Raw genomic sequence first — 56,174 nt, 5'->3', positions numbered from 1 at the left:
CCGGCGGTCGATCCAGCCATTGGCGGCCGCGGCCTCGATCATCGCGTACTCGCCGGAGATCTGGTACGCCGACACGGGAACCGGGCTCATGGCGGCGACGTCTGCCACGATGTCCAGGTAGCTCATGGCGGGCTTGACCATGATGATGTCTGCGCCCTCGGCAAGGTCCAGTTCAACCTCGCGCAATGCTTCGGTCCGGTTGCCGGCATCCATCTGGTATGTCCGTCGGTCCCCCTTGAGCTGGGAGTCCACGGCTTCCCGGAACGGCCCGTAGAACGCCGAGGCGTACTTCGCGGCATAGGCGATGACCGAGGTGTTGACATGGCCGGCCTCATCAAGGGCTGACCGGATGGCGGCAATCTGGCCGTCCATCATGCCCGAGGGGCCAAGCATGTGCGCGCCTGCCTCTGCCTGTGCCACGGCCATCCGGGCGTAGATTTCCACGGTGCGGTCGTTGTCCACGTACCCGTCGGCGTCGAGCACTCCGCAGTGGCCGTGGTCGGTGAACTCATCCAGGCACACATCGCTCATGATGACCAGATCATCGCCCACCTCGGCGCGGACGTCCCGGATGGCCTTGTTCAGCACGCCATCAGGGTCAAGGGCTGCAGAGCCTTCGGGGTCGCGGGTTTCGGGGATGCCGAAAAGCATGATGCCGCCCAGGCCGAGTTCAACGGCTTCCGCCGCGGCCCGCTTCAGGGTGTCTGTGGTGTGCTGGACCACGCCCGGCATGGACGTGATGGGGTTGGGCTCGGTAAGGCCTTCCCTGATGAAGGCCGGGAGGATGAGTTCGGCAGGAGCAAGGCGGGTTTCGGCGGTCAGACGGCGCATGGCGGGGGTGGTGCGCAGGCGGCGGGGGCGTTGGGTGGGGAAAGTCATGGATCCTGTCCTTCGCGTTGGATTGTGAAGCTTTGGGGGAAGCGTGCGGGTCACTTATCAGGGCGGGTTGAGTGCCTTCGCCACGGCCGCTACAAGCCCGCCGGGGGTCGGCTCAGCTGCCACCGCCGCCACGTCCAGGCCCATGGCCAAGGCCTGGTCCGCCGTCGAACGTCCTATGGCCACCAGCCGGCAGCCTGCCAGCGGCCCCAGCCCGGCGATCCGCCGGACGGCGCTCGGAGAGGCGGCGATCACCGCGGCCAGGCGGCCTTCGGCGATCTCCGCTGCAGCGGTCTCCGGTGTGACGAGGGAGTACGACGGCGGCTGGGGGCCGGCGTCGCCGTCCTCCGGCTGCACGGCGAGCCTTCGCTCCGCTGCCGCCGGGTAGTCAACGGTGCGGTAGGCGGTCACCGCGTCCACGGCATCCCCCGCGGCTGCCAGGCCTTCGGCGAGGGTGGGTGCGGCGATGTCCGCCTGGGGCAGCAGGATCCTGCCGCCGCCGGGCCAGACAGCGAGGAGGCCGGCAGCCGACTGCTCGCCGTCCGGTGTGAGTGCGACGTCCAGTCCGCCTGCCTGCAGCAGGCGGCGTGTTGCGGGACCGATGGCGGCGACCCGCGTGCCGGCAGGAACCAGTTGGGCCAAGTCCAGGCCACGTTCGGCTGCCTTTTCCATCAGGACATGCACGGTGGTGGCGCTGCTGACAACAAGCCAGTCGAAGGCGCCCGCCGCCAGGGCGTCGCAGGCGACGTCCAGCGCGTGTTGGTCCGGAGCCCGTTCGAAGTCGATGAGCGGGAGCAGCACGGGAGTAGCACCGGCTTCCCGCAGGGCGGCCACCAAGGCTGCCGAGCGTTCCGGGCTGCGCGTAACCAGGACCCGGACCCCGCCGAGCGGCATGCCGCCGTGCGGCTTGTCGTGTCCGGGCCCGCTGGAAGACTGCGTCATTGCCAGGTCAGGAGGCCTGAAGGTCTGCGATCCCGGCAGCGCCGGCAGCCAGGAGGGCTTCAGCCAGTTCGATGCCCAGCAGGGTCGCCCCCACTTCGGTCAGCCCGTCCGTAGCGCGCTTGTCCCGGACCGTTTCCGTGCCGTCAACGGCGCACACCACGGCCTCCAGGTGCAGGATGCTGCCCTTCCGGTAGGCGTAGGCGCCGACGGGGGCCGCGCAGCCCGCTTCGAGCCGGGCCAGCAGGGCGCGTTCGGCTGTAACGGCGAGGCGGGTGTCGGGGTCGTCCAGCGCTGCCAGTGCCTGGGCCAGGACCTCCCGGGACCCTTCGGCTGATCCCGGCTTCGGCGGCGCGTCGGCGGTGCGGCACTCGATGGCCAGGGATCCCTGGCCTGCCGCGGGCAGCATCACGTCGGTTTCGAGGTACTCGGTGACGGCGTCCAGCCGGCCGATCCGCTCCAGGCCTGCCGCGGCGAGGACCACGGCATCCAAGTCGCAGGACTTGCCCGGCACCACCTGGTCGGTGGTGTTGCCCGGCAGCCCAGGAACGCGGCCCAGGCGGGTGTCCACATTGCCGCGGATATCGACAATGTCCAGGTCCGCACGGGCGGCGCGCAACTGGGCTGCACGCCGCGGCGAACCAGTGCCGACGCGGGCACCGGCCGGCAGGTCTGCCAGCTTAAGTCCATCGCGGGCGCACAGGACATCGCGGACATCCACGCGGCGCGGGGTGGCGGCAAGGCTCAACCCCAAGGCGGCTCCGGTGGGCAGGTCCTTGAGCGAATGAACCGCCACATCACACTCATTGCGCAGCAGCGCATCGCGCAGGGCAGCGACAAAGACACCCGTACCGCCCATCTGGGACAACGACCCCTTGAGGACGTCGCCGTCAGTGCGGATGTGCACCAGTTCCACCGGGAACCCTCCGACGGCAGCCAGCTGGTCTGCGGTCTGCTGGGTCTGCGTAAGCGCCAGCTTGCTGGCACGGGTTCCGATCCGGACTGTCACAGCTGGGCCGCTTCCCCGGGTGCGCCGGAGGGGTACGGGTCATGGCCGGTGCCCACGGTGGTGTCGGCCCCTGCGATGGTGGGCTTCTCGCCACGGAAGTTGGCACAGCAGCCCGGCCGGCACACGTCGTACCAAGGCCCTAGATCCGTGACAGCGGGGCGGTCGGCGATGTTGTTGGCAACGGTCCGCTCGCAGATGAGGTCCACCAGGCCGTTGACGAACTTGCGGTGCGTCCCGGGGGTGGGCACGCGCGTGGCGGCCAGGCCCAGGTTGGCGCACGTTTCCATGGCCTCGGTGTCCAGGTCCCAGACAACTTCCATGTGGTCGCTGACAAAGCCGAGCGGAACGATGACAATGCCCTTGACGCCCTGGCCTGACAACTCCTCGATGGCGTCGTTGATGTCCGGTTCCAACCACGGCACGTGCGGCGCCCCTGAACGGGACTGGTACACCAGGGACCATGGTGCGGTCAGGCCGGATTCGTCCTTGACCCGGTCGATGACGGCGGCGGCGTTGGCGAGGTGCTGGGCCACGTAGGCGGAGCCTTCCTCGAACTCGCGCGGCTCACCCTCGGACCGGCCGGCAGCCTCAGCGTCCCGCGTGGGGATGGAGTGGGTGGCGAACAGGATGTGGATGGGGGCGTCCGGCGTGCCGGCTTCGGCCAGCTTTGCGTGGACCTCCTCGAGGCCGGCGGCAGTTCCCTCCACAAACGGCTCCACGAAGCCCGGGTGGTCGAAGTACTGGCGGACCTTGTCCACCTCAAGCTTGCCGTCCAGGCCGGTTTCCGTCAGCGCCATGCCAATGTCCTCACGGTACTGGCGGCAGCTGGAGTAACAGGAGTAGGCACTCGTGGTGAGCATCAGCACCCGGCGGTGGCCGGCGTCGTACGCTTCCTGCAGGGTCTCCGGGATGTATGGCGCCCAGTTGCGGTTGCCCCACAGCACCGGCAGTTCGATGCCGCGGGAAGCCAGCTCGGCCTCCAGCGCCGCCTTGAGCTCGCGGTTCTGCTGGTTGATGGGGCTGACACCGCCGTTGGCGCGGTAGTGGTGCGAGACTTCCTCGAGCCGTTCATCCGGGATGCCGCGCCCCCGGGTGACGTTGCGGAGGAACGGAATGACGTCTTCCTGGCCTTCCGGGCCGCCGAAGGAGGCGAGCAGGACGGCGTCGTAATTCTTCGGCGTCATGCGTCCGGCCTCGGTCACCGGGTTGACGTCGGTTGCGGCCTGCTGTTCCGGGCTCATGCGAGCACCTCGGCGACCTCGTCCGCAGAAATACGGCGTCCGGTGTAGAACGGCACTTCCTCCCGCACATGGTTGCGCGCCTCCGTGGAGCGCAGGTGCCGCATCAGGTCCACCAGGTCCACCAGTTCCGGCGCTTCCAGGCCGAGGATCCATTCCCAGTCGCCCAGGGCGAAGGAGGAGACGGTGTTGGAGATGACCTGGGGGAAGTCCCGTCCCAGCAGGCCGTGGTCGCGGAGCATCTTGCCGCGCTCGGCATCCGGCAGGAGGTACCACTCGTAGGAGCGCACGAACGGGTAGACGCAGAGCCACTCGGCCGGAGCCACGCCGCGGGAGTAGGCGGGCGTGTGGTTTTTGGCGAACTCGGCCTCGCGGTGGACGCCCATGGCGGACCAGACGATCTCGGTGCCGGCAAAGAGGGTGCTGCGGCGGATGTCGCGGATGGCTTGCTGCAGCGCCTCCGGCTTGGAGCCGTGGAGCCACACCATGACGTCGGCATCGGCGCGCATGGCCGAGACGTCGTAGCTGCCCCGGTGGGTGACCCCTGCAGCGGCGAGCCGCTCCAGCAGCGCTTCGAAGTCCGCGGCGGCATTCGCGCTGCGGACCACTGACTCCGACCGCTTGAAGACCGTCCAAAGGGTAAAGAACTGCTCGGCTGATTCTTCGGTTTTAGTGACAGATTCGGCAGAAGTGTGGCTCATGGTTACAAGTTTGCCCCTTCCGTGCCCCCAAGGCGAAACCAAAGAGTTCTACAACTCGTAGAAGTGAGCAAAGTCACGTTTGTCACTGCCGCGGGCCGCTTCTCTGTCGCAGACTTAGAGGCGGCGCATGCGAAGGAACACCAGCACTGCAGCGGCACCCACCCCCACCAAACCGGCTCCCAGCCACACCAAGGCGTGGGACATTCCGGGCAACGGCCGCGTTGAGGAAACAGCCCGGCCGGCGCTTGCCGGAGCTGCGGCGGCCTGCGGCATGCGGGTGGGCTGGGAATGCCGGGCATTGATGGACAGTGCTGTCGGCAGGGCGGGAGCGGGCTTGGCTCCAGGGCTGGCCGAACCCGCCTGGCCGGCCCAAGCCACAGCGGATTCCAAACCGCCGGCGGTCGCTGCATCAGATGTTCCCGCCGTACCCGCGCCCGTTGACTGGCCTGCGGCAGCGTTTGTTCCGGTTACCGATCCACCGAACGGACGGGCCGCGGCCGAGGCGGGCGGGCCTGACGTCGTTGAGGAACCTGCCGCCGCGGACGTGCCGGATGCAGGAGCAGCGCCTGGCGTGGAAGCCGCGGTGGGCACGGCCGCCGTCGGCGATCCCGGCTGGGCGGGCACCTGGCGGGACGGTGCCTGCGAGGTCGGCATCTGTGAGGTGGGTGCCTGCGAGGTTGGTGCCTGCGAGGTTGGTGCCTGGGAGGTTGGTGCCTCCGGAGACGGTGTTCGGGAAGTTGGTGCCTGGGAAGACGCGTTGGCCGTCGGCGTCGTGGGCGCGGTGGTCTGCCCGCCTGTCACCAGGGGCGTCCCGGAAACGATCGGGAGCGGAAGGCCGGGAAGGGGAAGTTTCGCCGAAGCACCACCTGTGGCCCGCGCCGCAGCCGTGGGCGCAGCCGCCGGGGACGCCGTCACGGCTGGAAGGAAGGCGCCCGGCACTGCCGGGAGAGCCGGAGCCGGGGAGCGCACGCCGTTGGTGGGTGCTTTATCGCCCTTCTGCGAAACCTGCTGGACCCTCGCACCATCCCCGCGTTCGGCGGCACCCGCACCGGCAGTAGCCGCCGGGGAGGCCTGCACCGTGGAGGCCCCCGCCGCGGAAGATTGCGCCACGGGGTCCTGCAATGGGGGCGGCGCGTCGTCAGCCAAGGACGCCTGCACGCCGGTGGAAAGAACCAGTACCGCTCCAACGGCCGCTGCTGCGGCACCGCGTTGGAGTCCCCCTGGATACCGGTCCGGGACATGGAAAGCTCGGACCTGTTGTAAAGCATAGTCATCGACCCTAACCAGAACAGCTGGTCCATTGAAAACAGGAAAGGCCTGCACGGCGCGTCCCGGACAGGCTCCGAATGCCGCCCTGGCACTTGACCAGCAGCGATGCTCAGGCGGCGGTCAGTTGGCCGATTTGCTCACGTGTGTCGGCAACGACGGCTGCCAGTCCGTTCCCTGCCACCCAGCCGCCCACCACGGCCACATTGCCGGCGGCGGTGCAGGCCCGGCGGATCTCCGCTGCCCGTGCGCGGTGCCCCACGGCCGCGAACGGCAGCGCTCCCCGCCAACGGACCACATCCCACCCTTGGACGTCTTCCCCGGTGATGCGGACGCTGAGCAGCGCGGACGCGTCACGCACGGCGGCTGCGAACAGCTCATCATCGGTTTCCGGGCCGCTGCCCGGCTGCACCGAAACGCCATCCACCCGGCCGTAGGAGAGGCGCACCACATGGCGCCCCGGACCGGCGGCAGTGGCGAGCCAGTCCCATTTGCCGGTGGCATGCGTGAGCGCTTTGGCCTGTATTCCGTGCGTCTGCGGAGCCACCAGGATTCCCGTTCCGCGGGGCCGCCGGTCCAGATCCGGTTTGTCCAGGACCAGCGTGACCAGCTTGACGTCCGGCCCTAACGCTGGCCTCTTCCCCGCGATGGCAGGAACCGCGCCTTCCAGGAGTCCGACGGCGGCCGGCCCGTCCACCGCTACGACCAGCAGGGCGGCGGGGAAGGCTGTTCCGGCTGCCTCGACGCTCCATCCCCCCGGGACGCGGGACACCGACGTGGCGGCGGCGCCCGGCAGCAGCGTCACGCCAAGGCGTTGGAGTTCCGCCACCAGGGCATCCACCAGGGTGTGCATGCCGCCTTCGAGGCCCGCGACGGCGGAACCGGCCTTCGCAGGCTGGGCCGCCTGGGCGTTGACGGGGGTTGCGGGGCCGCGCCGCTGGGCCGACACTGCGGCAGCGAGCGAACCGTGTTTCCGCAGTCCGGCACGGAGGCCGGGAGCCACCATGTCGACGTCGAGCAGGCCGGGGTCGGCGGAGTGGACGCCGCCCACCACCGGTGAGACGAGGCGCTCCAACACCCGGGAACCCATCCGCGCCCGCACCAGGGCCGCGACGCTGGTAACACCCGCACCGGCCCCCACGGAGGCAGGCAGGAGGCGGTCCAACGAGGCACGCAGCGAGCCGAGTGTGCCCAGGGTGCGGCGCACCTCAGGATCCCAGGGGTTTGCCGGGATGCCCAGGACGCCGGTCTTGGGCAGTTCGCGGGCCCCGTCCGGAAGCTGCACCCACGCACCGCCGGGACGGGGAGGAACGATCATTCCACCCAGTCCCAGCTCGGCACAGAGCCGGGCAACGGCGTCGGACCTTGTGGCGAACGACTCGGCCCCGCTGTCGAGGGTAAGTCCTGCTACCGTATGGCTGCCCACACAGCCGCCCCACGCCGTCCCCGCCTCAAGGACGGTCACCTCGTGGCCGGCTGCGGCAAGCTCCCGGGCCGACAGGAGCCCGGAAATCCCGCCGCCCACCACCAGCGCCGTGCCAGGCTTCGCCGGAGAACTCCCCATGGGTTTACTCCGGCGCGATGGAGTGGATGAGCTCCACCACGCGGGTCAGGACGTCAGGGTCCGTTTCGGGCGGTACCCCGTGTCCGAGGTTCAGGACGTGGCCGGGAGCGGCTGAGCCGGCGGCGATAACGTCGCGGACGTGGGCTTCGAGGATCTCCCAGGGGGCTGCCAGCAGGGCGGGGTCGATGTTTCCCTGCAACGGAACAGTCCCGCCCAGGCGACGGTTGGCCTCATCGAGGGGCAGCCGGTAGTCGACGCCCACCACGTCCACACCCACGTCGCGCATGGCAACGAGAAGTTCAGAGGTGCCGGTGCCGAAGTGGATGAGCGGGGCGCCGAGGTGGCGGACATGGTCAAGGGCACGGGCCGACGCCGGCGCAACGTACTTGGTGTAGTCGGCCAGTCCCAGCGAGCCCGCCCAGGAGTCGAAGAGCTGGGCGGCGGAGGCACCGGCCTCCAGTTGGGCCTGGAGGAACATGCCGGAAGCGTCGGCGGCCCAGTTGGCCAGCGCGGCCCAGGTCTCCGGGTCCGCGTGCATCATGGTCCGGGGGCCCAGGTGGTCGCGGGACGGTTTTCCCTCCACCATGTAGGCGGCAAGGGTAAACGGCGCACCGGCGAAGCCGATCAGGGGTGTCTTGCCCAGTTCGGCCACCGTGAGCCGGACGGCTTCGCGGATTGGCTCGAGGGCTTCCCAGGTGAGCTGGGGCAGGGCGGCGACATCCGCTGCTGTGCGCACGGGCTTGTCCAGGACCGGCCCCACCCCCGGAACGATGTCCACTCCGACCCCGGCCAGCTTCAACGGGATCACGATGTCGGAGAAGAAGATGCCTGCGTCCACGTCGTGGCGGCGGACGGGCTGCAGCGTGATCTCGGAGGCCAGCTCAGGGCGGAGGCAGGAATCAAGCATGGCGATGCCCTCGCGCACCTTCAGGTACTCCGGCAGGGACCGGCCTGCCTGCCGCATGAACCAGACAGGACGGCGGGACGGCTTGCCCCCGCGGTAGGCCGTAATCAGAGGGGAGTCGGCTGTGCGGCCGTCCATCAGTGGATGGTCTGCGGCGAGGGCGCCGGCAGCGGAGACGGCGGGGCTAGGAGTCATGCTTTTGATTGTGCCGAAAAAGAACAGCAAAAGATAACGACAACCTGTCGCTGCCCGGCCCACTCCGGCGGTCACTCCGGCAAGGTGGCGCGGATCACCTTGGAGTGTGGCGACTATCCTTTCCGGTGGTTGTTCTACCGGGCAACGAAAAAGCTATGATTGGCCTGTTGTGGTTCTTTTCTCATTGGTGGCTACACACGCCGACATCGATCTTGAAACCGTTGCTCAGTTGAGCAACGGTTCCTCCGGGATTGCCGCATCCGCGCTCACCGAATCCCCTGCCGTGGCCGGGGCGGTGGTCCTTGCCACCTGCAACCGCTACGAGATCTACGGCGAGGCCCCCAACCCGAACGACGTCGAGGCAGCCCGGGCGGCACTCGTCTCCCGGATCAGCGAGGCCAGCGGCCTCGCCGAACCCCTTGTCTCACGTTCCTTCAGCACGCGCACCGGACCCGAGGTGACCCAGCACCTGTTCGCCGTCAGCGCGGGGCTGGACTCCGCCGTCGTGGGTGAACGCGAAATCGCCGGCCAGGTGCGCCGCGCCCTGATCACCGCCCAGCACGACGGCACTGCCAGCGCCGGCCTGGTCCGGCTGTTCCAGGCCGCCTCGAAGACCGCCAAGGACGTGGGCGCGCAGACCGCACTTGGTTCCCGCGGGCTTTCCATCGTCTCCGTGGCACTGGACCTGGCAACGGACCTTTCCGAAAGCCCTGACTGGTCAGCCAAGAAGGTTGTGCTCTTCGGGACCGGCGCCTACGCGGGCGCCACCATGGCACTGCTGCGCGAACGCGGCTGCACCGACATCTCCGTCTTCTCGTCGTCCGGCCGGGCCGAAGGGTTCGTTGCCTCCCGCGGCGGCGCGGCCCTGGACGTGGATTCGCTGCGGCCCGCGGTGGCCGCTGCCGACGTCATGATCGGCTGCAGCGGCTCGGATACCCGGGTTGAAGCCGATGAACTGGCCCAGGTCCGCGCCAACTCCCCGCAGCCCCTGATCGCCATTGACCTGGCCCTCACGCACGACTTTGATCCCGCCGTCGGCGAACTGGACGGGGTGGAACTGCTGACCCTCGAGTCCGTGCGCCTCGCAGCACCGCAGGAGCAGGCGGAATCGCTTGCCCAGGCGAGCAGCATCGTGAAGGACGCCGCCAAGGCTTTCCAGCAGGAACGCGAAGCCCGCTCCGTCGATTCAGCCATCGTTGCCCTTCGGCGCCACACCATGAACGTGCTGGACGCGGAAATGGAAAAGGTCCGGGCGCGCCATGGGTGCACGGCCGCCGCCGAAGAGGTCGAGTTCGCCCTCCGCCGCATGGTCAAGCAGCTGCTGCACGTCCCCACCGTCCGCGCCCGCGAACTCGCCGCGAACGGCCAGCAGGACGACTACGTGGCCGCGCTGGAGGCGCTGTACGGCATCACGGTGGAACAGCCCGGCGCCCAGCCCGGCACGGCACCCGCCGGCTCCCCCGCCTTGGCCGAGGCCGAATGCCCGGTGGACCACGAGGGCCGCGAAACCGCCTGAGGTAACTTGCTCTATCAGATATGGCTCCTAAACCACCGGTTTAGGAGCCATATCTGATAGAGCAACCGGTCAGTAGACGGGCTTTTGGGGTTCCACGTCCCGCACCCAGGCAAGGATCCCGCCGTCGAGATGGCTGACCCGCTGGTAGCCGGCCTCCCGCGCCGCTGCCAGCACGTTGGCAGACCTCGTCCCGGCCTTGCAGTGGAACACGATGTCCCGGTCCTGCGGGAGTTCATCCCACGCCTCCCCCGCGAGGATGCGTCCCTGCGGGATCAGCTTGGCACCCTCGATCCGGACGATGTCGTACTCCCCTGCTTCCCGGACATCCACCAGTTCGAAGTCCTTGAGCCCGGCCTTCCGCGAGGCCAGCATGGTGGCGAGCTGGGTGGCGGTGACGGTGTGTTCAGTGTCCGCCTGCGTCGCCGGAGCGATGCCGCAGAAGGCCTCATAGTCCGTCAGCTCGGTGATGGGCTCCGCAGCCGGGTCCTTGGACACACGGATCTCGCGCCAGCTGCCGCCCAGGGCGTCAAACAGTGCCACGCGGCCCAGCAGGGAACGTCCGACGCCGGTGATCAGCTTCACCGCCTCGGTCACCATCAGCGATCCCACGGCAGCGCAGAGCATGCCGAACACGCCGCCCTCACCACAGGACGGGACGGAACCTGCAGGCGGGGCCTCCGGGTAGAGGTCGCGGTAGGTGGGGCCATGCTTTTCCCAGAACACGCTGACCTGGCCATCAAAACGGAAGATGGAACCCCACACGTAGGGCTTGCCAAGGATGGCGGCGGCGTCGTTCACCAGGTATCTGGTGGCGAAGTTGTCCGCGCCGTCAAGGATGAGATCGTACCCGCTGAACAGTTCCAGGGCGTTGGACGAGTCCAGGCGGAGGTTATGCAGACGGACTTCCACCAGCGGGTTCAGTTCGGCGATGGCGTCCCGGGCTGATTCGATTTTGGGCCGTCCCACGTCGCTGACGCCGTGGATCACCTGGCGCTGCAGGTTGCTCAGGTCCACCACGTCGTCGTCAACGATTCCAATGGTGCCAACACCCGCAGCCGCAAGGTAGAGCAAGGCGGGAGCACCGAGCCCGCCGGCGCCGATGACCAGGACCTTGGCGTTCTTGAGCCGCCGCTGTCCCAGGGCGCCGATCTCCGGAATGATCAGGTGCCGGGAGTACCGTTCCACCTCGGCGGGGGTGAGCTCTGCGGCGGGTTCCACCAGCGGATCCAGGGAAAGGTTTGAAACATTTGCGGTGAAAGACGAAGCCATACTTCAATGTATGCCCCGGGATACCGCCGGGTCATATTACCGCGCAGTAAAGTGAAGGTAACTGCAATGGAAAGAAGGACAACTGTGGTCCCTGAAGCACGGGCTGACCGCCCGCCCGCCGCCGAACCGCAAACTGCCTCCCGCCCCGCAGGCCATCGGTCCGCCCGGCTGCCCAGGGATGAGCGCCGCGCACAACTCCTTGCTGCCGCTCAGGAGGTGTTCGTCGCCAACGGCTACCATGGAGCCGCGATGGATGAGATTGCGGAGACGGCCCATGTCAGCAAGCCGGTGCTGTACCAGCACTTCCCCTCCAAACGCGACTTGTACCTCGCCCTGCTGGAAAGCCACCTGGCCTCCCTGACCGAGCTCATGCTGGGTGCCCTGAACTCCACCACGGACAACGATGAACGCGTCCAGGCCGTCATGCGCGCCTACTTCCAGTTCATCGCCAACGATGACCAGGCCCACCGCCTGGTGTTCGAATCCGACCTGATCAACGACCCCGATGTCAGCTCCAGGCTGGAAACCTTCAACCGGACCTTCGCGGACGCCATCGCCAGGGTGATCGCCGAAGACACCAAACTTCCCCAGCTGGAAGCGCAGCTCCTGGGCCGGGGACTGGCCGGGTTGGCGCATGTCAGCGCCCGGTATTGGCTGGAAACCGACGGCAACCTGGACCTCGATGTAGCCAGTGATCTCATCTACCGTTTAGCTTGGCGCGGAATCTCTCGCTTCCCCAAAGAGTCCTAGACTACAAATAAGACAACACCTCGTAGAGAAGCACGAGAACTTCACAGGCTGGGAGGCCCCCTTGGAAATTAAGATCGGCGTTCAAAACGTTGGCCGCGAAATCGTGCTGGAATCGGCCCAGGATGCAGAGACGGTGGCCAAGGTTGTCGGCGAAGCCATTAACGCAGGCAGCGAGCTGCGCCTGAAGGATGACAAGGGACGCTTGATCATTGTTCCGGGTAACGCCTTGGCGTACGTCGAAATCGGTGCCGAAGAGGTCCGCCGCGTAGGCTTCGGCCAGTTCTAGACCCCGGCCAGGAGGGAGATCCGTGCTTTCGCTGACCATCGTGGTGCTGGCCACCGTGGCCGCCGGCTTCATCGTCTGGGCCAATGACAAGCGCCATGCCAAGTATGGTGCGGCAGTGCCGGCGGGCATTGCCGTCGGTGTTGCGGCGCTGGCATGGATCATCCTGATGGCCGCCGGCTTCGGCTACCTGCCTGGCCTGACCTGGCTCCCGTGGGTCCTGCCCACGGTCCTGGGCATTGCTGCCGCCGTCGGCGCTGTCGTCTACCTGGGCCGCACGCGTGCCCGCCACGACATGGAGCGGATGACTGCCATCCTGCGCCGCTGAACTGTCCTTAAACAGGTGTGGCCACCACCCGCCCGGGTGGTGGCCACACCTGTTTAAGACCGGATCAGAGGAACTCGGCCCTGCCCTCCATCGCGGACGACGCGAGGGCATGCTCCCGGCGCGGGATGCGCCCCGCTGCCCGGGCCATCCGGCCAGCGATGACCGCATGCTTGAACGCCTCGCCCATGAGGGCAGGGTTCTGCGCGCGCGTCACGGCCGTAGCCAGCAGGACGGCGTCGCAGCCCAGCTCCATGGCCAAAGCTGCATCGGATGCCGTACCGATGCCTGCATCCAGGACCACGGGAACAGACGCGCGCGACACGATGAGCTCGATGTTGTGCGGGTTCAGGATCCCCAGGCCCGTGCCGATCGGGGCGCCCAGCGGCATCACGGCGGTGGCGCCGAGGTTTTCGAGCCGCAGCGCAAGCACGGGGTCATCGTTGGTGTAGGCAAAGACCTTGAAGCCGCGGTTGACCAGCTGCTCCGTGGCTTCCACGAGTTCCACGGCGTCGGGCAGGAGCGTCTGTTCGTCCGCGATAACCTCCAGTTTCACCCAGTCGGTCTCCAGGGCTTCCCGGGCCAGTTCCGCCGTGAGGACCGCGTCCCTGGCGGTGAAGCAACCGGCGGTGTTGGGCAGCACACGGATCCCGTGGTCCACCAGCAGTTGGAACAGAGAGCCGGTTTCCGCGGTGGAGTAGCGGCGCATGGCGACGGTGGTCAGGGCGGTGCCGGAGGCCAGGAGCGCTGCGCCCAGGCCGTCCAGGCTCGGTGCTCCGCCGGTGCCCATGATGAGCCGGGATCCGAGGGCTACGCCGTCAATCACCAGGTTGTCGTTTGCACCGGTGTCTCCGGCGGGGTTGATGGTGCTGGTTTCGGTCATGGCGTCAGCCTCCCTGTACTGCTGTGACGAGTTCGATGTCGTCGCCGTCGGCGAGCGCCGTGGCGAACCATTGGCTCCGCGGGACCACCTGCGCGTTGTGCGCGACGGCGACGCCCAGTTTCCCGCCGTCCATCGCCTGCCCGTTGGCAGCCAGCGGGCGTCCGGTGACCTGGCTGACGAGCGTGGTGATGGAGGCGCCGTCGGCCACCGTGTGCGGGTTTCCGTTGAGGGTGATGTTCACGCTGTCTCCTTGATGTGGGTGCGTTGGGCGGCGCCCGCCGGCCTGGAGAACCGGTCCGGGCGGAAGGGCGCCCACCGGGGATCGGCTTTTCCGTCCAGCAGTTCTGCACAGATGGCTGCTGCGGCGGGGGTGAGCAGGACGCCGTGCCGGAAGAAGCCGGTAGCGATGATGAGTCCCGGCACGTGGGCGGGTCCTGTTGTATCGGACGCTGTGCTTCCTGCACCAGGGACCGCCGGCACACGTCCCAGCAGTGGAGCGTTGTCCGGGGTTCCGGGGCGGGCCCGGGCTGTGGATTCCAGAAGTTCGAGTTCGGCGACGGCGGGCACCAGTGCCTGCGCATCGCGCAGCAGCTGGTAGACGCCGCCGGCGCTCACGGCGTCGGACAGGGCGTCCTCCCGCTGGGTGGCTCCGATCACCACGGTCCCGTCCGCCCGCGGGACGATGTACACCGGAACCCCGTGCACCAGGCCCCGCACGGTTGCGGTCACCAGGGGTTGGAGATGGCGGGGAACCGCAAGGCGGAGGATGTCCCCGTGCACCGGCCGCAGCGGCAGCTCAAGGCCGTCGGGCAGTCCGCCCAATGTTCCCGCCTGCAGGCCGTTGGCAACCACGGTTTCCGCTGCCAGGACCGTCCCGCCGCCTACCAGGCGGACGCCCGCGACCGATCCGTCCTCCCACACCAGGCAGGCTGCCCGGTCCGGCACGGCGTACCCGTCCACCGCCCCGTCCACGCCCAGGTCAGGCTTCTCCCGGGCAGCACCTGCGAGGGCAAGCCGCACCGCTGCCACCAGCCGGCGGGGATCCACCTGGTGGTCACCGGGGATGTCGAGGGCGCAGGCGATGGCGGGGCTGAGGAGTGGTTCGCGCTGGCGGGCCTCCCGCACTGTCAGGGGTTCCACTGCCAGCCCGTTGGCCTGCTGCACTGTCCGCAGGTCCATCAGTGCGCGGCGGTCGGCGGCGTCGGCACCCACGGCGAGAGTCGGCGTCGTAAGATACCCACAATCCGAGCCGGACGCCTCAGCGACGCCGGCGGCAAACCCGGGCCAGCGGGAGGACGCCTCCAGCATGAGCTCCAGGAGGTCCTCCTCCTGGTAATGCAGTTCGCTGACGGGGGCCAGCATCCCGGCGGCGGCCCAACTGGCTCCGGTTCCGGGCGCATCATCAATGAGGACGACGGACCGTCCGGAACGCTGCACCTCCCACGCGATGCCGTGCCCCACCACTCCCCCGCCGATAACGGCGACGTCCGCCCGGAGGGTGGCAGGGCCGGCGGCGTCCGCGGACACGGGATGGGTGGTGCCGGGAGTACGCATATGGGGGTTCCTTCCCTACGCCGGCATTAACCGGATCAGGTCAAGCGGTCGGCTCTGACGCCCTCTCAGCCCGGCGCTTTGTGACAGCTGCCGCGGGCTCCCGCAGTACCAGCCCAGTTTAGAGGAACTAGGCTTGCAGGCATGAATGCGACCACCCCATCCTTCGCCGCAGGTTCCCATGCACCGGCCAACGCCGTTGCCAGTGCCGAGGTTGTCAACGCCCGCGACAGCGAGGCCCTCAAGGCGGCCCGGCTGTACCTCTGCACTGATGCACGGCGTGACCGCGGCGACTTTGCGGAGTTCGTGGACGCGGCCTTTGCCGGGGGCGTGGACATCATCCAGCTCCGCGACAAGACCATCGAGGCAGCCGAGGAACTGGACTTTTTGGCGGTCCTGAAGGAGACGGCGGTACGGCACGGCAGGCTCTGGGCCGTTAATGACCGTGCAGACATCGCCGTTCTCTCCGGCGCCCCGGTGTTCCACATTGGCCAGAAAGACCTTCCCCTGGCTGCAGCACGCGCGCTGGTGAATGGCAACGCCGCCATCGGACTCTCCAGCCACACACCCGAACAGGTGGACGCCGCCCTGCTGGCAGCTGCCGGCCCCTCCGGGCTGGACTACTTCTGCGTGGGTCCGGTCTGGGCCACGCCCACCAAACCCGGCAGGACCGCCGTCGGCCCTGAACTGGTGAAGTACGCCGCCGAGGCGTCCCGGCATGCGGCGGAACCGGTCCCCTGGTTTGCCATTGGCGGCATCGACCACGGCAACATCCACCAGGTAGCGGAGGCGGGTGCTCGCAGGATCGTGGTTGTCCGTGCCATCACCGAAGCCTCCGATCCTGCGGCAGCTGCTGCCTCCCTCCTCGACGCGCTGGCGGCCGCCGGCGCCTGAGCCTGCTTAATCCCGGAACTTGGGGCTACGCTGAATTTTGTGTCACATCATCGGCTGGCTCCCAACGTCCACGACCACAAGAACGCCCTGGAAGAGGCGCTGGGACTGCTGCGGACGGAACTGGAACTTCCCGGCCCGTATCCTGCCGAAGCCGTGGAAGATGCCCTGGCCGCCGTGGCGGCGCTGGAGCTGCCGTCCTACGACCTGACCGCCGTCGAGTTTGTGACCATCGACCCGGCGTCCTCCACGGACCTGGACCAGGCAGTCTTCATCGAACTGGATGGGGACGGCTACCGTGTGATGTACGCGATTGCCGACGTCCCCGCGTTCGTCGTCCCCGGCGGCCCGCTGGACGCGGAGACGCGCCGCCGCGGCCAAACGTTCTACGCCCCTGACGGCCGGATTCCGCTGCATCCGGAGGTGATCAGCGAAGGGGCAGGAAGCCTGCTGCCGGGCCAGGAATGCTCAGCCTTCGTATGGGAGTTCACGCTCGACGGCGACGCGTCGGTGCTGACAGTCGGCGTCCGGCGGGCACGGGTCCGCAGCCGAGACAAGCTCAGCTACAAAGGCGCCCAGGCAGACCTCGACGCCGGGACTGCTTCCGGCGTGCTGGAACTGCTCCGCGAGGTGGGCCTGAAGCGGGTGGCGCTGGAACGGGCACGCCAAGGTGCCAGCCTCAACATGCCCGAGCAGGAGATTGTCCAACTGCCCGACGGCGGCTACCGGATTGACGCCGTTCCGCAGCTTCCCGTGGAGGACTGGAACGCGCAGATTTCGTTGATGACCGGGATGGCGGCAGCGGCGCTCATGCTGGAGGGCAAGGTGGGCATCCTGCGCACCATGCCGGCGCCGGATGAACGTTCCCTGAGGCATTTCCGGCTACAGACCGAGGTGCTGGGCAGGCCGTGGGACGGCGAAGTCAGCTACGGCGAATACCTGCGCTCCCTTGATCCCACCGACCCGAGGCAGCTGGCCATCATGCATTCGGCAGGCATGCTGTTCCGTGGAGCCTCCTACACCGCCTTTGACGGAACCGTCCCCGAGGATGGGATCCAGTCCGCCATCGGCGCGGCATATGCCCACACCACCGCGCCGCTGCGCCGCTTGGTGGACCGCTTCGTCCTGGTCATCTGCGAGGCCCTGAGTAATGGCGGCGATGTCCCCGGCTGGGCCCGCGAAGCCCTTCCGCTGCTGCCGGGCATCATGGCCGGGTCCGACCAGCTCGCGTCCCGGATGGAACGCCTGGCACTGGACACCGTGGAGGCAGCGCTACTGCTGAACCACATCGGACAGGAGTTCGACGCGATCGTAATTTCAGGGTCCAAGCCGCAGAACGGGAACGGCAACGGAAACGGCAATGGCAGGAACGGCAACGGTAGTTCCGGGATCATCCAGATCGCCGAACCTGCCGTGACCGCACGCTGCGCAGGCGAACTGGAGTCCGGCACCAAGGTCCGGGTCCGCCTGGTTGCCTCGGACATCACCACCCGTCGGATCCACTTCGAACTCGTTTCCTGAGGGACCTGCGGACGCCGCGGGTGGGCCGAAACCGTGTTTCCACCCCCGTGCGGCTAGACTGGAGGGGTAGAACTGGATGCCCGGTCGTTGATTTCCTCCATTTGAAACCAACAAGCCCGCCCCTACGCGATCTTGAGATTTACCCGCTGGTCCCCAGTGCCAGCATTTAGATAGCCCGCGATCGGCTTCCACTGGAATTGCTTGCGCGCTTGAGCGTGCTCCGGAGCGGCCAGCACTGGCCGGCCCGTTGAGCAGGCAGCGCCAATGCCTAATGAATAAGGAAACTCCCCTGTGAGTGAATTGCATACCCACCAGCTTCTGAGCGACGAGTCCGGCACAGAGACCCTCGAACCGGAAGAGACCATCATCTCGGACGAGACGCCGCACGAGATCGCCGAGAAGTCCTTCGCCGACTACAACGTCCGCGCAGACATCGTGGAATCCCTGGCCGACGCCGGGATCACCCACCCCTTCCCCATCCAGGCCATGACCCTGCCGGTCGCCCTGGGCGGCCACGACATCATCGGCCAGGCCAAGACCGGCACCGGCAAGACACTCGGCTTCGGTATTCCCGCGCTGCAGCGCGTCATCGGCCAGGACGACCCCGGCTACGCCAAGCTGGCCGTGCCGGGAGCCCCGCAGGCCCTGGTGATCGTTCCCACCCGCGAACTTGCCGTTCAGGTGGCCAGTGACCTGCAGACCGCGTCCCGCAAACGCAACGCCAGGATCACCACCATCTACGGTGGCCGCGCCTACGAGCCCCAGGTAGACGCGCTCAAGCAGGGTGTCGAGGTAGTGGTGGGCACCCCCGGGCGCCTGATCGACCTGTACAAGCAGAAGCACCTGAGCCTGAAGAACGTGAAGCTCGTGGTCCTCGACGAGGCCGACGAAATGCTGGACCTCGGCTTCCTGCCGGACGTTGAGACCCTCATCGCCGGCACCCCTGCAGTCCGCCAGACGCTCCTGTTCTCGGCCACCATGCCCGGCCCGGTCATTGCCATGGCGCGCCGCTACATGACCCAGCCCACCCATATCCGCGCAGCGGATCCCGAGGACGAGGGCCTGACCAAGCGGGACATCCGCCAGCTCATTTACCGGGCACACAGCATGGACAAGACCGAGGTGGTGGCCCGCATCCTGCAGGCCCGCGGCCGCGGACGGACCATCATCTTCACCAAGACCAAGCGCACCGCCGCCAAAGTGGCCGAAGAACTGGTGGACCGCGGGTTCGCTGCCGCCGCCATCCACGGCGACCTGGGCCAGGGCGCCCGCGAACAGGCGCTGCGCGCGTTCCGAAACAACAAGGTGGACGTCCTGGTGGCCACCGACGTGGCTGCCCGCGGCATCGACGTTGATGACGTGACCCACGTGATCAACTACCAGTGCGTGGAAGACGAGAAGATCTACCTGCACCGGGTGGGCCGTACCGGCCGCGCCGGCAACAAGGGCACCGCCGTCACGTTCGTTGACTGGGACGACATGCCGCGCTGGGCGCTGATCAACAAGGCGCTGGGCCTGAGCGTCCCCGAGCCCGTGGAAACCTACTCGTCCTCGTCGCACTTGTACACAGATCTTGACATCCCCGAGGGCACCAAGGGCCGCCTTCCCCGCGACAAGCGGACCCTTGCCGGCGTCGATGCCGAGGTACTTGAGGACCTGGGCGAAACCGGCAAGAAGAACAGCCGCGGCGGCCGTGACTCAGACCGGTCACGCGACCGTGACGGACGGGGCCGCGGAAAGGCCGACGGCGGTAAGGGCGGCAGCCGCGACGGTGCCCGCAGCAGTGGCTCCGCTGGCCGCTCAGGTGAGCGCCGTCGTCGTACGCCGGACTCTGCAGCAGCTCCTGTCGCCGACACTGCCGTCCCTGCAACCGACGGCGAGAAGCCCTCGCGCGCCCGCCGGACCCGCACGCGTACCCGCCGCCGCAACGGCGAAGTGGTTGCCGGCGCGGACAACGGCACCCAGCCCGGCAACGCCGAGGCCTAACTGCCCTGATGACTGACACTGTTTGGGCGCCGGACGGCGGCAGCCTGGTGGTGCACGCGGATAATGCGGAGTACCTCCCTACGCTGCCGGACGGCGCCTTCACACTCATTTACGTGGATCCGCCCTTCAACACGGGCAGGCCGCAGCAGCGCCAGGAAACCCGGATGGTGGTGAACGCCGGCGGCAGCGGGGACCGGGTGGGTTTCAAGGGCCGCTCGTACGACACCATCAAGGGCGCCCTGCACCGCTACGATGACGCCTTCAGCGACTACTGGTCGTTCCTGGAACCCCGGCTCGTGGAGGCCTGGCGCCTGCTGGCCGACGACGGGACCCTGTACCTGCACCTGGACTACCGTGAGGTGCACTACGCCAAGGTAATGCTGGACGCCATCTTTGGCCGGGAATGCTTCCTGAACGAGATCATCTGGGCCTACGACTATGGTGCACGGGCGAAAAACCGGTGGCCCACCAAGCACGACAACATCCTGGTGTACGTGAAGAACCCGGCCAAGTACCACTTCAACAGCGCCGAGGTGGACCGTGAGCCGTACATGGCCCCCGGACTGGTGACCCCCGCCAAGCGGGAGCTGGGCAAGCTGCCCACCGACGTCTGGTGGCACACCATCGTCTCGCCCACCGGCAAGGAAAAGACCGGCTACCCCACGCAGAAACCGGAAGGCCTGGTGCGCAGGATTGTCGCCGCATCGTCCCGGCCCGGTGACTGGTGCCTGGACTTCTTCGCCGGCTCCGGCACCCTGGGGGCAGTGGCCGCCAAGCTTGGCCGGAAGTTCGTGTGCGTGGACCAGAACCAGCCGGCCATCGACATTATGGCCAAGCGGCTGGGTGCGCACGCCACCGTGGCTTCGTTCCAGCCCAACTAGGGACGGACGATGGCGGCTCCCGTGCCGAGTTCCTCGATCCTCGCCAGCATGTCCGGTGCCGTGACGTTTTCGCCGAGCAGGTTGGGCTTGCCGGTGCCGTGATAATCCGAGGACCCGGTGATCAGCAGGTCATGCCTTGCCGCCAGCTTCCGCAGGAAGTCGCGGCCCTCCTCCGGATTGTCCCGGTGGTCGATCTCCAGGCCCGCCAGGCCGGCGTCGATCATTTCCCGGTAGGTCCGCTCCCCCACGATCCTTCCCCTGGACGACGCCACGGGATGGGCAAACACCGGCACCCCGCCGGCGGCACGGACAAGTTCGACGGCGGTAGCGGGGTCCGGTGCGTAGTGCGGAATGAAGTACCGCGAGCGGGAGGTGAGAATGGAGGCGAAAGCCTCCGAGCGGTCCTCCACCACACCAGCGGCGACGAGGGCGTCCGCGATGTGCGGCCGGCCCAGGGTGGCGCCGGGCGCGACGTGATGGATCACGTCGTCCCACGTGAGCGGGTAGTCCTCCGCCAGGATGGTCACCATCCGCTCGGCCCGGGTCAGGCGGGAATCCTTGGCCTTGGTAATTTCCTCGAGGAGGCCGGGGTGGGCGGGATCATGCAGGTAGCTCAGGAGGTGGACGCTGATGCCCTCCGCCGTCCGGCAGGAGACCTCCATGCCGGGCACCAGGGCCACCCCGTACGTGGCTGCAGCCGCGGTGGCTTCCGCCCAGCCTGCAGTTGAATCATGGTCGGTCAGGGCCACCACGTCCAGTCCCGCGCGGGCAGCAGAGGCCATGACGTCGGCAGGCGTCTCGGTGCCGTCGGAGACGTTGGAGTGGGCATGCAGGTCAATCCTCACTTATCCAGCGTAGTGGACCGGGGACAGGAGACCGGGGAGGCCTGTTCGCTTAGCCGGGATGCTGGTGAGACGATGGTGCCGTGAACGATGCCGAAAACACCCAAAACTCTGCTTCCCAGCCGCTGGAGGAGCGCGTCAACAACCGCTCCCAGCGGCCCAGTTCCAATGCCTTCAAGGCCTTCATGGCCAGCAACTGGGCGCCGTCCAGCCAGGACCTGCCCCCGCGGGACGAGGTAGCCGGCTACGCCGCAACCCGGCGCAAGGCGATCTCCGCCCAGTTCAAGGGCGAACGCCTGGTCGTCCCGGCTGGACCGCTGAAGGTCCGCTCCAACGACTGCGATTACCGCTTCCGCCCGCACTCAGGTTTCGCGCACCTCACCGGGCTTGGCCTGGACCACGAGCCGGATGCCGTGCTCATTCTCGAACCGGTTGCCGAAGGAAAGGGCGACGACGGCAGCCACCACACTGCCACCCTTTACTTCCGCCCGCTGGCGGGCAGGGACACGGAACAGTTCTACGCGGACTCCCGCTCCGGGGAGTTCTGGATCGGGGCACGCCCCACCCTCGAAGAGTTTGAGGCCCGCCTGGGACTGGCCCCCGCGCACATCGACCAGCTGGAAACGGCCATCACCAAGGACGTGGGGGCCCCGGAAATCGGCGGTATCTCCATTCGCCTGGTCCGCAAAGTTGACGAGAACATCGACGCACTGGTGGACACGGCCCGGTACAACACTGCCAAGGACCCTGAGAACCTGGACCTTGGTGTCCTGGATGCCCTGGACGAAAAGCTCAGCGAGGCACTCTCCGAACTGCGCCTGCTCAAGGACGAGTGGGAGATTGAGCAGATGCGGATTGCAGTGTCCGCCACCGTGGAAGGCTTCGAGGAAGTTGTTAAGGCCTTGCCCCGGGCCCTCACGCACGCCCGCGGGGAACGCGTGGTGGAAGGCGCGTTCTTCGCCCGGGCGCGCGAGGTGGGGAACGAACTCGGCTACGACACCATCGCCGCGTCGGGCAACAACGCCACCGTGCTGCACTGGACCCGCAACACGGGGCGCATCCACGCCGGGGAACTCCTGCTCCTTGATGCTGGCGTCGAGGCTGACTCGCTTTACACCGCGGACATCACCCGGACGCTGCCGGCCAGCGGCACCTTCAGCGACGTCCAGCGCAAGGTCTACCAGGCAGTCCTCGATGCCGCGGATGCCGGCTTCGCTGCTGCCCAGCCGGGTACCAAGTTCCGCGACATCCACACCGCGGCCACCACGGTCCTTGCGGAGCGCCTGTCCGAATGGGGGATCCTGCCTGTCAGCGTGGAGGAGGCAATCAGCCCCGAGGGCCAGCAGCACCGCCGCTGGATGCCGCACGGTACCAGCCACCACCTGGGACTGGACGTGCATGACTGCGCGCAGGCCAAGCGGGAACTCTACCTCGACGGCGTCCTCACCGAGGGCATGGTCTTCACCATCGAGCCCGGCCTGTACTTCAAGAAGGAAGACCTTGCCATCCCGGAGGAATACCGCGGCATTGGCGTCAGGATTGAGGACGATATCCTCATGACTGCTGATGGCCCCGTGAACCTCAGCGCCGCCCTGCCGCGTAATGCCGAGGACGTGGAGGACTGGATGGCCGGCATCTACCGGACCGAAGAAGCCTGATCCGCGGCAGGGATAAAGCCTGCCGCAGCACAGACACGAACAGAGCGGGACCGCCGGATTCTATCCAGCGGTCCCGCTCTTTGTGCGTCCTGATGTCAGGCTCTGTAAACCTCCCGGCCGCTACTGCCGGTGTTCGCCGTGGTGCTGGTCGCCCTCGGATCCGTAGTGTTCTTCCGCACGATGAGCTCCACCGTGGTGTTCCTGCTGTTCCGCAGCATGTTCCGGGCTATGTCCCGGACCTTGCTGCCCGGCATCCGCGGCGGAATCCTGCGGGAGGCGGACGCCGTACTGCGGCCGGCCGTCCGGCAGGTCGGGGTAGCGGACGGAACGGACCGGCTGCTGCTGCTGGCCGCCGCCGTACTGCTGGTTGGCCTGCTGCCCGCCGTCGTCCGGGTAACCGTGCCCGGCCTGAGCTGCCCCGTCCTGGGCGGGTCCACCGTGTTCCGGGGAGCCGTGTTCAGGGGTGCCAGAAGACCGCTGGCCGTAGGGATCGTTCCAGCCGGCCGGACGTGCCGGACCCTGGCCCTGCTGCTGCGGATGCTGCTGCTGGTACGGCTGGTTGTAGTAATCGTTTTGCGTGTAGGGGCCGTGGCCTGAGGCAGCATCCGAACGCGACATCGGCAACTGCTGCAGGAGGCGCCGCGCCTCATGCGCTGCTTCGGGTGCCACGATGACGTCGTAGCTCGTTGCCACTACCTGGCTGGTGGACGTGAAGTCCCGCTTGCCGCGCTGCATGGCGTAGGTGACGATGCCGAACAGCATGAAGAAGGCGGCACCCATCAGCACCGAGGTCATGATCGAAAAGTAACCCGGGGAAGGCGCAAAGAAGGAGAGCATGACGCCCACGAACAGGCCAAACCACATGCCGCTCAGTGCACCCGAAAGGGCCACCCTGGGGTAGCTCAGGCGCCCCGTTACCCGCTCCACCATCTTCAGCTCGTTACCCACGATGGAGACCATCTGGACCGGGAACTGCTGGTCCGCCAGGTAGTCGACCGCTTTTTGGGCGTCGAGGTAGGAGGTGTAGGAGCCAACGGTGTCACCGGTGGGAACAGCCCGGGCATCGTCCGGTCCGTTCGGAGCGCCGGGCTTGGGTGCACCAAATATGTTCGACATAACCCCATTCTTGCCCATCAAGGTGGGTGCTGCCTGTAAATTCAGCTAAAAGAGAGCAGACTCGGTAGCCTGTAGTGGTGAGTACAACACCTACACGCGTCTTCGTGGCACGCCTCCTGGGCCTCGATGTTTTCGACCCGCTGGGCGACCGGCTGGGCCGGCTGCGCGACGTTGTTGTGCTGTCCCGGGGAACGCAGGGAGCCCCTCATGTGGTGGGCATCGTGGTGGAAGTTCCGGGAAAGAAGCGGGTCTTCGTGCCCATGACCCGGATCACCTCGATCGACCAGACACAGATCATCTGCACGGGACTGGTCAACCTGCGCCGGTTTGAACAGCGCGGGGCCGAAACGCTGGTGGTGGCCGAGATGTTCGACCGCCGGGTCACCCTCCGCGACGGCAGCGGCGACGCCACCATCGAAGACATCGCCATAGACCAGCACAGGTCCCGTGACTGGTTCGTCAGCAAGCTCTTCGTAAGGCGCGGGCACTCGCTGTCCCCCCTGAGCCGGCTGCGCCGCAACGAAACCCTGATTATCGACTGGGCGGACGCCCAGCAGGGCCAGAAGACCGAGCCGCAGGCCGCCACCCAGTTCGTGGCCAACCACGAGGACCTCAAACCTGCAGACTTCGCCGAGGCCCTCCAGGAGATGAGCGACAAGCGCCGCTTCGAGGTGGCCAGTGAACTGCAGGACGAACGCCTGGCGGACGTCCTCCAGGAACTGCCGGAGGACGACCAGGTGGAGATCCTCTCCGCCCTGGATGTCCAGCGCGCAGCCGACGTCCTGGAAGAGATGGATCCGGACGACGCCGCCGACCTCCTCGGCGAGCTCCCCTCCGCCCAGGCCGAGGAACTGCTCCAGCTGATGGAGCCCGAAGGCGCCGAGGACGTCCGCCGCCTGCTCGAGTACGACGAGGACACAGCCGGCGGCCTGATGACTCCCGTGCCGGTCATCCTTCCGCCGGAGGCCACCGTCGCCGAAGCCCTGGCCCACGTCCGGCGCGAGGAGCTCTCCCCCGCGCTGGCGTCGTCGATCTTCATTGCCCGGCCGCCCCTGGAAACGCCCACAGGCCGTTTCCTGGGCGTGGTGCATATCCAGCAGCTGCTGCGTTTCCCGCCGTTCGAGGCCTTGGGAAACCTGGTGGACAAGAACCTTGAGCCGTTGTCCGACCAGGCCCACATCAGCGAAGTGGCGCGCACGCTGGCTACCTATAACCTGAACTCCCTTCCGGTGGTCAATGACGCCGGCCGGCTTGTGGGGGCGGTGACTGTTGATGACGTATTGGATCATTTGTTGCCGGACGACTGGCGCGCCCATGATGGCGAAGCCCCGATAAGAAAGCTCGGTGGCCGCATTGGCTGAGATCAGCACTCCGAAGAGCCCCAACCAGCGGAACCCGGCCAAAGCGGAATCAAAGGGCAGCCTCGACACGCCCCTCAGCGGCCGGCAGCGGATCCTGCCCAAACTCTCCCCGGACCCCGACGCATTCGGCCACGCCACGGAAGGCTTTGCTCGGTTCATGGGCACGCCCCAGTTCCTGGTTTACATGACCGTGTTCTGCATCTTCTGGCTGGGCTGGAACACGTGGGCGCCCGTCGATTGGCAGTTCGACTCCAGGGACCTTGGCTTCACCCTGCTGACCCTGATGCTGTCGTTGCAAGCCTCTTACGCAGCACCCCTGCTGCTGCTGGCGCAAAACCGGCAGGATGACCGTGACCGCGTCTCGTTGCAGCAGGACCGCCAGCGTGCCGAGCGCAACCTGTCCGATACCGAGTACCTGACCCGTGAGCTTGCCTCCCTCCGGATCGCGCTGCGCGAGGTGGCCACCCGCGACTACGTCCGGGCCGAGCTGCGCTCCCTCCTTGAGGACATGCTGGAAGCCCAGGAGGAGCTCCGCACCCACGACGACACCGGCCCTGGTTCCCACGAGTCGCCGCGGGACAAGGTCAAGGACAAGCTGCGTGAACAACGGGACCGGCAGCGCAGCCCGCGTACCCAGCAGATTCCCCGGGTCAAACCCGGCCACTCTGCACAATGACCGCCAGGCCGCCCACCAGGTGCCGGCCCGCAACCGCATGAAAGCCGAGGCTTCTCCCATGAGCGCCCCCACCGATCCGGCAACATCCAGCGAGACTCCGCTGCACCAGGCGGTCAACAACGCCCTGGCCACGGTCATCGACCCTGAGCTCCGCCGGCCCATCACCGAGCTGGGCATGGTGGATTCCGTCAAGGTTTCCGACGACGGCAGGGTCGCCGTGGCGGTCCTGCTCACCATTGCGGGCTGCCCGCTGCGGGACACCATTACCGCAGATTCCCGGAAGGCTCTTTTCGCGGTCCCCGGGGTCACCGCCGTCGACGTCGAACTCAGGGTGATGGACCAGGCCCAGCGCGACGCCCTCAAGGAGAAGCTGCGCGGCGCGGGCGGGCAGCGCAGCATCCCGTTCAACGAGGCCGGCTCGCTTACCAAGGTCTATGCGGTGGCAAGCGGCAAAGGCGGGGTAGGCAAATCCTCTGTCACCGTCAACCTGGCCAGCGCCTTGGCTGCCCAGGGCCTCCGGGTAGGAATCGTGGACGCTGACGTGTACGGCTTCTCCGTCCCGGCGCTGATGGGCATCACGCAAAAACCCACCCAGGTGGACGACATGATCCTGCCGCCGGTTGCCTACGGGGTAAAGGTAATCTCCATCGGCATGTTCGTCAGTGGCAACAAGCCCGTTGCCTGGCGCGGACCCATGCTGCACCGGGCCTTGGAACAGTTCCTCACCGACGTCTATTTCGGCGACCTGGACGCCCTGTTCCTGGACCTTCCGCCGGGGACCGGTGACATTGCCATCTCCGTTGCGCAGTTGCTGCCCAAGGCCGAAATCCTGGTGGTCACCACACCGCAGCCCGCGGCAGCGGACGTCGCAGAACGGGCCGGCGCCATTGCTATGCAGACAGGTCAGAAGATCGCAGGCGTCATCGAGAACATGTCCTACCTTGAAATGCCCGACGGCGGCCGGATGGAATTGTTTGGAAGCGGCGGCGGGGACGTCCTCACTGAACGCCTCAGCGCCTTGGTGGGGACGGATGTTCCGCTGCTGGGCCAGATTCCCCTGGACATCCAGTTGCGCGAAGGCGGGGATTCAGGGGTGCCGATCGTCCTGGGCAAGCCGGATTCGGCAGGAGCAGCGGCGTTGGCGGGCATCGCGGGGCAGCTGGCGGCCAAGCCGCGTGGCCTTGCCGGGATGAAACTCGGGCTGCAGCCCCGCTGAGTGCGGGGCTAGGTTGCTTCGGTGTCGAATGGGGCAATGTCGCCCGGAGCCAGCCTTTGTACAACCCGTTCGGGGCGGGCGGGAGCCGCTTCGGCAACTGCCGCTGCGCCGGAGACTGCGGCCACGGCGGCCGGGGCGCCTGCGCTCACCGGCTTGGTGTCGTCGTCGAGCAGTGCTTCCTTGATGATGCGCCGGGGGTCGTACTGCCGGGGATCGTATTTCTTCCAGTCGACATCGTCGATGTCGATGCCCACTTCTTCCTTGATCTGTTCACGGGCACCGTTGGCCATGCGCCGCACTTCCTTGACCAGGTTTGCCAGCTTTTGGGTATATTCCGGCAGCCGCTGGGGGCCGATCACCATCACGCCTATGATCAGCAGAAGAATGAACTCCGGGCCGTTGATTCCAAACACTTTAGGAAGATTACCCTTTCCGGGCTGCGAGTGACGATTCCCGTCCGGCGGACGGAGCAAGAGTCCGCATCACTGGGTGAACAAAGCGGCAATCTTGCTGAACCCGCGCTCCAGCCGGGTCTCCAGGGGCTCGGCGGTCTGTCCCTCAGGGGTTTCCGGAACGGCGGCCGCCACCCCCTCCGCGGCAGTGTCCGCAAGTCGCTTGAGGATAGGCAGTGCTTCGTTGGCCTGCGCGGCGGGCAGGTCCGAGCGGTAGGTGATAGTCAGGCCGGCTGCCCGGTAAGTGGCAGTCCAGGGAGTGGTGGCCCAATCCCCTGAGAGGCCCGTGCTACCTCGGGCTCCGGCGGTTTCCCCCGGCACGCTTCCTGCAGCCGGCGTGGCCTGTGCTGCGGGGTGCCCGCTGACCGGGTGCTGCTCGGTAACGGTGGCATGCTGGGCTCCGTTGGTGAGCCGGAGCTCCACTGCGGGCTGGCCGTCAACCACCAGCGCCTTGGCCGTTTCGAGGCGGAATCCCAGGGCCTGCAGGTCGGGGCAGGCCCATCCCTCGGAGCGCAGGGTGGCCAGTTGGGCTGGGCTCAAAGTCCGGCCATCGGCGGGGGTCTGTGACGACACGTGCGAGAAGGCGGCTTCGGTGCCCTGGGCCTCGCCGCCGGCAGGATCGCCTGCAGCTGTGAAGGCCCCCACGGCCAGCACTCCGGCGGCGGCCATGGTTCCGCCTGCGGTCAGCGCGAGGGCCCGTACGGCCAGGCGCGAGGTGCTGCTTTGGTGCCCGGGCGGGGGCGGCTGGGCGGCCAGTTCGTGGGTGCGCGCCAGCAGCCGTGCCGTCAGGTCGTCGCTGGCGGGCGGGATGGGAGCGTCCCGGAGACGCTCAAGGTACTGCCGTTCCCGGCGGACGGTGGCGGCGCACTCGTGGCAGGCCTCAAGGTGGCTGCCCGTGCGCTGATGCCTGCCGCCGAAAGGAAACTTGGAATTCATGTCCCGTTCAGAGGATGCCGGCGATGCGCGGCATCGAAAGCTTCCGGCGGGACTGCTGCGGACGCGGGTCACGGTGGGCCAGCTTCTCCCGGAGCATGGTCCTGCCGCGGTGGATGCGCGAGCGGACGGTGCCCAGTTTTACGCCCAGCGCTTCCGCGACTTCGTCGTAGGACAGCCCTTCGAGGTCACACAGGACGACGGCGGCGCGGAAGTCCGGCGGAAGTTCCTCCAGCGCGGCCTGCACATCCAGGTCCAGGTTGTTCAGTTCGAAGCTCTGTTCCGGACCGGGTTCCCGGCCGGGCAGGCGGGACTCTGCGTCTTCCGCCAGTGCGTCGAAACGGATGCGGGTCTTGCGGCGCGCCTGGTCAAGGAACAGGTTGGTGGTGATTCGGTGCAGCCAGCCGTCAAGCGTTCCGGGTTTGAAGTTCTCCAGGGAACGGAAGACGCGGACGAACACTTCCTGGGTAAGGTCCTCGGCGTCAAACTTGTTGCCGGTCAGGCGGTAAGCCAACCGGTAGACCTTTGCGGAATGGTTGGTGACCACTTCTTCCCAGGTGGGACGGACCCACTCATCATCGGGATTGGTGACTGCAGGGACAGGTGCCACAACTGAAGATGACATCGTCCACTCCCCTCGTGGAATGCTAACGCCCGGATACTGTTGACATCTCTGATTCGGCGCCGGTCACCGTTTGGATGAGCGGATACCAATCATGTCAAACTTGGCTGGGAATTTCCTGACTGCCGGCAAACTTCAGCCTTGGGCCCAACAGGTTCTTCCCCGGCCTGCAGTCCCGCACCCAGTAGGCTTGAGGAAACATTCCCCCCTTACGCCCAGAAAGCGATAATCCATGAGCGCCGACAAGTCCAGCAGCTGGTCCTATGCAGAAGATCTGCCCGCTGAGGATGAGGTTATGCTTCGGGCCCGGGAACGTTCGTTTGAACTGGGGGTCAACGCCATCAGCCCCGGCGTGGGCGCAGTCCTCACGGTGCTGGCTTCGGCATCCAAGGCCCAGACCGCAGTGGAAATCGGCACTGGCGCCGGAGTGTCCGGCGTGTGCCTGCTGCGGGGTCTGGGTCCGCACGCGGTCCTGACCACTATCGACGTCGACGTCGAACACCTGAGGGCCGCCCGGGAGGCCTTCGCCGAAGCCGGCAGCCCCGCCAACAGAACCCGCACCATTTCCGGCCGCGCGCGCGATGTCCTGCCACGGCTGACGGACGGCGCCTACGACCTGGTGTTTATCGACGCGGACAAGCCGGGCCTCCCCGGCTATGTGGAACAGGCCATCCGGCTGCTCAAGCGTTCCGGTTTGCTGGTCATCAATGACGCCCTGGACAAGGACAAGGTGGCCAACCCTGCGGGCCGGGAGCCGAACACAGTGACCTTGCGGCAGGTGGGCAGGGCAATCCGCGACGACGACAGGTTGGCTTCCGCCATGCTTCCCACCGGGGACGGCCTGCTGGTGGCCGTCAAGAAATAGGGATCCCCGGAGACAGAACAGGGCCCGCAGCCGGTAGGCCGCGGACCCTGTCGTGCACGATTTATTCGGTAACGCCGACCAGGCATTCCCTGAGATTGGCTGCTTCGGCAGCATTGAGCTCGACCACAAGGCGCCCGCCGCCTTCGAGCGGGACGCGCATGATCAGGCTGCGGCCCTCCTTGGTGACTTCCATTGGGCCGTCGCCGGTGCGTGGTTTCATAGCCGCCATGAGGAATTCCCCTCCATTTTGTTCCAGGACTAATCAGCCCGGGCGGGCTGTGTCCGCATGTCGATCAGGCGGCTCTGGCGGCGTGGTGGTCACCACGGCCAGGGCTGCGAGTTTTCTGAATGCTTTTGTCCTTGCTTACCTATCATTATCGCGGAATTACCCGTCCGTAGCTAATCGATGGACATTTTCCTGCAGGGGGTATTCCCGCCCTGACCTGCGCAGAAGCAGGTTTTGCTAGGGCGGATAATCGCCTCCGCCGGGCAGCGGCGCCCAGGCCCACAGCCAGACGATCCATACAACCTGGAGCAGCAGGAACATCACCACCACGGCCCCCCGGTATGCCCTTGAGCGGGACAGGAACACCGCGCCCAGCGCCAGCGGGAACAGCGGAAGCAGCATCCTGAAAGTGCTGGTCTGGGGATGGAGGAATGCCAGCAGGTATCCCATGTAGCAGGCACACCAAAGCCTCAGTTCGACGCCGAGCCGTACCACCGGGCGAAGGAACAGCATCGCGCCAAACAGTGCAACGAAGGCCAGGGGTGCAAGGACGCCCAGCACGGGGCCAAAAAGCTCGACGCCGGTGTCGAACCACGGCTTGAAAGGCACCAGGTCCTGGCCACGCCACACCGTCTCCGTCTTGGTGTACGCCCGCGGGTCCCCCGTGGCGGCCCACGCCATGGCGGGCCAGGCCAGAGCGGAGACGCCCGCGACGGCGGTGAGCCCGGTAAGTGCCGCGAGGTCCCGGCCAGAGTGGGCCGCGTCGTCGTCGCCGCGCTGCGGGCCGCCACGGACGAATGCCACGGCGCGGAAGACCAGGAGCAGCCCCACCGTGGCGGCAAAGGGGACACCGACGGGCCGGGACAGGCACAGCAGGACCACCACGGGGATGGCCCACAGGTAGTGCCGGCGGACCACCAGCAGCAGGGCCCACGCGAGCAGCAGCAGCGACAGGGGTTCGGCGTAGGGCACCTGGAGGACGGCGGAGACGGGGAAGGCTGAGAAGAAGGCAACGCCCCACATGGCGGACGGGTGGCCTGCCTTCTGCCGGAACAGTCTGTAAACCGCGAGCGCGGCGCCCCAGCCGGCCAACATGGCGATCAGCGTAAGCGACGCGGCGGAACTGAGACCGGTGAGGCGGCTGAGTCCGCCGGCGAGTGCCGGATAGAGCGGGTAGAAAGCCCAGGTGTTCTCCTGCACATTGCCGGCACTGTCCGTGGGAAGGACCGACGGGTAGCCGTTGGCGATGACTTGGCCGTACCAGCGGGCATCCCAGATGTTGATGAAGTTCCAGTAATCCGGCTTGGGCGGGAACCATGGGTTGGGGCCCTGATGAAGTGCCGCGGCCATGAAGATGCAGGCTGAAACCAGCCGCGCCGCGGCATACAGCGCGGTTACCTGAAGCCACGACGGCCAGCTGCCGACAGCGGACGCCACGCGGTGGGCTGCGTTGCCGGCGGACGCCAGCGGGCTGCGGCGGGCCACGGTACTCACAGGCCGCCTTTCCCCGGTGCTGCGTCCTCAGGGACGGGTGCGGAACCGGCCGGGAGGGCGGTTTCCCCGCTGTCCCCGGCTCCCGCCGCTCCGGACCGCTCCCCGGCTTCATTGCCGGCGGCGGATCCATCGCCGGAAGCCTGCTCCGCCGGCAGCTCCGGGGAGGTCTCCAGCCGGCCGCGCAGCTCTGCTATTTCCGCGTCCTTTGCTGCCAGCTGGTCCCGCAGTTCGTCCAGGACCTGGTCCACCTGGTCCATCCGGTAGCCGCGCAATCCCAGCGAAAAGCGCAGCCGGGTCACGTCCTCCGGCACGGCCTGCTCCGGCAGCAGCACCGGCGGAAGGTTGGCGGGCGGTTCTTCGAACCCACCGTCAAGGAGTGCAGGCAGCCCGGCTTTGCCGGCTTTGCGGGAACGCCGGCCCAGGCCGGCCCAGAGGACCGCCGCCGCCAGCACGACAGCGAGGAAAACGAGGAAGAAGCTCACGGTTCCATCGTGCCAGACCGCCGGCTGGAACCGTTGCGCGCGCTGCTCCGGCGGCTACTCCGGCCGCTGCTCGCCGTTCATGGCGGGGGCCACCGCGGCGTGGAGGACGCGGTCCACGGCTTCGGCGGGGTCGTCCACCAGCTGGATGAGGTCGAGGTCCTTCTCGGAGACCATCCCCTCGGCCACCAGGGTGCCCCTGATCCAGTCGATCATCGGTCCCCAAAAGTCGACGCCGAGAAGCACGATGGGGAAGGAGGTCACCTTCCGGGTCTGCACCAGGACCATGGCTTCGAACAGTTCGTCCAAGGTGCCCAGCCCGCCGGGCAGCACGATGAAGCCCTGCGCGTACTTCACGAACATGGTTTTGCGGGCAAAGAAGTAACGGAAGTTGATGCCGAGGTCCACCCACTGGTTCAGGCCCTGTTCGAACGGCAGCTCAATGCCCAGGCCCACCGACACGCCGTTGCCTTCCACCGTTCCCCGGTTGGCCGCTTCCATGGACCCCGGGCCGCCGCCGGTGATCACGGCTACCCCGGCTTCAGCGAGCTTGCGCCCCACTTGCACGCCCATTTCGTAGTACAGGCTTCCCGGCTTGGTACGGGCCGAGCCGAAGACGCTGACCGCTTTTCCAATGTCTGCGAGCGCCCCGAAGCCCTCCACGAATTCGCTCTGGATGCGCAGGACGCGCCAGGGATCGGTGTGGACAAACTGGCCCGGGCCTTTGGTGTCGAGCAGATGTTGGTCCGACATTTCCACTGCCGCTTGCTTGCGGCGCAGCTCAAGGGGCCCCTTGTGGCGCGGCTGGGAATTCTTGGCCGAATCTGCGTTGATGCTCATTCCCCTAGGCTAACCTCCAACGGCAGGTATCTCTTGAATCACGATCAGCATGATCTTGGGGTGATTGGCGTCATAACCTCCTGTTGTTCGCTAGATTCTTTCCTATGACTACTCATGTGCCCGGCGATACTCTCGTCTCCCTGAACGCCGTAAATAAGCATTACGGCCAGCTGCACGTTCTGAAGGACATCAACCTGCAGGTCCGCAAGGGCGAGGTTGTTGTGGTCATCGGGCCCTCCGGCTCCGGTAAGTCCACCCTGTGCCGGGCCATCAACCGCCTGGAGACCATCGAGGGCGGAACCATCAGCATCGACGGGAAAGTCCTCCCCGAGGAAGGCAAGGAACTCGCACAGCTCCGCGCCGACGTCGGAATGGTTTTCCAGTCCTTCAACCTGTTTGCGCACAAAACCATCCTTGAGAACGTGACGTTGGGGCCTATCAAGGTCAAAGGCGTTTCCAAGGCGGCCGCGGAAAAGGACGCCATGGCGCTCCTTGAACGGGTGGGCGTGGGCCACCAGGCTCCCAAGCTCCCGGCCCAGCTCTCCGGTGGCCAGCAGCAGCGCGTCGCGATTGCCCGCGCCTTGGCAATGAAGCCGAAGGTCATGCTGTTCGATGAGCCCACGTCGGCCCTGGACCCCGAAATGATCAACGAGGTCCTGGATGTCATGGTCCAACTCGCAAAGGAAGGCATGACCATGATCGTGGTTACGCACGAGATGGGCTTCGCCCGCAAGGCCGCCGACCGCGTGGTCTTCATGGCGGACGGCCAGATCGTGGAAGACGCCACCCCGGAGGAATTCTTCACCAACCCGAAGAGTGACCGCGCCAAGGACTTCCTGTCCAAGCTGCTCACGCACTGATCCATCCGAACCACCACACTTCAGTTCGCATCCAGGCCGAAGATCCCACGGCCACCAATGAAAGGAATGTCATGAAGGCATTTATGTCCCGGCGGAAGTCCTTCGTCGTGGCGGCTACCGCTGCCCTCGCCCTGTCCCTCAGCGCCTGCGGCGGCGGCGACTCCGGCGGGTCCAGCAACCCCAGCCCCGTCGAGAAGCCGTCCTTCGCTGCCGGCACCACCATGCAGAAACTCTCCTCCGCCGGCAGTATCAAGATCGGCACCAAGTTCGACCAGCCGCTGTTCGGCCAGGTGGGCCTGGACGGCAAGCCGGTCGGTTTCGACGTTGAAATCGGCAAGCTGGTCGCCGCCAAGCTGGGCATCCCTGCAGACAAGATCGAATGGTCCGAGACTGTCTCGGCCAACCGCGAGCCCTTCATCGAGCAGGGCAAGGTGGACCTGGTCATCGCCACCTACACCATCAGCGACAAGCGCAAGCAGGTTGTGGACTTCGCCGGCCCGTACTACGAAGCCGGCCAGGCGCTCATGGTGAACAAGGACAATGACAGCATCAAGAAGCCCGAGGACGTTAAGGGCAAGAAGGTTTGCTCCGTCACCGGCTCCACCCCGGCTGCCACCATCGTGGACAAGTACGGTGCCGAACTGGTTCCGGCAGCCACCTACTCCGCCTGCCTTGAGCCGCTGCGCAACAAGCAGGTTGAAGCCGTGACCACGGACAACGTGATCCTCGCCGGCTTTGTGGACAAGGAACCGGACGCCTTCAAGCTCGCCTCCGATGAAACCTTCACCAAGGAGCCGTACGGCATCGGCCTGAAGAAGGGCGACACCGAATTCCGCAACTGGATCAACGACCAGCTCGAATCCTTCGAAAAGGACGGCTCCTACAAGAAGGCATGGGAAGCCACTGCAGGTTCGGTCATCAAGACTGCGCCGACCCTCCCGGCCATCAACCGTTACTAAGTAGCGTCCGCCGCACCGCCGGGGCTGCCTGCAGCCCCGGCGGTACAGCCTTTAATCCGTCCACGCTTACAGCCGAAGGATCTTATGGACGTCATCTTTGAAAACCTGCCCCTGTACTGGGAGGGTTTTCTCCGCACTCTTTTTCTCTCCGTCGTCTCCGGCATTTTCGCGTTGATCCTTGGCACCTTGCTGGCCGCGGCGCGCGTCTCCCCGGTTGCGGCGCTCCGCGGCTTCAGCACCGTGTACGTGGAGGTCCTCCGCAACACCCCGCTGACCATCGCGTTCTTCTTCGCAGCGGTGGTGCTCCCCCGGATCGGGGTCAAGTTCGAGCAGTTCGAGATCGCCGCCATCATCGCCCTCAGCACCTACACCGCCGCGTTCATCGCCGAAGCTGTCCGCTCAGGTGTCAACAGCGTGCCCGTGGGCCAGGCCGAGGCAGCACGCAGCATCGGCATGAAGTTCAGCCAGGTGCTCTCGCTCATCATCCTCCCCCAGGCGCTGCGGACTGTGATCCCGCCGCTGATCAACATCCTGATCGCCTTGGTCAAGAACTCCTCGGTGGCCGGCGCCTTCTTCGTGCTGGAGCTGTTCGGCTACGGCCGCCAGCTGGCCAACGCCAACGGTGACGCCGTCATCACAGTCCTGCTGGGCACGGCGTTCTTCTATCTGCTCCTCACCGTCCCGCTGGGAATCCTCGCCAACACGGTGGAACGAAAGGTGGCGATTGCCCGATGAGCTCGGTTCTTTACGATGTCCCCGGCCCCAAAGCACGCCGGGTTTCCCTCATTGCCTCCATCGTCGGCGGCCTGCTGATTCTTGGCCTGTTGGCCTGGGTGGTCCTGATTCTCGCCCAACAGGGCATTTTCGAAGCCCGCCGCTGGCAGATCTTCACCCGCGCCGACGTGTGGCGCTTGCTCGGCAACGGGCTGGGCTCCACGCTCTCCGCTGCTGCACTCGCGGCCGTCATTGCGTTCCCGCTGGGCCTGATGCTGTGCCTGCTGCGCATCTCGGACGCCGCAGCCATCCGGGTGCCCATACGGGTCATCCTGGAATTCCTGCGCGGCATGCCCGTGGTCCTGATGATGCTCTTCATCCTCCTGGGCTTCGGCACCTCCGCGTTCGTCGCCGTCGTGGCCGGCCTGGTGCTGTACAACGCGGCTGTCTTCGCCGAAATCATCCGCGCCGGTATCCAGTCCCTGCCCAAGGGGCAGCGCGAAGCCGGCCTGGCCATCGGCCTGACCAGCTACAAGTCGCGCATGCTGATCGAACTGCCGCAGGCAATCCGCCGCATGATGCCCTCGCTCGTTGCGCAGATGGTGGTGCTGCTGAAGGACACCTCACTGGGCTACATCGTGGCGTACGGGGAGCTGCTGCGCGCCGTCCAGGTCATGGCGGACTTCCTGGGCACCCAGTACCTGTTCCCCATCTTCTTTGTGGCGGCGGCCATCTACATCGCCATCAACATTTCGGTTTCACGGCTCGCCGTGTGGATTGAACGGCGGGGCTCGAAGAAGGCCGCCGGCGGCACGGCGCCAGCAATGATACGAACAGGCTTGGAGGGCGCCGGGAACGATCCCGTTGCCAGGAACACGGTCCCGGGTCCGGGACAGAAGTAACGCCTCTCCCAACAAAAGGGTCTGCCGCTGCGAGCGGCAGACCCTTTTCTTGTTTTGCGTGGATCTCCTCAGGAAGCGAGCCAGCTTTGCAGCGCGGCGAGGCATTTGCGGATGGCGTCGGCGTGGACGTGCTCGTTGTCCTTATGCGCAAGGAGCGCATTGCCGGGACCGAAGTTCACTGCCGGGATCCCCAGTTCGCTGAAGCGCGCGACGTCGGTCCAGCCGTATTTGGGCTTGGGCTCGGCTCCCACGGCGGCAACGAAGGAGGCGGCAGCCGGGTGCTGCAGTCCGGGCCGCGCGCCCGCGGCGGCATCGGTGCGCACCACGTCAAAGCCTTCCAGCAGTTCCCTTACGTGGGCTTCGGCCTGGTCCGGCGTCTTGTCTGGGGCGAACCGGTAGTTGATTTCCACCACGCAGCGGTCCGGGATGACGTTGCCGGCGGTGCCGCCGTTGATCTTCACCGCGTTGAGGCTTTCCCGGTAGTCGAGCCCGTCCACGTTGATGGTCCGTGGCTCGTAGGCTGCCAGGCGGGCCAGGATGGGCGCAGCGTCGTGGATGGCATTGCTGCCCATCCATGCGCGGGCCGAGTGCGCGGCCTCCCCCGACGTGCTGGCCTCAAACCTGCTGGTGCCGTTGCAGCCACCCTCCACAGTGCCGTCGGTAGGCTCCAGCAGGATCGCGAAGTCCCCCTGCAGCAGGTCTCCGTGGTGGCGGACCAGGCGGCCCAGGCCGCTCTTCACGGCCTCCACTTCCTCATGGTCGTAGAACACAAAGGTGACGTCCCGCTTGGGCTGCGCGCCGCCGTCGAACATTCCTGCAGCCAGTGCCAGCTGGACCGCCACGCCGCCCTTCATGTCCGTGGCCCCGCGGCCGTACAGAATGCCCTCCCCGGGGACCCCCGACTCCCAGCTGGAGGGGACGGTGCCCCTGGAACCTTCGGTCTGGGGCAGCGGGACCGTGTCCAGGTGTCCGGCAAGGATTACCCTCTCACCCAAGCCGAGTTCCGTCCGGGCGATGATGGCATCACCGTCGCGCACCACGGCCAGCTGTGGGATCTCCAGCAGGGCAGCCTCAACCGCGTCCGCCAGCTGCGTCTCGTTGCCCGACACGCTGTTGATGTCCATCAGGGCCGCGGTCAGCATCGCTACGTCCTGGCGAAGGTCAAGGACGGACACGGAAGGTTCAGGGGCGGTTTCAGCAGTCACGAAGCCAGTCTAGTTCGAACCGTCCGCCCGGCCCTCGATAGACTGGGGCACATGACTGAGACCGCTTCCTCCGCCGTGCCCGAAACCTTGACCTCCAACGCTGACGACCGTTCCGCCTATGGCTTTGGCGTAGCCACCATCGCCACCGCCGGGAGCGAACCAACTGTCCTGGATGCCTGGTTCCCGGCACCGGCCCTCGGTGTGGCGGAGGAGAACCTCCGCTCGGTGGAAAACGCCGACGAAGCCCTGACCGCCATCGCCGAGAACGGCGCCGACGAGGACCGCGGCACCGAGCAGAAGGTGGTCTTCGTCCAGATCAACCTGGACGAGGCCCCGGCGGATACCGCTGACGCATACCTGCGCCTGCACCTGCTGTCGCACCGGCTGGTCCAGCCCAACACCATCAACCTGGACGGGATCTTCGGCAAGCTGCCCAACGTCGTGTGGACCAACTTCGGGCCGGCGGCTGTTGAAGGCTTTGAATTGACGCGCGCAAGGCTGCGCCGCCGAGGCGCCGTCACCGTCTACGGCATCGACAAGTTCCCGCGCATGGTGGATTACGTGGTGCCCAGCGGCGTGCGGATTGCCGACGCCGACAGGGTCCGCCTGGGCGCGCACCTGGCCGCCGGCACCACCGTCATGCACGAAGGTTTCGTGAACTTCAACGCCGGGACCCTGGGTACCTCCATGGTGGAGGGGCGGATTTCCGCGGGCGTCGTGACGGGCGACGGCAGCGACGTAGGCGGCGGTGCCTCGATCATGGGCACCCTCTCCGGCGGTGGCAAGGAAAAGATCACCATCGGTGAGCGCGTACTGCTCGGTGCGAACTCCGGCGTGGGCATCAGCATTGGCGACGACTCGGTGGTGGAGGCAGGACTGTACGTCACGGCAGGCACCCGCGTCCGTGTTCCCGGGCCCAAGGACGAGGTGGGCGAGGACACCACCAGGATCGTCAAGGCCGCCGAGCTCTCCGGCGTCCCCAACCTGCTGTTCCGCCGCAATTCCACCACCGGCGCGGTGGAGGCGCTGCACCGCAAGGGCCAGACCGTTGAACTGAACGACGCCCTGCACGCCAACTAGTTCCTTCATGGCACCTCTGTCTGTGCCGCGCAGACGCGGCCTGCGCCGTCTGGCGGTGCTGCTCCTCACCCTCGCACTGGTAGCGGGAGGCATTTATACGGCGGTGTACTTTGTGCAGCGTTCCGAGACCCTCGTTTCGGAACGCTGCACAGCCAAAGCCGCCGACCGGACCGGGGAGCTGGCACCCGACCAGGCGTCCAACGCGGCTTTGATCACTGCCGCGGCGGTCCGGCGGGGCCTTCCCCCGCGTGCTGCCACCATCGCCTTGGCGACGGCCATGCAGGAGTCGAAGCTGCGCAACATCGGCCACGGCGACCAGGCCGGACCGGACTCGCGCGGACTCTTCCAGCAGCGGCCGTCCCAAGGCTGGGGCACGGAAGCGCAGATCATGGACCCCTACTACGCGGTCAATGCGTTCTATGACGCCCTGGTGAAGATTCCCGGGTACGAGACGCTGGACATCACCGAGGCGGCCCAGGAGGTCCAGCGGTCCGCCTACCCCAAGGCTTATGCACAGCACGAGGACATGGGACGGGCGTTCGCTTCAGGGCTGACGGGACAAACGCCGGCAGGAGTGCAATGCACGCTGCGCTCCCCCACGGCAGGCGGGAATTCAGCATCGGTGGCCACCGAACTGGACCAGGCCTATGGCGGCGTGGACAGCCAGGTGGACGGTGCCGCGCTGGTGGTGGACGCCGATGGCGCGTTGGCCTGGTCGGTTGCGCAGTGGGCCGTTGCCAACGCCAAGGACCTCGCCGTGACCCGCGTGGAGGTGGCCGGACACACCTGGCAGCGTGCCGGTGGCGACGGCTGGCAGGTAACGGGTTCCCCGGACGGGCAGGTGCGCATCACCGTACGGACGGCCGACGGCGACAGCTGAGGCCGTCGTCGGCCTCGCCGTCGGGGGGGGCTAAACCAGGATCTCCAGCACCGGCTGGACGTAGCTGCGGAACAGTTCGGGCTGGCTCATCAGTTCCTGGCTCATGATGATCTTGTCCGGCTCCAGGTACCAGGCCCGCTGCTCATCCAGTGGCAGCTCAATGATGGTCAGCTTGAAGTCCCGTGAGTCCCGTCCCACTTCCATCAGCCGGTCATCCACCATGTCCAGGAGCAGCTGGGCCGTTCCGGTGGCCACGCGTTCAGCTTCCAACTCCGAATACTCGCTCCTGCGCTCCCTTGCCCAGGTGAGGGCGGAACCGAAGTGCGCCTGCAGTACCCGCCGCAGCGCCGGCGAGTTGCCGAACGCTTCAAAACCGGGTGGCGATAGTTCCGGCGACGATTTGGGATAGGCCTTCAGCAGTTGTTCCCACCAGGCTTCCCATTCGGTCTTCAGTGCGCTGAGCCCGCCCACGTCGGCGGTCAGGTGCGTGTGGTCGGCAGGGCGGACTTTGGGTGACGCGTGGGACAGTATGGGCTGGCCCACTCCATTTAGGCCGGCCGTGTCCCGGACGTAGAGCGCAATCATCATCGGCCCGGACGTGTCCGTGATGATTTGCCACCCTGAACCGCTTGCGTGCTGCATCCGAAGTCCTTTCCTGGCCTGCTCGTTCCGGGCGCCATGATCCGGTCCGGCGTACCGGCTATCAGTCTATTCCCGCAGCCATTTCGCGGTAGTGCCGGTTGGGCGGCGGATGGGACTGCAGATTTGCCCGCCCGCTTACCGGGCCAGCCCGTCGAGGTGCCGCTCCAGGACGTCACGGCATACCTGCGCCGTCATCCACCCGGGTTGCAGCAGGGCATGCATGCACAGGCCGTCCAGTGTAGCCAGGAGCCGTTCCGCCTCGACCACCAGCGTCTCCTGCGGCTCGTCGTCCGGGAGCAGGGAGGCCACCACCGCGCCGACGATGGCCGCGACTTCGCGGTGGCTGCGGTCCGCTTCGGCGGCCAGGAAGGGCCTGATCCGCGCAGCATTCTTGAATGCCAGCCAAGCGCACGCCTCAACGGCTGTTACCTCGTCCAGGGGAAGCATGCCGCCCAGGAGGGTTAGGACTGCTTCCCGCTGTTCGCCACTGCCCCCGGCTGCGTCCTGCACCGGTGGCAGCAGGGCCTGAAGCCGGGACACTATGCGGTCCACCACCGTGCCGAAAGAGAACGCCAGGAGCTCCTCGCTGCCTTCGAAGTAGTGGCGGACGGAACCAACCGCCAGCCCGGCTTCGTCCGCTACTTCGCGCAGGGAGGCACGTTCCAGTCCGTCCACGGCGATGATGCGGAGAACCGCGTGGACTACATCCTGCCGCCGGGCCTCGGCATCAACTATTTTGGGCACCATTCTTATTAGCACAGATGTGCTTCCATCACGGTACCCATGCGCCCGCCATCCGGGACGCGCGGGCGGGGACTACCTGCTGTGGGATAGCGTTGGGGCATGAAAATCTTGGTTACAGGGGGCACCGGCTACATCGGTTCCCACACCGTTCTTTCCCTGCAGGAAGCCGGCCATGACGTGGTCGTCATCGACAACCTGGTCAACTCCAGTGAGGAATCGCTGCGGCGGGTGGCCGAACTCAGCGGCAAGGCCGCGGAGTTCCACCACGTCGACCTCGTGGATGAGGCCGCCGTCGAAGAAGTGTTTGACGGGGCAGGCATCGACGCGGTCATCCATTTCGCCGGGCTCAAGGCCGTGGGTGAATCAGTGCAGGAGCCGCTGAAGTACTACTACAACAACCTGGTGGGCACCCTGAACCTGATCCGCGTCATGGACAGGCACGACGTCCGGTCCATCGTCTTCAGCTCGTCAGCCACCGTGTACGGCGAACACAACCCCATTCCCTATGTGGAAAAGATGGAGATCGGCGCCAACAACCCCTACGGGCGCACCAAGGAGCAGATCGAGGACATCCTCTCCGACCTCGGCGCCGCCGACTCCCGCTGGCACATAGCACTGCTGCGCTATTTCAACCCGGTGGGCGCGCACCCCTCGGGCCGCATCGGCGAGGACCCCCAGGGCATCCCCAACAACCTGGTCCCGTTCATCGCCCAGGTGGCCGTGGGCCGCCGGGAGAAGCTCATGGTGTTCGGCGGCGACTACGACACCCCGGACGGCACCTGCCTGCGCGACTACATCCACGTGGTGGACCTGGCCGAAGGACACGTCGCAGCGCTGAACCACATCGCGGACCGCACCGGCGTCTTCCGCTGGAACCTCGGCTCCGGCAAGGGCTCCTCTGTCCTGGAGGTCCTGCGCTCCTTCGAGAAGGCCGTCGGCAAGCCCATCCCCTACGAGATCACCGGGCGCCGCGCCGGAGACCTTCCGGCGTTCTGGGCGGACGCCACCTCAGCCTTGGCGTACCTGAGCTGGTCCACCACCAAGACGGTGGACCAGATGTGCGAGGACCACTGGCGCTGGCAGAAGAACAACCCCCAGGGCTACGCTTCCTGACCCTCCCCCATCGATTGCTCCGTACTTGTCGTTATCACGTTCCAAAACGACACTTACGGAGCACTCGATTTAAACAAGAGCGGCCGCCCACCTTTGGAAGGTGGGCGGCCGTCGTCGTCATTGCTGCTGCGCCGGGGACGGTCAGCGGGCGGGGTAGTCCCGCTCCGGCTCGCCGATGTACAGCTGGCGCGGGCGGCCGATCTTGGTGTTCGGGTCGCTGATCATTTCGCGCCACTGGGCAATCCAGCCGGGCAGGCGCCCGATGGCGAACAGGACGGTGAACATCTTCTCGGGGAAGCCCATGGCCTTGTAGATCAGGCCGGTGTAGAAGTCCACATTCGGGTAGAGCTTGCGCTGGATGAAGTAGTCGTCGCTGAGCGCCTTTTCTTCCAGGCGCATGGCGATGTCCAGCAGTTCGTCGTTGCCGCCGAGCTTGCTCAGGATCTCGTGGGCCGTGGCCTTGACGATCTTGGCGCGCGGATCGTAGTTCTTGTAGACGCGGTGTCCGAAGCCCATGAGGCGGACGCCGTCTTCCTTGTTCTTCACCTTCTCCATGTAGTCCTCGGGCTTGAGGCCCTCGGCCTGAATCTGGCGGAGCATCTTCAGCACTGCCTCGTTGGCGCCGCCGTGGGCAGGGCCGAAGAGGGCATTGATGCCGGCGGAGACGGAGGCGAACAGGTTGGCGTTGGAGGAGCCCACCAGGCGCACGGTGGAGGTGGAGCAGTTCTGCTCGTGGTCCGCGTGCAGGATCAGGAGCAGGTCCAGGGCCTTGACGATCACCGGGTCCAGCTCGTACTGCTCGGCGGGCAGGCCGAAGCTCAGGCGCAGGAAGTTCTCCACCAGGTTCATGGAGTTGTCCGGGTACAGCATGGGCTGGCCGATGGACTTCTTGTGCGCGTACGCGGCGATGACCGGCAGCTTGGCCATCAGGCGGATGGTGGAAACCTCCACCTGCTCGGCGTTGAACGGGTCCAGCGAGTCCTGGTAGAAGGTGGACAGCGCGGACACGGCCGAGGACAGCACCGGCATGGGGTGCGCGTCACGGGGGAAGCCACCGAAGAAGCCCTTGAGCTCTTCGTGCAGCAGGGTGTGGCGGCGGATCTTCTGGTCGAACTCGTCCAGCTCGGTGGGCGTGGGCAGGTTGCCGTAGATCAGCAGGTAGGACACCTCGAGGAAGCTGGAGTGCTGCGCCAGCTGCTCGATGGGGTATCCGCGGTAGCGCAGGATGCCTGCATCGCCATCGATGTAGGTGATGGCGGACGTGGTTGCTGCGGTGTTCATGAAGCCGGGGTCAAAGGTCACGGCACCGGTCTGCTTCAGCAGCTTGGAGACGTCGTAGCCTTCGTTCCCTTCAACAACCTGGATGCGCGGGAGCTTCAGCTCGCCACCTGCGTGGAGCAGGGTCGCAGCATTGTTGGTCTCAGTCATGGAGTCCCCTTCATGAGGCGTCTTTGGCCTCTGTCGAAAGCTTGATCCAACATCAGGTGAGCCGCGCACGAATCCTGAGAAGACAGGTTCCAACACCCGGGCTGCCTTCTTGTAGAAAGCCACCATTGATCAGTTAAAAAGTACCGCTCCTTGGCGGGTGTCACTAATCCGGGGCCTGCCTGTGCGGCCTAAAACACGCAGTATGTGGGGCGAGTCACACGAATATTACGTACCCTTAGGAGCCGGACCCCGCCAGCCGCGCGACGGCCGCATCAATGCGCTCATCAGAACCGGTGAGGGCAACCCTGACGTAGCCGTTGCCGGCGTCCCCGTAGAAGACGCCCGGCCCCACCACGATGCCACGCTGGGCGAGGCGCTCCACGGTGTCCCACGTGCCCTCTCCTGCCGTCGACCAAAGGTACAGTCCGGCGTCGGATTCCTTGATCTCCAGGCCGAAGTCCAGCAGCGCGGGCACCAGGCGTTCGCGCCGGCCCCGGTACAGGTCCTTCTGGGCCTCCACGTGCGCGTCGTCGCCCAAGGCAACCCGCATGGCTTCCTGGATGGGGTACGGCACAATCATGCCTGCGTGCTTGCGGCTGTTGACCAGGTTCGGCATCAGGTCCGGATCCCCGGCCACGAACGCAGCCCTGTAGCCGGCAAGGTTGGACTGCTTGCTGAGCGAATAGACGGCGAGCAGGCCCTGGTGCGACCCTCCTGCCACCCGGGGATCGAGGATGCTGGGGACGCGCTGGCCGCCGCGCTGGACGTCCCAGTCACCCCATCCAAGCTCTGCGTAGCATTCGTCCGAGGCCACTACCGCGCCCAGTTCGCGGGCCTGGACCACCAGGGCTTTCAGCGATTCCGCGTCCCGGACGCTGCCGGTGGGGTTCCCCGGGGAGTTGACCCAGATGAGGCGCACGCGGGAGCGGGTGGCGTCGTCAAGCTCGTCCAGGTTGTCCGTTGCCACCGAGGTGACCCCGGCGAGGGTCGCGCCGATATCGTACGTGGGGTAAGCCACCTTGGGCCGTACGACGACGTCTCCGGGCTTCAGGCCCAGCAGCAGCGGGAGCCACGCAACGAGTTCCTTGGAGCCCACCGTGGGCATGATGTTTTTGGGGTCCATGCCCCCCACTCCGCGCCGGCGTTCGAACCAGCCCGCGATGGCTTCCCGCAGCGCCGGCGTGCCGTGGACGGTGGGATAGCCCGGGGCATTTGCCGCAGCCTTCAGGGCATCCTGCACCAGCTGCGGCGTGGGATCCACCGGAGTCCCGATCGAAAGGTTGACGGCTCCGCCGGGATGCGCGGAGGCTTTGGCCACGTACGGTGCCATGGCCTCCCATGGGTAATCGGGCAGATCCAGGCCAAAAGAATTCACTGCTGCGGTCACTGTGTACGTCCGCGTCAGTGGTCTTGGTTCTGCGGGGGCAGGGCAGCGATCATCGGGTGGTCCTTGCCGGTGTTGCCGATCTTGGCCGCGCCGCCCGGGGAGCCGAGGTCATCGAAGAACTCCACGTTGGCTTTGTAGTAGTCGGCCCACTCCTCCGGGGTGTCGTCCTCGTAGTAGATCGCCTCAACCGGGCACACCGGTTCGCAGGCTCCACAGTCGACGCATTCGTCCGGATGGATGTACAGCGAACGCTCGCCCTCGTAGATGCAGTCGACCGGGCATTCTTCAATGCACGCCTTGTCCTTGACATCCACACACGGCTGCGCGATTACGTACGTCACGTCCCTGGCCTCTCCACGTTGGGGTTCCGGCGTCCCGCCGGCTCTTGCATCCGGCGGTACGGCCGGAGTCTGACATCTGAGCCTATTATCCCCCGGCCCTTTCCCGCGAACCTAGCCGGGGGTCCTAGTATGAACTGGTGAGTCAGCCCGTACCTGCGCCAGCGCGCTTCCTTGCCTCGGTTGAGCCAGGCACCCGGGTGGTGGTGCGCTACGAAATCGAAGGCGGCCTCACGGATGCCCTGGGGCACCTGCTCGGGTGCGACGCCGGTTCCTGTACCGTCCGCACCCGGCAGGCCGACGTCGTGATTCCCCTCGAGCGCGTTGTGGCGGCGAAGGAAGTGCCGCCCGCTCCCCCGCGGCGTCCCCGGGCTGCGCGCTGAAGTCTGTTCTCAGTACGCAGGGACTGCTTGGGCGCATCCACCCCCGCCGTCACTGCGCAGTGCGGTACGCGGCCAGCGCCCGCTGCACCATCCGCACGAACTCGCTTGGCTCGTTGAGCAGCATTTCGAACGTCACCCGCAGTGTTGGAACACCGCGGACAACGGTGACATTCCACCGCCGCCGGTCTTCCCGGTATGCCTCCCGGCTGCTGTGGTGGGCGTAGCCGTCGGTTTCAATACCAAGCAGGCCATCCACGAGAAGATCCAGATGCCCCATACCGGGGATGCTGACCTGCAGTTCCACCGTCAACCCTGCCTCCTCCAAAAGGTACCGCGCCATCGTTTCGATGATGGACCCGGATTGGGGGCGGATGCGTGACACCAGCTTCCTCATGCCCTTTTCGCGGACAGCCGGAAACCGCTCACGCAGGGCCGGAAGCTGGATGAGCCCGGTTTTGACTGCGGATTCGGCAATGGTCAATCCCTCGAGGGGCGGCAGGCAGCGGAGGGCTTGAACCACGATATCCAGGTGAGTCAGCGGAATCTTGCTGCGGTGCACGATGCAGCCAGGGATCGGCCGCCCATGCTGCGCGGCCAGGTGCGGCCTGTGGGGGCGCCTGACCACCCAGAGGCCAGCTGCCTGGGCAGCCGAGACGCAGCCCAGGGCCGCGTGGTGGCGGCCCGCGTGAACGAGTACAGGATCTGCTTGCGGGTGGGCATAGACGCCGCGGGCAATCCTGTGGACTGAGCCCCCGGCCACTCCTGACTCCAGGCTCCGGCGCGAAACTCCGGCCGTTGACAGTGCACGGGTGCTGGCAACGCCGCCCAGGGCAGCCAGGGCTTCCAGAACAGTTGCCATAACTGCATGCTCGCGGTTCACGGAGCCGGGCGCAGGACCAGCAACCCGCTATGTGGAAACCCCTGGCAGCGCCTTGAACGGCCGGCTCGTTGTGCAGCGACTGCCCCTGCACAACAAGTCTCCGCTTCACTGCGCGGCACAGCCCTTAAAGCAGAACGCCACCGGTAAGTACCGGTGGCATTCTGAGGACCTGCTGAGTTGCTAGGCCTTGGCGCGGGCGCGGTTGGCCTTGGAGCGCTCGTTGGTGTCCAGGATGACCTTGCGGATGCGGATGGCTTCCGGGGTCACCTCAACGCACTCGTCCTCGCGGGCGAATTCCAGCGACTCTTCAAGGGTGAGATCGCGCGGCGGGGTCAGGTTCTCGAAGGTGTCCGAGGAAGCGGCACGCATGTTGGTGAGCTTCTTTTCCTTGGTGATGTTGACGTCCATGTCGTCGGCGCGCGAGTTCTCGCCCACGATCATGCCTTCGTAGACCTCGGAGGTGGGCTTCACGAAGAAGGAGCCGCGTTCCTGCAGGTTGATCATGGCGAAGGGGGTCACAACACCGGCGCGGTCCGCGATCATCGAACCGTTGGTGCGGTACTCGATGGGGCCGGCCCAGGGCTCGTAGCCTTCGGAGATGGAGGCCGCGATGCCGGCGCCGCGGGTGTCGGTGAGGAACCGGGTACGGAAACCGATCAGGCCACGGGCCGGAACGATGAACTCCATGCGGCACCAGCCGGTGCCGTGGTTGGCCATGTTGGTCATGCGGCCCTTACGGGCGGCCATGAGCTGGGTGACGGCGCCAAGGTATTCTTCCGGCACGTCGATGGTCATGTGCTCCATCGGCTCGTGCACCTTGCCGTCCACGATCCTGGTGACAACCTGCGGCTTGCCCACGGTGAGTTCGAAGCCCTCGCGGCGCATCTGCTCCACCAGGATGGCCAGCGCGAGCTCGCCACGGCCCTGTACTTCCCAGGCGTCGGGACGCTCGGTGGGGAGAACCTTGATGGAGACGTTACCGATCAGTTCCTTGTCCAGCCGGTCCTTGACCTGGCGGGCGGTGACCTTTGCGCCCTTGACCTTGCCGGCCAGCGGGGAGGTGTTGATACCGATCGTCATGGAGATAGCGGGATCATCCACGGTGATCAGCGGCAGCGGCTGCGGGTTCTCGACGTCCGTGAGGGTTTCACCGATAGTGATTTCCTCGATACCGGCGACGGCGACGATCTCGCCGGGGCCGGCGGACTCGGCCGGAACACGCTCCAGTGCCTTGGTGGCGAGCAGTTCGGTGATCTTGACGGTCTTCAGCTCACCGTTCTGGCGGGCCCAGGCCACCTGCTGGCCCTTGCGGAGGGTGCCGTTGTAGATGCGGAGCAGCGCCAGGCGGCCCAGGAACGGCGAAGCATCCAGGTTGGTCACGTGCGCCTGCAGGACACCCTCGGGGTTGTAGGTGGGAGCCGGGATGTGCTCAACAATGGTCTGGAACAGCGGCTCAAGGTCCTCGTTCTCCGGGGCAGTGCCGTTGGCGGGCTGCTCAAGGGAGGCGCGGCCAACCTTGGCTGCGGCGTAGACCACGGGGACGTTAAGGATCTTGTCCAGGTCCAGGTCCGGAACTTCATCCGCGAGATCGGATGCCAGGCCGAGGAGCAGGTCCATGGACTCGTGCACCACTTCGTCGATCCGCGCGTCGGGGCGGTCGGTCTTGTTGACCAGCAGGATCACGGGCAGGTGCGCGGCGAGGGCCTTGCGCAGCACAAAGCGGGTCTGCGGCAGCGGGCCTTCAGAAGCATCGACGAGGAGGACGACGCCGTCGACCATGGACAGACCGCGCTCAACCTCGCCGCCGAAGTCGGCGTGGCCGGGGGTGTCGATCACGTTAATGGTGATGGTTTCGCCCTTGGAAGACGGACCGTTGTAGGCCACCGTGGTGTTCTTGGCCAGGATGGTGATGCCCTTTTCGCGCTCCAGGTCACCGGAGTCCATGACCCGGTCTTCGAGGTGGTTATGCTCGGCAAAGGAGTTGGTCTGCTTGAGCATGGCGTCGACCAGGGTGGTCTTGCCGTGGTCAACGTGGGCCACAATCGCGACGTTGCGCAGATCACTGCGCGATGCAGTGGCTACCGCGGTGTTGGTGGTGGTTTCAGACATGCGTAAAGGCTCGATTCAGTGGAGTCAGCTGTTGTATCGCGACATTTCCAACTGGAACGCACGACGGACTTGGCCCTTAACACAGGGCGTCTTGTTCCAGTCTAAACGCTGCGGCAAGTGATGGCCTAAAACCGCTCGCTGGGCCACCCGCCGGCGCACGCCGGAACCATGCCTGCGTACCAGGCCACACTCACTGGATAAATGGCCGGCAATGAACCATTATTGCTGTTGATGACCAGCCCATCCCCCCGCAAAGAGTCCCCTCGTCCCGCGCGTGTGCTGACGCGTGCCGCGGTACTGGCCCTCGCCGCGGGACTGGTCCTGTCCGCCCCCGGGCAGCAGCCAGGAATCGGCACCGGGGGGACCTCCAATGTGGAGGGCTACCTGCCGTCCGCTTTGCTCAGGGCCAACGCCGTCGGCCAGCCGAATGCAACGCCATACGCCTCAGGTGTCGACCTCTCAACGGTGCTCACCCGCCCCGCGCTGTTCCCGGGTGAGATCTACCGCAACCCGGTCTTTGGACGCAATGAGGTGGTGGTGGCGAACGCCAGAAGCACCGCGGTCCTGATCGGCGACTCCCAGTCCGTGCCGGACGACAGCTGGCCGCGCAGGGCACTGGCAGGCCTGGGCTACGGCGTCCACTTCTGCGGCTACGGCGGCACCGGGTTCACCGCCGCGAACGGGAAGGTGGGCAACTACGCCGACGCCCTGGAACGCGGCGATTGGCTGATGCCAGCCGGTGCACCCGGCTTGATCGTGATTGAAGGGGGCGGCAACGACGCTGCCCGCGGTGCCTCCGACGCGCAGATCAGCGCCAACGCCAACCGGCTCATCGACGCGCTGAAAGACAGGTACCCCGGCACCCGAATCGTCCTGGTGGGAACCCTTGCGCGCGGGGCCCAGAACGGCGGCGGGCGGCGCACCCAGGTGGACGCACTGCTGGCGGGCATTGCAGCCCGGCAGCAACTCACGTTCGTGAGCGCGGGCGACTGGCTGACCAAGTACAACCTCACCGAGCACCTTGCCGATGCAGTACACATGGATGCCGAAGGCCGCAAGCAGCTTGGCGTGGTTCTGGAGCGCCGCATGCGTGAACTCGGGGTTCCGGCCGCCCCCGGCGCCGCTCGGGCGCTGGCATATACGGGAGCGAACGGCACAAACGGCTGAAGCCGGGACCCGAAGGTCCCGGCTCCAGCCGTCAACAGGAAGACTTTCCGCTACGCCACCGGCTATGCCACCTCGGGCGGAAGCATCAGCTTCGCACCCGGGATCGCGTTGAGCAGCGCGTTGGTGTACTCCTGCTTGGGCGATTCGAAGACCTCGTCGGTTGAACCGGTCTCCACCAGTCGGCCCTTCTCCATCACGCAAACGTGGTCCGCAATCTGCCGCACCACGGCAAGGTCGTGCGTGATGAACAGGTAGGTCAGGCCGAGGTTGGCCTGCAGGTCGGCCAGCAGGTTCAGCACCTGGGCCTGCACCAGCACGTCCAGCGCGGAAACTGCCTCGTCACAGATAATGACCTCGGGGTCGAGTGCCAGTGCACGCGCAATGGCAACACGCTGACGCTGCCCGCCGGACAACTCGTTCGGGTACCGCTGCATGGCGGACTGGGGCAGCGCCACCTGGTCCAGCAGTGTCCTGACCTTCTTCTCCCGGCTGGCCTGGTCCCCGATTTTGTGCACCCGCAGCGGTTCCTCAATCGTGCGGTAGATGTTGTACATCGGATCGAGGGAGCCGTACGGGTCCTGGAAGATCGGCTGGACGCGCCTGCGGAACTTGAACAGTTCGGCGGGCTTCAGTGCGGAAGTGTCCACGCCGTCGAACAGGATCCTGCCCTCCGTCGGCTTTTCCAGCTGGAGCACCATCTTGGCCACCGTGGACTTGCCGGAACCCGACTCCCCCACGATCGCCGTCGTGGTTCCCCGCTTGACGTCGAAGCTCACGCCGTCAACCGCTGCGAAGTCCGTCGTCTTGCCCAGCCCCTGGCGGAGCTTGTAGACCTTGCGCAGGTCCTGGATCTGCAGGAAGGTATCCGATTTGGCTCTCTCGGCAGCCGGCGCCAGGAGGTCCGTGGTTGCCAGGCCCTGCTCCCTGGCAGCCTGGATGCGCCGGCTCGCCAGGGACGGCGCTGACTCAACGAGCCGCTTGGTGTACGGGTGCTGAGGATCACGGAGCAGTTCCAGCGAGGGACCCGCTTCAACCACCCGCCCCTGGTACATGACCACCACTTTGTCTGCACGCTCGGCTGCCAGGCCCAGGTCGTGGGTGATCAACAGCACCGAGGTGCCCAGCTCGTTGGTCATGGTTTCCAGGTGGTCCAGGATCTGCCGCTGGACCGTGACGTCGAGGGCCGACGTTGGCTCATCAGCAATCAGCAGGCGCGGCTGGCAGGAGAGGCCGATGGCGATCAGCGCGCGCTGGCGCATGCCGCCCGAGAACTCGTGCGGGTACTGGTTGGCCCGGCGTTTGGCGTCCGGCAGTCCCGCCTGGGACAGCACCGTGGCGATATCGTCCGGCCCGCTGGGCCTGCCGTTGGCCCGCAATGTCTCGCGGACCTGGTAGCCGATCTTCCACACGGGGTTCAGGTTGGACATCGGGTCCTGCGGAACCATGCCGATGGTGTTGCCACGCAGTTCGATCATGCGCTGCTCCGTGGCGTGGGCGATGTCCTCGCCGTCGAGCAGGATCTGCCCGCCGGACACCCTGCCGTTGTTGGGCAGGAGGCCGATGGCGGCCAGGGCTGTGGTGGACTTGCCGGAGCCGGACTCCCCCACGATGGCCACCGTCTCACCGGGCATGATGGTCAGGTGCGCATTCCGCACCGCCTGGACCTCACCGCCGCCGGTCTTGAAGGTAATGGCGAGGTCGCGGATTTCGAGCAGCGGCCTGACGCCGGTGGCACCGGCCTCATCAATGCGGACGTCTGGACTTGTCATCTCTTTATCTCTCATCGCTGACGGCTCTTCGGGTCGAGGGCGTCACGTACGGCGTCGCCCAGCATGATGAAGCTCAACACCGTGATGGACAGCGCCGCGGCCGGGTAAAGCATGATTTCCGGCCGGGTCCTGATCGATGCCTGCGCGCCCGCAATGTCGTTGCCCCACGACATGATGCTCTGGGGCAAACCGATGCCCAGGAAGGACAGGGTGGCTTCGGCCACGATGAACACGCCAAGCTCCAGCGTTGCCAGCACAATGATCGGAGCGAGCGCGTTGGGGAGGACGTGTCGGATCAGCGCGCCGAATTTGGAGACGCCGAGGGCGCGTGCAGCTGTGACGAAGTCCGCGTTGCGAACCTCAATCACGGCGCCACGGGTGATGCGGGCCATTTGCGGCCACGCCAGGAGCGAGATGACGAACACCACGGTCCAGACGCTCTTGTTTTCCCGGAACAGCGGGAGCTGCGTGATCACCAGCGCGCCAAGGATGAGCGGCAAGGCGAAGAAGATGTCGCCCAGGCGGGCCAGGACGGCGTCGATCCAGCCGCCGTAGTAGCCGGCGAGGGCACCGAGGGTCACGCCAATGACCAGGACGCAGAGCACCGAGAGCAGGCCCACGGACAACGAGGCCTGGGTGCCGTGGATGACCCTGGAGTACACGTCGCAGCCCTGGAAGGTGAAGCCGAACGGGTGTCCGGCGGTGGGGCCGCCCTCTGAGTTGGATAGCTCGCAGCCTGCGTTGGGCGGCGTGGACGTGAAAAGCCCGGGGAAGAGCGCAATAACGATCAGGGCAAGGATGAGCAGTGCCGAGATGATGAACAGCGGACGACGGCGGAGCTTGCGCCAGGCGTCTGCCCACAGGCTGAGCGGGGCCTGGTCAGTCTTGACGGCATCCGTTGCCTGCAGCGGTGTCTCGTCGATGGGGGCCACGAAGTGGCTGTTATTACTGGTCATAGCGGATCCTCGGGTCAAGCCAGGCGTACAGGAGATCGACAAGCAGGTTGGCCACCACGAACACCAGCACCAGAACGCTGACGATGGAGACAATAGTGGGGCCTTCACTGCGGAGGACTGCCTGGTAGAGCTTGTTGCCGACGCCGGGAACGTTGAAAATGCCTTCTGTGACGATGGCACCGCCCATCAGGCCGCCAAGGTTGGCGCCCAGATAGGTCACCACCGGAATCAGCGAGTTGCGCAGGATATGGGCCAGGACCACGCGGGGCCGGGAGAGTCCCTTGGCGGTGGCGGTCCGGACATAATCGGCGTTCATGTTTTCGCTGACCGACGCGCGGGTCAACCGGAGAACATAGGCAAAGGAAACGAGGCCCAGGACCACCGCAGGCAGCAGCAGGGTGGCCCAGTTGGCGTTGGCGCCCACCGTGGGTTTGGCCCAGCCGAGCTGCACGCCGAAGACGAGCTGGAAAACGAAGCCCAGGACAAACGTGGGGACTGCGATGACCACCAGCGACGCCACCAGGACGGTGGAATCGAACCAGCCGCCGCGCCGCAGGCCGGCGAAGACGCCGAAGGCCACGCCGAAGATGGCCTGGATGGCCAGCGCCTCGATGGCGAGCATTGCCGTCACCGGAAAGACGCGGGCCAGGCTCGCCGCAATGGGTTGGCCCGTGAAATCGTTGCCGAGGTTGAAGGTAAAGAGGTTCTTGAGGAACAGACCGTACTGGACCCAGAACGGCTGGTCCAGGTTGTACTGGGTGCGCAGAGTGTCAATGACTGCCTGCGGGGGCTGGCGGTCGCCGAACAACGCGGCGATAGGATCGCCGGGCAGGGCGAACACCATGTAATACACCAGGAGGGTAGTGCCGATGAAAACAGGGATCACCTGAAGGAGTCGGCGCAGAATGAACCGGATCACAGGATCACCTGCCTTCCGGGACGGTGGAGAACGCGTTCATGAATGCCTTCCTGCCGCTTGCAGGCCAATGGGGGCCCGGATGACCCGAACCCCCATCAGCCTGACGGCAAGTTAGATCTGGGACTACTTGGCCGTGATGCCGTAGTAGAGAATTTCGCCGTTCCAGCCGGTCTCGGCCTTCGTGACGTTGTTGCTCCATACGATCGGGCGTGCCTGATCCCAGAGCGGCAGTCCGGGCAGGTCCTGGAACAGGATCTCCTGCGCCTGGTTGAACTTGGCGTTTGCCTCGTCCGTGGTCTTGCTTGCAAGCCCTTCCTTGAGCAGCTTGTCGAACTCAGGGTTCGAGTACTTCTCGTAGTTGGACGGAGCACCCGTAGCCCAGACCGGTCCGAGGAAGTTGTACAGCGACGGGTAGTCACCCTGCCAGCCGGAGCGGGTCAGGCCGGGCAGCTCCCCGGATTTACGCAGGTTGAGGACTTCCGCGAACTTGGCGAAGGGCTGGATTTCAGCCTGGATGCCGAGGTTGTTCTTGAAGCCGTTGGCCACAGCGTCGATCCATTCCTTGTTGCCACCGTCGGTGTTGGAGGCAATCTGGAGGGGCTTGGAGTTGTCGTACGGCTGGATTTTGTCAGCCTGGGTCCACAGGTCCTTGGCCTTGGCGGCGTCGAACTTCAGGACCTCGCTGCCCTTAAGGCCTTCCTTGAACCCGTCAATGACAGGAGGAGCGAATGCCTTGGCCGGGGTGCGCGTGCCGTTGAAGACCACTTTGGCGATTTCTTCGCGGTTGATGGCGTAGGACAGTGCCTGGCGGCGCAGCTTGCCAGCTTCACCCTGGAAGTTCGGGTTGTAGCCCGGGATGTTGAGCGTGGAATCCGTGGCAACGGGCTTCGTTGCATTCCGGTCCGGGAAGTCGGAGACGTAAGTCTTCAATGCGTTGGACGGCAGGACGTCGGTGATGTCCAGGTTGTCGGACTGCAGGTCGGTGTAGGCGGGACCCGGATCCGTGTAGAACTTGAAGGTCACGCCACCGTTCTTGGCCTCGCGGTTGCCTTTGTAATCGGCGTTCTTCACCAGGGAGATGGACTGGTCGTGGACCCAGGAGCCCTGCTTCGGGAACTTGTAGGGTCCGTTGCCCACCGGGTTCTCACCGTAGGCTTTGGGATCTGCCAGTGCGGCGGAAGGCATCGGATAGAAGGCGGAGTAGCCAAGGCGCAGTGACCAGTCGGCCTCCGGCTGGGCGAGCTTCACCGTGATGGTGGAGTCATCGGTCGCCTTGAGCCCGGACATCGTTTCTGCGGTCGGGGCAGGAGTGGTGGTCTTCTTGCCATCCGCGCCTGTTGAGGAAGTCACTGCGGAAACTTCTGGATAGCCCTCGATGGACTCGAAGAAGAAGCCGTTCTGCTGGAGGTTCTTTGAATTAGCGGCGAAGTTCCAGGAGTCAACGAAGGTCTTGGCCGTGATGGCTTCACCGTTGGTGAATTTCTGGCCCTGCTTGACCTTGATGGTCCAGTTCTGGGCGTCGGGCGACTCGATGGATTCGGCCAGAGAGTTAACCGCTTTGCCGTTGGCATCGTACGTGCGCAGACCCTCGAAGAGCAGGTTAACAACACGCCCGCCGTAGACCTCTCCTGTATTAGCCGGCAGCAACGGGTTTTGTGGTTCGTTGCTGTAGGCGGTGATGACCTTATTCGGGTCCCCAGCTGCATTGCTGGACCCGTCGGTGCTGCCGCCGCCGCCGGCGCCGCACCCGGTCAGGGCAAGCGCGGCGACTGCCACGATGCCCAGTGCTTTGGAAGTGCGCGTAAAACGCATTCCGCCTCCTATGAGTTGTGGGAGAAATATTGGGGAATCTTGTGCTTCCCCGCAGGACGCACGCAGCACAGCGCTGTGATGAGACCTACACAATATGGGTTAGCCTAGCCGCACGAAGTCCAGATATTGGTACTCCGTTGCCAAACCGTGACCGGGGCAGTGCAAGGCCCTGGACAGGGGAGGGTAGTTAGGCTCGTCACATGCTACTCGCCGGTAAGCCGTACGGCGAATCCGGGAAGTTCAGGCTCCGCAAGGGGCGAAAGACCCCTGAGTCACCCGGCGACAGGGTTGGACAGACGCCACTCCCAGACGTTCCACCAGATGCCAAGGGGGCCTGGGCTGGTCTTAATGCCGGCGACACGCGAGTTGAAGGCAGTAGTCCCGAGTGTTTGGTAGAGCGGGAGGCCGTAAGCGTCCTCCCAGATGTGCTTATCGATTTCGGCGAGGAGTTCATCCTGTTTGCCCAGGTCCGTGGTCACGGCCAGTTGCTCCATGACCTTGTCCGCGTCGCCGTCGGAATATCCGGTGAAGTTGCTGCCAGCGCCGGTGCGGAAGATCTGCGGCACGCGGCTGACGCCCGCTTCTGTCCCGATCCATCC

At 66.1% G+C, this 56,174-nt stretch carries 55 protein-coding genes, 1 pseudogene and 1 riboswitch (2 of these 57 only partly in view); of the genes and pseudogenes, 22 read left to right on the top strand and 34 right to left on the bottom strand.

From position 1 onward, the window contains the following. The 8 genes and pseudogenes from hemB to hemE all read right to left on the bottom strand — a co-directional run. On the bottom strand, positions 1–879 hold the 5' portion of the coding sequence (gene hemB, locus QF031_RS06180; protein WP_307425475.1) for a porphobilinogen synthase. 105 nt of this gene lie to the left of the window's left edge; only the first 879 of its 984 coding nucleotides appear in the window; its start codon is at positions 877–879; its stop codon lies beyond the left edge, outside the window. A 57-nt stretch (positions 880–936) separates the two neighbouring features. Next, entirely contained in the window at positions 937–1,818 is an 882-nt protein-coding gene (locus tag QF031_RS06175; RefSeq protein WP_307425472.1) for a uroporphyrinogen-III synthase, read from the bottom strand. Between the two features lie 7 nt (positions 1,819–1,825). Next, positions 1,826–2,824, bottom strand: coding sequence for a hydroxymethylbilane synthase (gene hemC, locus QF031_RS06170; RefSeq protein WP_307425469.1), 999 nt, complete (start codon positions 2,822–2,824; stop codon positions 1,826–1,828). Continuing rightward, on the bottom strand, positions 2,821–4,065 hold the full coding sequence (locus tag QF031_RS06165; RefSeq protein WP_307425466.1) for a ferrochelatase: 1,245 nt from the start codon (positions 4,063–4,065) through the stop codon (positions 2,821–2,823). Before QF031_RS06165 ends, hemC begins: the two co-directional genes overlap by 4 nt. Continuing rightward, the gene (gene hemQ / locus QF031_RS06160; protein WP_307425462.1) at positions 4,062–4,763 is read right to left on the bottom strand and encodes a hydrogen peroxide-dependent heme synthase; all 702 of its coding nucleotides are present in this window, start codon (positions 4,761–4,763) and stop codon (positions 4,062–4,064) included. Before hemQ ends, QF031_RS06165 begins: the two co-directional genes overlap by 4 nt. A gap of 409 nt (positions 4,764–5,172) precedes the next feature. Further along, positions 5,173–5,442 (bottom strand): annotated as a pseudogene (locus QF031_RS21440) (hypothetical protein); the annotation flags it as partial. 699 nt (positions 5,443–6,141) lie between these two features. Further along, complete coding sequence (gene hemG, locus QF031_RS06150; RefSeq protein WP_307425456.1) at positions 6,142–7,593, bottom strand: protoporphyrinogen oxidase; 1,452 nt, start codon at positions 7,591–7,593, stop codon at positions 6,142–6,144. A 4-nt stretch (positions 7,594–7,597) separates the two neighbouring features. Next, a complete protein-coding gene (gene hemE, locus QF031_RS06145) occupies positions 7,598–8,692 on the bottom strand; it encodes a uroporphyrinogen decarboxylase (protein WP_307425453.1) in 1,095 nt (364 codons plus the stop codon). A gap of 169 nt (positions 8,693–8,861) precedes the next feature. Between hemE and QF031_RS06140 the strand changes: the two genes are divergently transcribed. Next, on the top strand, positions 8,862–10,208 hold the full coding sequence (locus QF031_RS06140) for a glutamyl-tRNA reductase (protein ID WP_307425450.1): 1,347 nt from the start codon (positions 8,862–8,864) through the stop codon (positions 10,206–10,208). A 69-nt stretch (positions 10,209–10,277) separates the two neighbouring features. Here the strand turns inward: QF031_RS06140 and moeB are convergent, their stop codons facing one another. Beyond that, entirely contained in the window at positions 10,278–11,477 is a 1,200-nt protein-coding gene (gene moeB / locus QF031_RS06135; RefSeq protein WP_307425446.1) for a molybdopterin-synthase adenylyltransferase MoeB, read from the bottom strand. 84 nt (positions 11,478–11,561) lie between these two features. Between moeB and QF031_RS06130 the strand changes: the two genes are divergently transcribed. From QF031_RS06130 to QF031_RS06120, 3 genes are all read left to right on the top strand, one after another. Next, positions 11,562–12,227, top strand: a complete 666-nt coding sequence (locus QF031_RS06130) for a TetR/AcrR family transcriptional regulator (RefSeq protein WP_307425443.1) — start codon at positions 11,562–11,564, stop codon at positions 12,225–12,227. A 61-nt stretch (positions 12,228–12,288) separates the two neighbouring features. Further along, positions 12,289–12,513: a DUF3107 domain-containing protein gene (locus tag QF031_RS06125; protein WP_307425440.1), complete on the top strand. Its 225-nt coding sequence runs from the start codon at positions 12,289–12,291 to the stop codon at positions 12,511–12,513. A 22-nt stretch (positions 12,514–12,535) separates the two neighbouring features. Continuing rightward, on the top strand, positions 12,536–12,838 hold the full coding sequence (locus tag QF031_RS06120; RefSeq protein WP_307425437.1) for a hypothetical protein: 303 nt from the start codon (positions 12,536–12,538) through the stop codon (positions 12,836–12,838). Between the two features lie 64 nt (positions 12,839–12,902). On the opposite strand, the gene QF031_RS06115 is transcribed toward QF031_RS06120, so the two are convergent. The 3 genes from QF031_RS06115 to thiO all read right to left on the bottom strand — a co-directional run bounded on the left by QF031_RS06115 (position 12,903) and on the right by thiO (position 15,272). Continuing rightward, positions 12,903–13,718 (bottom strand): thiazole synthase, encoded by an 816-nt coding sequence (locus QF031_RS06115; RefSeq protein WP_307425435.1) that lies wholly within the window; start codon positions 13,716–13,718, stop codon positions 12,903–12,905. 4 nt (positions 13,719–13,722) lie between these two features. Further along, a complete protein-coding gene (thiS, locus tag QF031_RS06110; RefSeq protein ID WP_307425432.1) occupies positions 13,723–13,959 on the bottom strand; it encodes a sulfur carrier protein ThiS in 237 nt (78 codons plus the stop codon). After that, positions 13,956–15,272, bottom strand: a complete 1,317-nt coding sequence (thiO, locus tag QF031_RS06105) for a glycine oxidase ThiO (protein ID WP_307425430.1) — start codon at positions 15,270–15,272, stop codon at positions 13,956–13,958. Before thiO ends, thiS begins: the two co-directional genes overlap by 4 nt. Next, positions 15,268–15,386, bottom strand: a riboswitch (TPP riboswitch). (Overlaps the previous gene by 5 nt.) Before the next feature lie 27 nt (positions 15,387–15,413). Here thiO and thiE point away from each other — a divergent pair. The 4 genes from thiE to QF031_RS06085 all read left to right on the top strand — a co-directional run bounded on the left by thiE (position 15,414) and on the right by QF031_RS06085 (position 20,548). Continuing rightward, entirely contained in the window at positions 15,414–16,163 is a 750-nt protein-coding gene (thiE, locus tag QF031_RS06100) for a thiamine phosphate synthase (protein WP_307425427.1), read from the top strand. A 39-nt stretch (positions 16,164–16,202) separates the two neighbouring features. After that, a complete protein-coding gene (locus tag QF031_RS06095) occupies positions 16,203–17,681 on the top strand; it encodes an RNB domain-containing ribonuclease (protein ID WP_307425424.1) in 1,479 nt (492 codons plus the stop codon). Between the two features lie 291 nt (positions 17,682–17,972). Then, a complete protein-coding gene (locus QF031_RS06090; RefSeq protein ID WP_307425421.1) occupies positions 17,973–19,667 on the top strand; it encodes a DEAD/DEAH box helicase in 1,695 nt (564 codons plus the stop codon). Between the two features lie 8 nt (positions 19,668–19,675). Further along, positions 19,676–20,548 (top strand): DNA-methyltransferase, encoded by an 873-nt coding sequence (locus QF031_RS06085; RefSeq protein ID WP_307425418.1) that lies wholly within the window; start codon positions 19,676–19,678, stop codon positions 20,546–20,548. Here QF031_RS06085 and QF031_RS06080 read toward each other — a convergent pair. Beyond that, positions 20,545–21,393, bottom strand: coding sequence for a PHP domain-containing protein (locus tag QF031_RS06080; protein WP_307425415.1), 849 nt, complete (start codon positions 21,391–21,393; stop codon positions 20,545–20,547). The genes QF031_RS06085 and QF031_RS06080 overlap by 4 nt on opposite strands. A gap of 80 nt (positions 21,394–21,473) precedes the next feature. On the opposite strand from QF031_RS06080, the gene QF031_RS06075 reads away from it, so the two are divergent. After that, positions 21,474–23,048 carry an aminopeptidase P family protein gene (locus QF031_RS06075; RefSeq protein WP_307425412.1) on the top strand — a complete coding sequence of 525 codons (1,575 nt, stop codon included), beginning with the start codon at positions 21,474–21,476 and terminating at the stop codon, positions 23,046–23,048. A gap of 120 nt (positions 23,049–23,168) precedes the next feature. Here the strand turns inward: QF031_RS06075 and QF031_RS06070 are convergent, their stop codons facing one another. After that, positions 23,169–24,164, bottom strand: coding sequence for a general stress protein (locus tag QF031_RS06070; RefSeq protein WP_307425408.1), 996 nt, complete (start codon positions 24,162–24,164; stop codon positions 23,169–23,171). Positions 24,165–24,241: 77 nt separating this feature from the next. Between QF031_RS06070 and QF031_RS06065 the strand changes: the two genes are divergently transcribed. The 3 genes from QF031_RS06065 to QF031_RS06055 are packed head-to-tail and all read left to right on the top strand — an operon-like array spanning position 24,242 to position 27,417. Beyond that, positions 24,242–25,525: a magnesium transporter MgtE N-terminal domain-containing protein gene (locus QF031_RS06065; protein WP_307425405.1), complete on the top strand. Its 1,284-nt coding sequence runs from the start codon at positions 24,242–24,244 to the stop codon at positions 25,523–25,525. After that, a complete protein-coding gene (locus tag QF031_RS06060; RefSeq protein ID WP_307425402.1) occupies positions 25,509–26,201 on the top strand; it encodes a DUF1003 domain-containing protein in 693 nt (230 codons plus the stop codon). Before QF031_RS06065 ends, QF031_RS06060 begins: the two co-directional genes overlap by 17 nt. Positions 26,202–26,259: 58 nt before the next feature. Then, complete coding sequence (locus QF031_RS06055; protein WP_307433169.1) at positions 26,260–27,417, top strand: Mrp/NBP35 family ATP-binding protein; 1,158 nt, start codon at positions 26,260–26,262, stop codon at positions 27,415–27,417. An 8-nt stretch (positions 27,418–27,425) separates the two neighbouring features. Here the strand turns inward: QF031_RS06055 and QF031_RS06050 are convergent, their stop codons facing one another. The 3 genes from QF031_RS06050 to sigE all read right to left on the bottom strand — a co-directional run bounded on the left by QF031_RS06050 (position 27,426) and on the right by sigE (position 29,427). After that, a complete protein-coding gene (locus tag QF031_RS06050; protein ID WP_307425399.1) occupies positions 27,426–27,830 on the bottom strand; it encodes a Sec-independent protein translocase TatB in 405 nt (134 codons plus the stop codon). A 69-nt stretch (positions 27,831–27,899) separates the two neighbouring features. Continuing rightward, positions 27,900–28,805 (bottom strand): anti-sigma factor, encoded by a 906-nt coding sequence (locus QF031_RS06045; RefSeq protein WP_307425397.1) that lies wholly within the window; start codon positions 28,803–28,805, stop codon positions 27,900–27,902. A 7-nt stretch (positions 28,806–28,812) separates the two neighbouring features. Next, positions 28,813–29,427, bottom strand: a complete 615-nt coding sequence (gene sigE, locus QF031_RS06040) for an RNA polymerase sigma factor SigE (RefSeq protein ID WP_307425396.1) — start codon at positions 29,425–29,427, stop codon at positions 28,813–28,815. 229 nt (positions 29,428–29,656) lie between these two features. Between sigE and QF031_RS06035 the strand changes: the two genes are divergently transcribed. Further along, complete coding sequence (locus QF031_RS06035) at positions 29,657–30,289, top strand: O-methyltransferase (protein ID WP_307425393.1); 633 nt, start codon at positions 29,657–29,659, stop codon at positions 30,287–30,289. Between the two features lie 61 nt (positions 30,290–30,350). Here the strand turns inward: QF031_RS06035 and QF031_RS06030 are convergent, their stop codons facing one another. The 4 genes from QF031_RS06030 to QF031_RS06015 all read right to left on the bottom strand — a co-directional run bounded on the left by QF031_RS06030 (position 30,351) and on the right by QF031_RS06015 (position 33,328). Then, positions 30,351–30,518, bottom strand: coding sequence for a DUF3117 domain-containing protein (locus QF031_RS06030; RefSeq protein WP_083435355.1), 168 nt, complete (start codon positions 30,516–30,518; stop codon positions 30,351–30,353). A 234-nt stretch (positions 30,519–30,752) separates the two neighbouring features. Beyond that, positions 30,753–32,009 carry a hypothetical protein gene (locus QF031_RS06025; protein ID WP_307425391.1) on the bottom strand — a complete coding sequence of 419 codons (1,257 nt, stop codon included), beginning with the start codon at positions 32,007–32,009 and terminating at the stop codon, positions 30,753–30,755. After that, positions 32,006–32,491 carry a DivIVA domain-containing protein gene (locus QF031_RS06020; RefSeq protein WP_307425389.1) on the bottom strand — a complete coding sequence of 162 codons (486 nt, stop codon included), beginning with the start codon at positions 32,489–32,491 and terminating at the stop codon, positions 32,006–32,008. The genes QF031_RS06025 and QF031_RS06020 overlap by 4 nt, the downstream gene beginning before the upstream one ends. A gap of 54 nt (positions 32,492–32,545) precedes the next feature. Continuing rightward, positions 32,546–33,328, bottom strand: a complete 783-nt coding sequence (locus QF031_RS06015; protein ID WP_307425386.1) for a TIGR00730 family Rossman fold protein — start codon at positions 33,326–33,328, stop codon at positions 32,546–32,548. 104 nt (positions 33,329–33,432) lie between these two features. On the opposite strand from QF031_RS06015, the gene QF031_RS06010 reads away from it, so the two are divergent. The 4 genes from QF031_RS06010 to QF031_RS05995 all read left to right on the top strand — a co-directional run bounded on the left by QF031_RS06010 (position 33,433) and on the right by QF031_RS05995 (position 36,763). Next, entirely contained in the window at positions 33,433–34,188 is a 756-nt protein-coding gene (locus QF031_RS06010; protein WP_214946026.1) for an amino acid ABC transporter ATP-binding protein, read from the top strand. 71 nt (positions 34,189–34,259) lie between these two features. Next, on the top strand, positions 34,260–35,147 hold the full coding sequence (locus tag QF031_RS06005; protein ID WP_307425382.1) for a glutamate ABC transporter substrate-binding protein: 888 nt from the start codon (positions 34,260–34,262) through the stop codon (positions 35,145–35,147). An 84-nt stretch (positions 35,148–35,231) separates the two neighbouring features. Next, the gene (locus QF031_RS06000) at positions 35,232–35,882 is read left to right on the top strand and encodes an amino acid ABC transporter permease (protein WP_142117084.1); all 651 of its coding nucleotides are present in this window, start codon (positions 35,232–35,234) and stop codon (positions 35,880–35,882) included. Next, positions 35,879–36,763, top strand: coding sequence for an amino acid ABC transporter permease (locus tag QF031_RS05995; RefSeq protein WP_307425377.1), 885 nt, complete (start codon positions 35,879–35,881; stop codon positions 36,761–36,763). Before QF031_RS06000 ends, QF031_RS05995 begins: the two co-directional genes overlap by 4 nt. A 68-nt stretch (positions 36,764–36,831) precedes the next feature. Here QF031_RS05995 and dapE read toward each other — a convergent pair whose 3' ends face one another. Then, a complete protein-coding gene (gene dapE, locus QF031_RS05990; RefSeq protein WP_307425374.1) occupies positions 36,832–37,968 on the bottom strand; it encodes a succinyl-diaminopimelate desuccinylase in 1,137 nt (378 codons plus the stop codon). A 51-nt stretch (positions 37,969–38,019) separates the two neighbouring features. On the opposite strand from dapE, the gene dapD reads away from it, so the two are divergent. Together dapD and QF031_RS05980 are read left to right on the top strand one after the other, a co-directional pair. Next, the gene (gene dapD, locus QF031_RS05985) at positions 38,020–39,048 is read left to right on the top strand and encodes a 2,3,4,5-tetrahydropyridine-2,6-dicarboxylate N-succinyltransferase (RefSeq protein ID WP_307425371.1); all 1,029 of its coding nucleotides are present in this window, start codon (positions 38,020–38,022) and stop codon (positions 39,046–39,048) included. Between the two features lie 22 nt (positions 39,049–39,070). Then, positions 39,071–39,928, top strand: a complete 858-nt coding sequence (locus QF031_RS05980; protein WP_442439606.1) for a hypothetical protein — start codon at positions 39,071–39,073, stop codon at positions 39,926–39,928. A 30-nt stretch (positions 39,929–39,958) separates the two neighbouring features. Here QF031_RS05980 and QF031_RS05975 read toward each other — a convergent pair whose 3' ends face one another. After that, positions 39,959–40,570 carry a hypothetical protein gene (locus QF031_RS05975; protein WP_307425367.1) on the bottom strand — a complete coding sequence of 204 codons (612 nt, stop codon included), beginning with the start codon at positions 40,568–40,570 and terminating at the stop codon, positions 39,959–39,961. A gap of 135 nt (positions 40,571–40,705) precedes the next feature. Further along, the gene (locus tag QF031_RS05970) at positions 40,706–41,314 is read right to left on the bottom strand and encodes a TetR/AcrR family transcriptional regulator (protein ID WP_307433167.1); all 609 of its coding nucleotides are present in this window, start codon (positions 41,312–41,314) and stop codon (positions 40,706–40,708) included. Between the two features lie 99 nt (positions 41,315–41,413). Here QF031_RS05970 and galE point away from each other — a divergent pair, with 99 nt between their 5' ends. Continuing rightward, positions 41,414–42,427, top strand: coding sequence for a UDP-glucose 4-epimerase GalE (gene galE, locus QF031_RS05965; RefSeq protein WP_307425364.1), 1,014 nt, complete (start codon positions 41,414–41,416; stop codon positions 42,425–42,427). Between the two features lie 141 nt (positions 42,428–42,568). Here the strand turns inward: galE and QF031_RS05960 are convergent, their stop codons facing one another. The 3 genes from QF031_RS05960 to fdxA form a co-directional block, all read right to left on the bottom strand. Continuing rightward, positions 42,569–43,855 carry a citrate synthase gene (locus QF031_RS05960; protein WP_056334606.1) on the bottom strand — a complete coding sequence of 429 codons (1,287 nt, stop codon included), beginning with the start codon at positions 43,853–43,855 and terminating at the stop codon, positions 42,569–42,571. A gap of 235 nt (positions 43,856–44,090) precedes the next feature. Next, a complete protein-coding gene (dapC, locus tag QF031_RS05955) occupies positions 44,091–45,242 on the bottom strand; it encodes a succinyldiaminopimelate transaminase (protein WP_307425361.1) in 1,152 nt (383 codons plus the stop codon). 14 nt (positions 45,243–45,256) lie between these two features. After that, positions 45,257–45,583, bottom strand: coding sequence for a ferredoxin (gene fdxA / locus QF031_RS05950; RefSeq protein ID WP_013601705.1), 327 nt, complete (start codon positions 45,581–45,583; stop codon positions 45,257–45,259). 137 nt (positions 45,584–45,720) lie between these two features. On the opposite strand from fdxA, the gene QF031_RS05945 reads away from it, so the two are divergent. Further along, on the top strand, positions 45,721–45,963 hold the full coding sequence (locus QF031_RS05945) for a putative acetyltransferase (RefSeq protein WP_307425358.1): 243 nt from the start codon (positions 45,721–45,723) through the stop codon (positions 45,961–45,963). 49 nt (positions 45,964–46,012) lie between these two features. On the opposite strand, the gene QF031_RS05940 is transcribed toward QF031_RS05945, so the two are convergent. Both QF031_RS05940 and typA read right to left on the bottom strand, forming a co-directional pair. Continuing rightward, the gene (locus QF031_RS05940) at positions 46,013–46,822 is read right to left on the bottom strand and encodes a type IV toxin-antitoxin system AbiEi family antitoxin domain-containing protein (protein ID WP_307425354.1); all 810 of its coding nucleotides are present in this window, start codon (positions 46,820–46,822) and stop codon (positions 46,013–46,015) included. 201 nt (positions 46,823–47,023) lie between these two features. After that, positions 47,024–48,952 carry a translational GTPase TypA gene (gene typA, locus QF031_RS05935; protein ID WP_307425349.1) on the bottom strand — a complete coding sequence of 643 codons (1,929 nt, stop codon included), beginning with the start codon at positions 48,950–48,952 and terminating at the stop codon, positions 47,024–47,026. Between the two features lie 231 nt (positions 48,953–49,183). Between typA and QF031_RS05930 the strand changes: the two genes are divergently transcribed. Next, positions 49,184–50,119 (top strand): SGNH/GDSL hydrolase family protein, encoded by a 936-nt coding sequence (locus tag QF031_RS05930; protein ID WP_307425346.1) that lies wholly within the window; start codon positions 49,184–49,186, stop codon positions 50,117–50,119. 62 nt (positions 50,120–50,181) lie between these two features. Here QF031_RS05930 and QF031_RS05925 read toward each other — a convergent pair whose 3' ends face one another. The 5 genes from QF031_RS05925 to QF031_RS05905 form a co-directional block, all read right to left on the bottom strand. Further along, positions 50,182–51,888: a dipeptide ABC transporter ATP-binding protein gene (locus QF031_RS05925; protein ID WP_307425343.1), complete on the bottom strand. Its 1,707-nt coding sequence runs from the start codon at positions 51,886–51,888 to the stop codon at positions 50,182–50,184. An 11-nt stretch (positions 51,889–51,899) separates the two neighbouring features. Further along, positions 51,900–52,844 carry an ABC transporter permease gene (locus QF031_RS05920; protein WP_307425340.1) on the bottom strand — a complete coding sequence of 315 codons (945 nt, stop codon included), beginning with the start codon at positions 52,842–52,844 and terminating at the stop codon, positions 51,900–51,902. Further along, the gene (locus QF031_RS05915) at positions 52,834–53,763 is read right to left on the bottom strand and encodes an ABC transporter permease (RefSeq protein ID WP_307425338.1); all 930 of its coding nucleotides are present in this window, start codon (positions 53,761–53,763) and stop codon (positions 52,834–52,836) included. The genes QF031_RS05920 and QF031_RS05915 overlap by 11 nt, the downstream gene beginning before the upstream one ends. A gap of 123 nt (positions 53,764–53,886) precedes the next feature. After that, the gene (locus QF031_RS05910) at positions 53,887–55,575 is read right to left on the bottom strand and encodes a peptide ABC transporter substrate-binding protein (protein WP_307425334.1); all 1,689 of its coding nucleotides are present in this window, start codon (positions 55,573–55,575) and stop codon (positions 53,887–53,889) included. A gap of 272 nt (positions 55,576–55,847) precedes the next feature. After that, positions 55,848–56,174, bottom strand: partial view of an ABC transporter family substrate-binding protein gene (locus QF031_RS05905; RefSeq protein ID WP_307425332.1) — the end only. Its footprint extends 1,449 nt past the window's final position; only the last 327 of its 1,776 coding nucleotides appear in the window; its start codon lies beyond the right edge, outside the window; its stop codon occupies positions 55,848–55,850.

It is taken from the genome of Pseudarthrobacter defluvii, from assembly GCF_030816725.1.
Taxonomy (GTDB): domain Bacteria; phylum Actinomycetota; class Actinomycetes; order Actinomycetales; family Micrococcaceae; genus Arthrobacter; species Arthrobacter defluvii_A.
Note: the sequence above shows the minus strand (reverse complement) of the source record. Positions and strands in the feature narration are given on the sequence as shown.

Excerpts from the sequence above, each read along its gene's own strand:
- QF031_RS05995 (WP_307425377.1), top strand. The coding sequence starts at position 35,879 with ATGAGCTCGGTTCTTTACGATGTCCCCGGCCCCAAAGCACGCCGGGTT.
- thiO (WP_307425430.1), bottom strand. The coding sequence starts at position 15,272 with ATGCGTACTCCCGGCACCACCCATCCCGTGTCCGCGGACGCCGCCGGC.
- QF031_RS06115 (WP_307425435.1), bottom strand. The coding sequence starts at position 13,718 with ATGACCGAAACCAGCACCATCAACCCCGCCGGAGACACCGGTGCAAAC.
- hemE (WP_307425453.1), bottom strand. The coding sequence starts at position 8,692 with ATGACTCCTAGCCCCGCCGTCTCCGCTGCCGGCGCCCTCGCCGCAGAC.
- QF031_RS05960 (WP_056334606.1), bottom strand. The coding sequence starts at position 43,855 with ATGACTGAGACCAACAATGCTGCGACCCTGCTCCACGCAGGTGGCGAG.
- QF031_RS06175 (WP_307425472.1), bottom strand. The coding sequence starts at position 1,818 with ATGACGCAGTCTTCCAGCGGGCCCGGACACGACAAGCCGCACGGCGGC.
- typA (WP_307425349.1), bottom strand. The coding sequence starts at position 48,952 with ATGTCTGAAACCACCACCAACACCGCGGTAGCCACTGCATCGCGCAGT.
- hemQ (WP_307425462.1), bottom strand. The coding sequence starts at position 4,763 with ATGAGCCACACTTCTGCCGAATCTGTCACTAAAACCGAAGAATCAGCC.
- QF031_RS06030 (WP_083435355.1), bottom strand. The coding sequence starts at position 30,518 with ATGGCGGCTATGAAACCACGCACCGGCGACGGCCCAATGGAAGTCACC.
- QF031_RS06005 (WP_307425382.1), top strand. The coding sequence starts at position 34,260 with ATGAAGGCATTTATGTCCCGGCGGAAGTCCTTCGTCGTGGCGGCTACC.
- QF031_RS05910 (WP_307425334.1), bottom strand. The coding sequence starts at position 55,575 with ATGCGTTTTACGCGCACTTCCAAAGCACTGGGCATCGTGGCAGTCGCC.
- QF031_RS06055 (WP_307433169.1), top strand. The coding sequence starts at position 26,260 with ATGAGCGCCCCCACCGATCCGGCAACATCCAGCGAGACTCCGCTGCAC.
- QF031_RS06000 (WP_142117084.1), top strand. The coding sequence starts at position 35,232 with ATGGACGTCATCTTTGAAAACCTGCCCCTGTACTGGGAGGGTTTTCTC.
- QF031_RS05940 (WP_307425354.1), bottom strand. The coding sequence starts at position 46,822 with ATGGCAACTGTTCTGGAAGCCCTGGCTGCCCTGGGCGGCGTTGCCAGC.
- galE (WP_307425364.1), top strand. The coding sequence starts at position 41,414 with ATGAAAATCTTGGTTACAGGGGGCACCGGCTACATCGGTTCCCACACC.
- QF031_RS06045 (WP_307425397.1), bottom strand. The coding sequence starts at position 28,805 with ATGAATTCCAAGTTTCCTTTCGGCGGCAGGCATCAGCGCACGGGCAGC.
- hemG (WP_307425456.1), bottom strand. The coding sequence starts at position 7,593 with ATGGGGAGTTCTCCGGCGAAGCCTGGCACGGCGCTGGTGGTGGGCGGC.
- QF031_RS05975 (WP_307425367.1), bottom strand. The coding sequence starts at position 40,570 with ATGCAGCACGCAAGCGGTTCAGGGTGGCAAATCATCACGGACACGTCC.
- QF031_RS05930 (WP_307425346.1), top strand. The coding sequence starts at position 49,184 with ATGACCAGCCCATCCCCCCGCAAAGAGTCCCCTCGTCCCGCGCGTGTG.
- QF031_RS06035 (WP_307425393.1), top strand. The coding sequence starts at position 29,657 with ATGAGCGCCGACAAGTCCAGCAGCTGGTCCTATGCAGAAGATCTGCCC.
- thiE (WP_307425427.1), top strand. The coding sequence starts at position 15,414 with ATGAATGCGACCACCCCATCCTTCGCCGCAGGTTCCCATGCACCGGCC.
- dapD (WP_307425371.1), top strand. The coding sequence starts at position 38,020 with ATGACTGAGACCGCTTCCTCCGCCGTGCCCGAAACCTTGACCTCCAAC.
- sigE (WP_307425396.1), bottom strand. The coding sequence starts at position 29,427 with ATGTCATCTTCAGTTGTGGCACCTGTCCCTGCAGTCACCAATCCCGAT.
- QF031_RS06015 (WP_307425386.1), bottom strand. The coding sequence starts at position 33,328 with ATGAGCATCAACGCAGATTCGGCCAAGAATTCCCAGCCGCGCCACAAG.
- QF031_RS06085 (WP_307425418.1), top strand. The coding sequence starts at position 19,676 with ATGACTGACACTGTTTGGGCGCCGGACGGCGGCAGCCTGGTGGTGCAC.
- QF031_RS06070 (WP_307425408.1), bottom strand. The coding sequence starts at position 24,164 with ATGTCGAACATATTTGGTGCACCCAAGCCCGGCGCTCCGAACGGACCG.
- moeB (WP_307425446.1), bottom strand. The coding sequence starts at position 11,477 with ATGGCTTCGTCTTTCACCGCAAATGTTTCAAACCTTTCCCTGGATCCG.
- QF031_RS05925 (WP_307425343.1), bottom strand. The coding sequence starts at position 51,888 with ATGACAAGTCCAGACGTCCGCATTGATGAGGCCGGTGCCACCGGCGTC.
- QF031_RS06010 (WP_214946026.1), top strand. The coding sequence starts at position 33,433 with ATGACTACTCATGTGCCCGGCGATACTCTCGTCTCCCTGAACGCCGTA.
- QF031_RS05920 (WP_307425340.1), bottom strand. The coding sequence starts at position 52,844 with ATGACCAGTAATAACAGCCACTTCGTGGCCCCCATCGACGAGACACCG.
- QF031_RS06165 (WP_307425466.1), bottom strand. The coding sequence starts at position 4,065 with ATGAGCCCGGAACAGCAGGCCGCAACCGACGTCAACCCGGTGACCGAG.